Raw genomic sequence first — 57,069 nt, 5'->3', positions numbered from 1 at the left:
AAGTACAAGCACGGCTGGGAGACCGAGATCGAGATGGAGTACGCGCCCAAGGGCGTGAACGAGGACATCGTCCGCCTGATCTCGGAGAAGAACGGCGAGCCGGAGTGGATGACCGACTGGCGGATGCAGGCGTTCAAGCGCTGGAAGCAGATGGAGGAACCGGACTGGTCGATGGTCAGCTACCCGCCGATCGACTACCAGGACCAGTACTACTACGCCAAGCCCAAGAGCATGACGGAGAAGCCGAAGTCCCTCGACGACGTGGATCCCGACATCCTGCGCACCTACGAGAAGCTCGGCATCCCGCTGAAGGAGCAGATGATCCTCGCGGGGGTCGAGGGCGCGGAGGACGCGCCGGCCGAAGGTCGCCGCGTGGCCGTGGACGCGGTCTTCGACAGCGTGTCGGTGGGCACGACCTTCCAGAAGGAGCTGGCCAAGGCCGGCGTCATCTTCTGCTCGATCTCGGAGGCCATCGAGAAGCATCCCGAGCTGGTGAAGAAGTACCTCGGCAGCGTCGTTCCGATCACCGACAACTTCTTCGCGACGTTGAATTCGGCGGTCTTCTCGGACGGCTCGTTCGTCTACGTGCCGCCCGGCGTGCGCTGCCCGATGGAGCTGTCGACCTACTTCCGGATCAACGCCGAGAACACCGGACAGTTCGAGCGGACGCTCATCATCGCCGACAAGGGATCCTACGTGTCCTACCTCGAGGGTTGCACCGCGCCGCAGCGCGACACCCACCAGCTGCACGCCGCCGTGGTCGAGCTGGTCGCGCTGGAGGATGCCGAGATCAAGTATTCGACGGTCCAGAACTGGTATCCGGGCGACGAGAACGGAAAGGGCGGCATCTACAACTTCGTGACCAAGCGCGCCGATTGCCGGGGCGACCGCTCGAAGGTGATGTGGACCCAGGTCGAGACGGGATCGGCGATCACCTGGAAATATCCCTCGTGCATCCTGCGCGGGGACGACAGCCAGGGCGAGTTCTACTCGATCGCCATCGCCAACAACGCCCAGCAGGCCGATACCGGCACGAAGATGGTCCACCTCGGCAAGCGCACGAAGTCGCGAATCGTGTCCAAGGGGATCAGCGCGGGCCGCGCTCAGAACACCTATCGCGGTCTCGTCTCGATGCACCCCAAAGCCAAGGACAGCCGCAACTACACCCAGTGCGACAGCCTCCTGATCGGGGACAAGTGCGGCGCGCACACGGTTCCCTACATCGAGGTGAAGAACAACTCCTCGCGCGTGGAGCACGAGGCGACGACCTCGAAGGTGGACGACGACCAGCTGTTCTACTGCCGCTCGCGGGGCATGGACGAGGAGGAGGCGGTGGCGCTTGTCGTCAACGGCTTCTGCCGCGAGGTTCTGCAGGCCCTGCCGATGGAATTCGCCATGGAAGCGCAGCAGCTCGTCGCCATCAGCCTCGAGGGGTCGGTGGGCTGAGGCCCGCCCGGCCCCCATTGCGGAGAGCGACATGATCGTGACCACCACTCCGTCCGTCGAGGGACGCAGCATCGCCGAATACCACGGCATCGTCGTCGGCGAGGCGATCCTCGGCGCCAATGTCTTCCGCGATCTCTTCGCGGGGATCACGGACATCATCGGCGGCCGCTCGGGCGCCTACGAGGAAGAGCTTGGCCGCGCGCGCACCGTCGCGCTTTCGGAGATGGAGGAGCGCGCGACAGCCCTTGGCGCCAACGCGGTCGTGGGCGTCGATCTGGATTACGAGGTCATCAACAACATGCTGATGGTCTCGGCGAGCGGAACTGCCGTCCGGCTTGCCTGAGCCGCGCGACGGACATGACACGAGGAAGAGAAATGCTTGAAATCAAGAACCTGCACGTCAAACTTGAAGAAGAGGACAAGCAGATCCTCAAGGGCGTGAACCTGACCGTCGACACCGGCAAGGTGCATGCGATCATGGGCCCCAACGGCTCGGGCAAGTCGACGCTGAGCTACGTCCTGTCGGGCCGCGACGGCTACGACGTGACGGCGGGCTCGGCCACGCTGGACGGCGCCGACCTTCTGGAGATGGAGGCCGAGGAGCGCGCGGCGGCCGGGCTTTTCCTCGCGTTCCAGTATCCCGTCGAGATCCCCGGCGTGGGCAACATGACGTTCCTGCGCACCGCGCTTAACGCGCAGCGCAAGGCGCGCGGCGAGGACGAGATCAGCGCCGGTGACTTCCTCAAGCTCGTGCGCGCCAAGGCCAAGGAGCTCGACATCGACGCCGACATGCTGAAGCGGCCGGTGAACGTGGGCTTCTCGGGCGGCGAGAAGAAGCGCAACGAAATCCTGCAGATGGCGCTTCTGGAGCCGAGGATGTGCATCCTCGACGAAACGGACTCGGGCCTTGACGTTGATGCGATGAAGCTCGTGGCCGACGGCGTCAACGCGCTGCGGTCCGAGGGGCGCGGGTTCCTGGTGATCACCCATTACCAGCGGCTTCTGGACCACATCGTGCCGGACGTGGTGCACATCATGTCCGACGGCCGCATCGTGAAGACGGGCGGGCCCGAGCTTGCCCTCGAGGTCGAGAAGAACGGCTATGCCGACATTCTCGCGGAGGTGGCCTGATGGCCCAGTCGGCGGCACAGAAACAGGCGCGGGCCGACCAGACGGAGACGCGGATCGCGGGGCTTTCGGCGCCGCAGGGGCAGTCGGGCTGGGCCGCCGAGGCGCGCGCCTCGGCGCTGGGGCGGCTGCGCGAGGCCGGGCTTCCGAACCGGCGTGACGAATACTGGAAGTTCACCGACCCCGCGACCCTGACGCAGGAGGCGACGCCGCGCGCCGCGCTGTTCGAGGGCGCGGAAGAGGTACCGATCTTCTCGGGGATCGACCGGCTGCGGATCGTCTTCGTGGACGGCGTTTTCGACCCCGCGCAGTCGGACGACCTGTCGCTGGACGGCGTGGAGATCGAGCGGCTGTCCGACGTCATGACCAAGGACATCCACTGGGCGCGCGATCTCTACGGCGCGCTCGAGACGCGGGGCCAGTCGCCCGTCGCGCGCCCGCTTGCGGCCCTGAACTCGGCCTTCGCGGCGGACGGGATCGTGATCCGGGCGACGGGCAAGGCGTCGAGGCCGATCAGCCTCGTCTACCTGCATGGCGACGAGGCGTCGGACGCCATCCTGCACCACGTCGTCCGGGTGGAGCCCGGGGCCGACGTGACCGTGCTCGAGAGCGGACCCGCCGCCGCGCGCTTCAACAAGTGCATGGAGGTGGACGTGGCCGATGGTGGGGCGTTCCACCATGTGCGCGCGCAGGGCCGCGACCACGAGCGTCGCGCGGTCACGCACATCTTCGCGCGCCTCGGCGAGGGGTCGACCTACAAGTCGTTCACCCTGACCGCGAACGGCGTGCTGACGCGCAACGAACATGTCGTGGAATTCACCGGCGATGATGCAATCGCGCATGTCGCGGGCGCCGCAATGGGCGACGCGGCGAGCGCGCCGTTCCATCACGACGACACCGTGTTCATCACCCATGACGCACAGCGCTGCGAAAGCCGGCAGGTCTTCAAGAAGGTGCTCCGCAACGGGGCCGAGGGGGTGTTCCAGGGCAAGATCCTGGTGAAGCCCGACGCGCAGAAGACCGACGGCTACCAGATCAGCCAGGCGCTTCTCCTTGACGAGGATTCCTCGTTCCAGGCCAAGCCCGAACTCGAGATCTACGCCGACGACGTGCAGTGCTCACACGGCTCGACCACCGGCGCAATTGACGAGACGGCGCTTTACTACCTGCGTTCGCGCGGCGTGCCCGTGGCCGAGGCGACCGACCTCCTGATCCTCGCGTTCCTCGCCGAGACCATCGAGGAGATCGACGACGAGCGCCTGCGCGAGGACATCCGCGAGCGCCTCGAGCAATGGCTGATGCGGCGCCGTCAGGCGTGACCGGATGAGCGTGTCGCGTGATATCGTGGCGACGTGGCGCCGGCCACGACAGGTCATGCGCAGGCTCCTGTCGCAAGGCAAGCGCGAGGATCGCGCGCTCGCCATCCTGATCGGGGCGTGCCTCGTGATCTTCGTGGCGCAATGGCCGCGCATCAGCCGCGAAGCCTACCTCGCCGGCGAGGGCGCAGCACCCCTCGACGCGCGCCTTGCCATCACCTTCTTCGCCATGCTGATGATATGGCCGCTGATGGCCTACATCCTCGCAGGGATCAGCCACGTCGTGGCCATGATCTTCCGCGGTCGCGGCAGCTGGTATTCGGCCCGGCTGGCGCTGTTCTGGGCGATGCTGGCTTCGTCGCCGGCGTGGATGCTGCACGGCCTCGTGTCAGGCTTCATCGGGCCGGGACCCGCGCAAAGCGGGGTCGGCGCGCTGCTGCTCTTGGCCTTTCTGTCGATCTGGGCCATCTGTCTGCGGGAGGCCGAACGCGGCCCCGAGGCGGAGGCAGCGGCATGACGGACATCGGCACATTGCGGCACCTTCTGCGGCTGGCCCGCGACACTGTCGCGAACCCGCGGGAGGGGGCGACGACGGTGCTGAGCTTCGCGCCCCAGCGGCAGGCCCTGTGGCTCATGTTCGCGCTCGTCGTCGTCACGTCGATGATGATGGGCGAGATCGTGGCGCTTCTCACGACCATGCCCGCGGATGGCCCGATGACCGGCCCCTTCGTGCAGTCCCCCCTGGCGCTGGGGCTGGTGCAGGCGGGGTTCCTGTTCCTGATGATCCACGCGATCCACCATATCGGGCGCTTCTTCGGCGGGACCGGCAGCCTCGAGGAGGCGGCGCTACTGGTAATCTGGCTGCAGTTCATCTTCATCTGTGTGCAGGTGGTGCAGATCGTGGCCATCGTGATCGTGCCGCCCGTCGCGGGCCTCGTGACGATCCTGGCGATCGGGCTGTTCTTCTGGCTGCTGGTGAACTTCATCGCCGTGCTGCACGGCTTCACGTCGCTCGGCCTCGTCTTCGTGGTCACGCTGCTTGCGGGCTTCGGCCTTCTCGTCTTCCTCAGCATGGTGCTGGCGTCGCTCGGCGTCGCGGTGCCCACGGCGTGACCGGCGCCGCAACCAAGTTTCATCCGACCCCGCGAGCGGGCGAAGGAGTTCTCATGTACGACATCGACGCGATCCGCGCGGACTTTCCGATCCTCTCGCGGGAGGTGAACGGCAAGCCGCTGGTCTATCTCGACAACGGCGCCTCGGCGCAGAAGCCCAAGGTCGTCATCGACGCGATCACGCAGGCCTATTCGATGGAATACGCCAACGTTCATCGCGGCCTGCATTACCTGTCGAACCTCGCGACCGAGAATTACGAGGCCGTACGCGGCAAGATCGCGCGCTTTCTCGGCGTGGCCGACGAGCGCGAGATCGTGTTCACCAGCGGAACCACAGAAGCCATCAACCTCGTCGCCTACGGCTGGGCCATGCCCCAGATGGAGGCGGGCGACGAGATCGTGCTGACCATCGCCGAGCATCACGCCAACATCGTGCCCTGGCACTTCCTGCGCGAACGGCAGGGCGTCGTCCTGAAGTGGGTGGACGTCGACGCGAACGGCGATCTCGATCCGCAGGCCGTGATCGACGCGATCGGCCCGCGCACGAAATTGGTCGCGATGGCGCACATGTCGAACGTTCTGGGCACGGTCTTCGACGTGAAGGCCGTGGTCGACGGGGCGCATGCGCGCGGCGTGCCGGTGCTGGTCGACGGCAGCCAGGCGGCGGTGCACATGCCGCTCGATCTCGAGGCGCTCGGCGCCGATTTCTACGCGATCACGGGCCACAAGCTTTACGGGCCCTCGGGGTCCGGCGCGATCCATATCCGGCACGACCGCATGGCCGAGATGCGTCCCTTCATGGGTGGCGGCGACATGATCCGCGACGTCCACCGCGACGTGATCACGTGGAACGACCCGCCGATGAAGTTCGAGGCGGGCACGCCCGGCATCGTCCAGCAGATCGGCCTCGGCGTCGCGCTCGACTACATGACCGGCGTGGGCATGGAGAACATCGCCGCCCATGAGCGGCGGCTGACGGACTACGCCCGCACGCGGCTTTCGGGGCTCAACTGGCTGTCGGTGCAGGGCAATTCGGCGAAGAAGGGCGCGATCTTCTCGTTCACGATGGAAGGGGCCGCCCATGCGCACGACATCTCGACCGTGCTCGACAAGAAGGGCGTGGCGGTGCGCGCGGGGCATCATTGCGCCCAGCCGCTGATGGAGCACATGGGCGTGAACGCGACCTGCCGCGCGAGTTTCGGGATGTACAACACCGAGGCCGAGGTGGACGCGCTGATCGACGCGCTCGAGCTGTGCCACGAGCTGTTCGTCTGACCGGACGCTGAACGCGCGGTCCTGCCTCCGGATTCGGCAGGGCCGCGCCGGGGCGCCGCATTTCCGGTCAGCCGCCTGTCGCGTTTTCGACATTCCCATGTCGCATCTGGAACATTTCCTCCCATCTTGCTATCCGCCGTTGCGACAGCCGCGACACCTGCGGCGAGCGGGAGGAACGAATGGGCGCACTTACCACGGCGGATCAGATCTCGGATATCGCGTTCGGCTTCATGGGCTCGAAGGCACTTTTCGCGGCGCTGGAGCAGGGTGTGTTCAGCCACCTCTCGAAGGGACCGATGAGCGCGGATGACCTCGCCGCGCGCACCGATCTCGACACGCCGCGCGCCGAGACGCTTCTGACGGCGCTTGCGGGGCTCGGCCTCGTCAGCGTCGCGGATGGCCGCTACGCCAATTCGCCGGCCGCCGACGCCTTCCTCGTGACGGGCGCGAAATACGACTTCGGCGACTACCTGAGGCTTCAGGTCGGGCGGCAGATGTATGGCCTTCTCGACCAGATCGAGCCCGCCCTGACGGGGCGGCTTCCCGAGGACGCGACCGGCTCCTATGCCGAGTGGTTCTCCGATCCCGAGCAGGCGCGGATCTATTCCGAAAGCCAGCATGCGGGATCTCTGGGGCCCGCGCGGCAGCTTGCCAAGTCGATCGACCTGTCGGGCGTGCGGACGATGCTCGACGTCGGCGGCGGCACGGGCGCCTTCGCCATCACGCTGTGCGGCGCCGCTCCGGGTCTGCGCGCCACGATCGTGGATTTCCCCAACGTGGCCGCGCTGGGGCGCAGCCATGTCGAGGCGGCGGGCCTGTCTGACCGCATTTCCTATGTCGAGGGCAACGCGCTGGAGGCCGAGTGGCCCGAGGCTCAGGACCTGATCCTGATGTCCTACCTGTTCTCGGGCGTGCCGGGCGAGGCGCATCCGGGCCTGATGCGGCGCGCGTGGGACCACCTCGCGCCCGGAGGGCGGCTTCTGGTGCACGATTTCGTCGTCGATCCCGACCGCACCGGGCCGCGCCTTGCGGCACTCTGGCAGTTGCAGCACACGGCCTTCACGCCCGAGGCGCGCTCGCTCGATGCCGCGACGCTGGTGGACGAGCTGCGCGGCGCGGGCTTCGACGAGGTCGGGATCGACGAGATGATTCCCCGCATGACCAAGCTCGCCGTGGCCAGGAAACCGGCCTGAAACCGATTGCAGGACCCTGGCCTTTCACATATATCCCGGCTCCGAAGCACCTGTAGCTCAGCTGGATAGAGCGCTGCCCTCCGAAGGCAGAGGCCAGAGGTTCGAATCCTCTCAGGTGCGCCAAATCCCTGTTCTTGCCGAGATTTGGCCGTAGTGCGGTGTGAAAAGGCACATTGGAAGCATCAAACGGGCATCCGCCCATTCCGCAAGCACGAGCGTTGCGCATCTGACGAACTGAGGAACGGAAACCTCCAGCCCGCTTGAAACGCGGCAAGCTGTGACCCAGAACGTTCGCGGACGCATACGACCACCATTCCGAGGCAGCGTAAAATGCACGACAGTATCCACAACGGCGTTCAGGACATGCAGTCGGCGATCCTGCATCACCTGAACTACACGGTCGGCAAGGATGCCGACCACGCCACGCGGTTCGACTGGCGCATGGCGCTGTCCCATGCGCTGCGTGACCGGATCGTGGACGTCTGGTTCAATTCCACCCGCCGCTCCAAGGCCGCCGGGGCCAAGCGGGTCTACTATCTCTCGATGGAATTCCTGATCGGCCGTCTGCTTGAGGACGGGCTCGTGAACCTGCGGATGTTCGACGCGGCCTGCGAGGCGCTTTCGAGCTTCGGCTGCGACCCCATGAAGGTCATCGCGGACGAACCCGACGCCGCGCTCGGCAATGGCGGGCTCGGCCGTCTGGCGGCCTGCTTCCTGGAGTCGATGTCGAGCCTTGGCGTTCCGGCCCATGGCTACGGCATCCGCTACGAGCACGGCCTGTTCCAGCAGCGCATCATCGGAGGCCGGCAGGTGGAACTGCCGGAGACATGGCTGAACGACCCCCACGCCTGGGAATTCGAGCGCCCCGAGACGAGCTACCGGATCGGGTTCGGCGGGTCTGTCAGCAACGGCGCTTGGGAACCGGCCGAGGCCGTGATCGCAGCGGGCTACGATACGCCGGTCGTGGGCTGGAACGGCGTCTGGGCGAACACGCTGCGCCTGTGGTCGGCGCGCTCGGTTGCGGGCTTCGACCTCGACAGGTTCAACCGTGGCGAGTTCGTCGCCGCCGCCGCCCCCGAGGAGACGGCGCGCACGATCAGCCGGGTGCTCTATCCCAACGACGATACCGAAATCGGCAAGGAGCTGCGGCTGAAGCAGGAGTTCTTCTTCACCGCGGCCTCGCTGCAGGACATCCTGCGCCGGTTCGACCAGGAGCATGGCGACCTGCGCCGGCTGCCCTCGAAGGTCGCGATCCAGCTCAACGACACCCATCCCGCCATCGCGGGACCCGAACTGGTGCGGCTTTTGCACGACGCGCGCGGCGTCCCCTTCGAGGAGGCGGTGGAGCTTGCGCGCAACACGCTCGCCTACACCAACCACACGCTTCTGCCCGAGGCCCTCGAGAAGTGGTCGGAGGGGCTGTTCGGCCGCCTCCTGCCGCGGCACCTCGAGATCATCGACCGGATCGACCAGGGCCACCGCGACGCGCATCCCGGCAGCTCGGTGCGGCTCCATGCCGAGGGCACCGTCAACATGGGCGAGCTCAGCTTCGTGATGGCCCACAAGGTCAACGGCGTCTCCGCGCTGCACACCGAGCTGATGAAGACGACCGTGTTCGACGAACTGAACCGCCTGCACCCCGACCGCATCGTCAGCGAGACCAACGGCGTGACGCCGCGCCGCTGGCTCTTGTCATCGAACCCGCGGCTTGCGGGCCTTATCACCGAGCGCATCGGCGAGGACTGGGTGGGCGATCTCGAGAAGCTGTCCGAACTCGAAAGCCACATCGACGATCCGACCTTCCTCGACGCCTATGCCGGGGCCAAGACCGCCAACAAGGCCGGGCTGGCCGCCTGGATCAAGGCCGAGCACGGCATCGCCCTCGATCCCAAGATGATGTTCGACGTCCAGATCAAGCGCCTGCACGAATACAAGCGCCAGCACCTCAACATCCTCGAGGCCATCGCGCTGTGGCAGGCGATCCGCGCCAATCCCGACGGCGACTGGACCCCGCGCGTCAAGATCTTCGCGGGCAAGGCCGCGCCGGGCTACTTCTTCGCCAAGGACATCATCCGGCTGATCAACGACGTGGCCGCGGTCGTGAACGCCGATCCGCTGACCAGCGACAAGCTGAAGGTGGTGTTCCTGCCCAACTACAACGTCACGCTGGCCGAGCGGCTGATCCCGGCCTCCGACCTCTCGGAACAGATCTCGACGGCCGGCAAGGAGGCTTCGGGCACCGGGAACATGAAGTTCGCCCTCAACGGCGCGCCGACGATCGGCACGCTCGACGGCGCCAACGTCGAAATCCGCGATCATGTCGGGGCCGAGAACTTCTTTCTGTTCGGCATGACGGCGGCCGAGGTGGTGGAGCGGCGCATGATCGAGGGTCACGCGCGCAAGGCGATCGAGGCCGACCCGCGCCTCGCCGCAGCGATCGGGGCCGTGCGCGAGGGCGTCTTCTCGCCGGACGAGCCTGACCGCTACGCCCATGTCGTCGAGAACATCTCGGGGCACGACTACTTCCTCGTCGCCTCGGATTTCACCGACTACTGGCGCGCGCAGCGCGAGGTTGACGCGGCCTACCGCGACACCGAGGGCTGGACGCGGATGGCTGCGCTCAACACGGTGCGGTCGGGCTGGTTCTCGTCGGATCGCACGATCCGCGGCTATCTTGCCGACATCTGGGGCGCGTCGCCCCTCGTCTGAGGCAATCGACGCCTCCGGGCCCCGCGGCTGTTGCACTCGGGGCCGGATCGCCTAGGCTTCTCCCATGCCGCCGGGGATCGCGCCGCAGAGCGCGACCCCGGCACCGAAAGGGAACAGGGGGGGAGAGAGCCCATGGTCGACAGTTCATCGAAGCTCACGCGCAATTCGATGGCCTTCGTGCTCGCCGGCGGGCGGGGCAGCAGGCTGAAGGAACTCACGGACCGGCGCGCGAAACCCGCGGTCTATTTCGGCGGCAAGACGCGGATCATCGACTTCGCGTTGTCCAACGCGCTGAACTCGGGCATCCGAAAGATGGCGGTCGCAACGCAATACAAGGCGCATTCGCTGATCCGCCATTGCCAGCGCGGCTGGAACTTCTTTCGCGCCGAGCGCAACGAATATCTCGACATCCTGCCCGCGAGCCAGCGCGTCGACGAGCACCAGTGGTATCTCGGCACCGCCGACGCGGTGACCCAGAACATCGACATCGTGGACAGCTACCAGGTCGATTACGTCCTGATCCTTGCGGGCGACCACGTCTACAAGATGGATTACGAACACATGATCCGCCAGCACGCCGAAAGCGGCGCGGACGTCACCGTGGGCTGCCTGACGGTCCCGCGCGAGGAAGCGTCGGCCTTCGGGGTCATGGCGGTCGATGGCAGGGACCGGATCACCAGTTTCCTCGAAAAGCCGGACGATCCGCCGGGAACGCCCGACGACCCCACCGTGGCGCTCGCCTCGATGGGCATCTACGTCTTTTCGTGGCCCTTCCTGCGCGACCTGCTGATCCGCGATGCCGGCGATCCGAACTCCAGCCACGATTTCGGCAAGGACATCATCCCCGACATCGTGAAGAACGGGAAGGCGATGGCGCACCGCTTCACCGACAGCTGCGTGCGCAACGGGCCGGAGGCCACGGCCTACTGGCGCGACGTCGGCACGGTCGACGCCTTCTGGAAGGCCAATATCGACCTGACGAACTTCGCGCCAGAGCTGGACCTTTGGGACAAGGACTGGCCGATCTGGACCTATTCCGAATCCGTGCCGCCAGCGAAGTTCATCCACGACGAGAAGAACCGGCGCGGCTCGGCGGTCAGTTCGCTGGTGTCGGGCGGCTGCATCGTCTCGGGCACCGAGATCCGCCAGTCGCTCCTGTTCACGATGGTTCACACCAACAGTTTCGCCACGCTCGATCAGGCGGTCGTGCTGCCTTACGCCAACATCGCGCGCCATGCGCGGCTGACGAAGGTGGTGATCGACCGCGGCGTGCACATCCCCGAGGGCCTCGTCGTGGGCGAAGACCCCGTCGAGGACGCGCGGTGGTTCCGCGTGACCGAGGGCGGCGTCACGCTGATCACGCAGGACATGCTCGACCGGCGGGCGGCGTCCACAGGATGAAGGTTCTTTCGGTCGCCTCGGAATGCGTGCCCTTCGTCAAGACGGGCGGGCTTGCCGACGTCGTGGGCGCCCTGCCGCGCGTCATGGGCGGGCAGGGGGTGGACATGCGCGTCCTTCTGCCCGGCTATCCGCGCGTCATGGAGGCCATCGGCGCGGATGGCGGCCGCACCGTGATGGAGGACGAGACGCTGTTCGGCGGACAGGGCCGCGTGATCCGCGCGCGCGCCCGGCAGGTGGAGCTTCTGGTGCTGGACGCGCCGCATCTCTACGACCGCGAGGGCTCGCCCTATCTCGGTCCCGACGGGCGCGACTGGCCCGACAACCCCGAGCGTTTCGCGGCCCTGAGCTGGATGGCGGCGCGCATCGCCAAGGAGGGCGTGGAGGGCTGGCGCCCGGACGTCGTGCACGGCCACGACTGGCAGGCGGGGCTCGCGCCCTACTACCTCGCCAAGCACGGCTGCGACGTGCCGACCGTTCTCACCGTGCACAACATCGCCTTCCACGGCGCGGCGCCCGCGGGACGGCTGACCGCGCTGAGGCTCGATCCGGTGGACTTCGTGCAGGAGGGCGGCTTCGAGTTCTATGGCGGGATCAACGCGCTGAAGGCGGGGCTGATCTGGTCGGACCGGATCACGACCGTCTCCCCGACCTACGCGCGCGAACTGACCCGTCCCGAGTTCGGCGCCGGCCTCGACGGGGTCATAAGGACGCGGGCCGGGCGGCTATCGGGCATCCTGAACGGCATCGATACCGACGCGTGGAACCCCGCCACCGATCCCGCGCTGTCGTCGCGCTACCGCACCCCGCGCGGCAAGGCCAAGAACCGCGCCGCCCTGCGCGAGGAGTTCGGCCTGCCGAGGGCGAAGGGGCCGCTGGCCTGCGTGGTCTCGCGGCTGACCGAGCAGAAGGGTCTCGACCTCCTTCTCCAAAGCCTTCCCGCGCTCTTGGAACGCGGCGGCCAACTGGTGCTTCTTGGCGCCGGCGATGTCGCGCTGGAACGCGCGTGGCGCACGGCCGCCGAAGCTCATGCCGGCGTCGCGGTCCATATCGGCTATGACGAAGCCATGGCGCACCGGCTCATCGCGGGCGCCGATGCGATCCTCGTGCCCTCGCGCTTCGAACCCTGCGGCCTGACCCAGCTTTACGCGCTGCGCTACGGGACGATCCCGCTGGTGGCGCTGACGGGGGGGCTCGCCGACACCGTCATCCCCGCCAGCCCCGCCGCGCTTGCCGCGGGCGCGAGCACGGGCGTGCAGGTGCACCCGCTGACCGCCGATACGCTGGCGCTGGGGCTGATGGACCTCTGCGCGCTGTTCGAAGATCGCGCGACCTGGGCGCGGATGCAGGACAACGCCATGGCGCAGCCCGTCGGCTGGGACACGTCGGCCGCCGCCTATGCGCGGCTCTATCGCGAGGTTGTCGAGGCGCAATGAACCCGTCCCTGATCATGCAGGAGGGCCGCGCCGCGCCGCTCGGCGCGACCTTCAACGGCGAGGGCGTGAACTTCGCCGTCTTCTCCGAACACGCGACGCGGATGACCGTGTGCCTGTTCTCGGAGGATGGGCGGAAGGAGACCCACAGGCTGGACCTTCCCGAATGCGATGGCCATGTCTGGCACGGCTACGTCTCGGGGCTGCGGCCGGGCCAGCGCTACGGGCTGCGCGCCGACGGGCCCTATGCGCCCCATCACGGCCACCGCTTCAACGCCAACAAGCTGCTTCTCGACCCCTACGCCAAGCGCATCACCGGCCATCCGCGCTGGCACGACGCGTTGATGGGCTACACCGTGGGCGACGCGCGCGCCGACCTCAGCTTCGACCGCCGCGACAGCGCGCCCTTCATGCCCCGTTGCGTGGTCGAGGACCCGAGCTTTTCGTGGGGCCGCCGCCGGCCGCGCACCCGCGCGGCCGAGACGATCATCTACGAGGCGCACGTCAAGGGCTTTACCCAGACCTTCGCGGGCGCGGAGCATCCCGGCACCTTCCTCGCACTCGGCTCGGACGCGGTGCTGGACTACCTCGTGGACCTCGGCATCACGGCGGTCGAGCTTCTGCCGGTGCAGTCGTTCCTGAACGACCGGTTCCTCGTGGAGAAGGGGCTGACGAACTTCTGGGGCTACCAGACGCTCGGCTTCTTCGCGCCGGACCCGCGCTACCTTCACGCGGGCCGGATCGCCGAGTTCCAGTACATGGTCGCGCGCCTGCACGCGGCGGGGATCGAGGTGATCCTCGACGTGGTCTACAACCACACCTGCGAGGGAAGCGAGATCGGCCCGACGCTGAGTTTCCGGGGCCTCGACAACCTGTCCTATTACCGCCTGACGCCCGACCGGCGCGGCTACGTCAACGACACCGGCACCGGCAACACGATCAACATGGACCACCCGATGGTCCTGCGCATGATCCTCGATTCCCTGCGCTACTGGGTGGAGGTGATGCACGTGGACGGCTTCCGCTTCGATCTTTGCGCCACGCTGGGGCGCACGGCGCGCGGCTTCGACCGGGGCGCGTCCTTCTTCGACGCGATCCGCGCCGACCCGGTCCTGAGCGACGTCAAGCTGATCGCCGAGCCTTGGGACATCGGGCCGGGCGGCTACCAGCTTGGCGCGTTCCCGCTTCCGTTCCAGGAATGGAACGACAAGTTCCGCGACGGCGTGCGCAGCTATTGGCGCGGCGACGAGGGGCATGTGCCGGTTCTGGCCGACCGGTTGAGCGGCTCGGCGACCCAGTTCGACCATTCGGGTCGGGCTGCGACCACGTCGGTAAACCTGCTGACCGCCCATGACGGTTTCACGCTCGTTGACGTCGTCTCCTACAACGAGCGCCACAACGAGGCCAACGGCGAGGGCAACCGCGACGGCCATGGCGAAAACTGCTCGGACAATTTCGGCGTGGAAGGTCCAAGCGACGACCCCGAGATCGCCGCCGCGCGCGCGCTGCGCCGCAGGAACATGATGGCCACGCTACTGTTGAGCCAGGGCACGCCGATGATCCTTGCGGGCGACGAGGTCGGCAACACGCAAGGCGGCAACAACAATGCCTACTGCCAGGACAACGAGACGGGCTGGATCGACTGGACAGATGCCGACGAGGATTTCCGCGCCTTCACCGCAGCGCTCATCGCCTTCCGCAAGAAACACCCGTCGCTCCGGCAGAAGCGCTTCCTGCACTCGCGCGAGCGTGCCCTCGACGGGATGGAAGACCTTTTCTGGTGGCACATGGAAGGCCGCCCGATGAGCCAGGAGGACTGGGACGACCCTGAGACGCGCGTCCTGTGCGCCGAGTTGCGCATGGCCTCGGGGACGCCGCCCTACGCCGAGCGCGAGGACGCGCTTTTCCTGGTGTTCAACGCGGGCGAGCAGGACGTGGCGGTGCAGCTTCCCGATCCGCCCGAGGGGATGGGCTGGAGCCTGTGCATCACGACCTCGGACGGCTGGTTCGGCGACGAGCCCGTAGGCCCGGCCATCGAGGTGGCGGGGCCGTCCGTCGCGGTCTGCGTGCTGGGGGGGCGGCATGTCTGATCCGCTCGAGGCGCTTGCGGCGCGGGCGGGCATCGTCGCGTCCTACACCGACCAGACCCGGAGGCGCCGGCGCACGGGGCGCGGCACGATGCGCGCGCTTCTTGCCGCCATGCGCCTTCCCGCGCGCACCGATGCCGAGGCGGCCGAGTGCCTCGCAGCGCTGGAGGCCGAGGCGGATGCGCGCGCGCTTCCCGAATGGACGGTACAGGAGCCCGGAATGCCCCCGCGCGGCCTTGTGCCCGAGGGCGCTTCGTGGCGGCTGGTGCGCGAGGACGGCACCACGGAAGAGGGGCGGGGCGACAGCCTTCCCGCACTTCCCCTGGGGCTGCACACGCTTGGCCTCGACGGGTCGGACTGCACCCTGATCGTCGCGCCGCGCCGCCTGCCGCTGCCGCGGTCTGTCTGGGGCATGATGCTGCCGCTCCACGCGCTGCGCCCCGCCCAGACCGGCGGCCTCGCCGATTACGACGACCTCGCGGCGGCGGCCGAGGGGCTGGCGGGGCAGGGCGCGGACTTCATCGGGCTGAACCCGATCCACGCGGGCTTCTTCGCCGATCCCGGCGCCTTCAGTCCCTACACGCCCTCCCACCGCCGCCGCCTCAGTGCGTTTCATGTGGCTGACGGCGCGCCGTCGGATCCGTCCGGGCCGCTCGTGGACTATGCCGTGGAAATTCCGCGCCGGCGCGCCGCGCTCGACGCGACCTTCGCAAGGTTCCGGGCCTCGGGCGGCGATCCCGCCTTCGACGCGTTCCGCGCCGGCGAGGGCGCCGCGCTGGAGCGGTTCGCGCTTCACCAGGCGTTGTCGGACCGACACGGACCCTACTGGCGCGACTGGCCGGCGGACCTGCACGATCCCGCGGGAGAGGCCGCTTCGCGCGCGGCGATCGAGCTTTCTGACGCCGTGTCGTTCCATGCCTGGGCGCAGTGGCGCGCGCATGACGGTCTTGCGCAGGCGAACGCGCAGGCGCGCGGCGCGGGCATGTCCATGGGGCTCTACCTCGACCTCGCCGTGGGCACGCATCCCTCCGGCGCCGAGACATGGGAGGATCGCGACAGCTTCGCCTTCGGCGCCTCGCTCGGCGCGCCGCCCGACGCGTTTTCTGCGGACGGGCAGTCCTGGGGTCTCGCGCCCTTCAACCCCCGCGCGCTGGTCGCGTCGGGCTTCCGCCCGCTGGCCGAGACCCTGCGCTGCCAGATGTCGCTGTCGGGCGCGGTGCGGATCGACCACATCCTCGGCTTCGACCGCGCCTTCTGGGCGCCCGAGCGCGGCGGACCCGGCGCCTACGTCCGGATGCCGCGCGAGGCGATGCTGGCCGTCGTGCGCCTGGAGGCGGCGCGCGCGGGCGCGGTCGTGGTGGGCGAGGATCTCGGCAACGTGCCGCGGGGCCTGCGCGGCGCGCTCGACGCGTCGGGCATCCTGGGCTGCAGGCTCCAGCTGTTCGAGCGGATGCCGACCAGAAAGCCCGCATTCCGTCCGCCGGGCCAATACGAGGCGAGGTCCATCGCCAGCTTCTCGACCCACGACCTGCCGACATGGCTGGGATGGCGGCGGGGCCACGACATCGAGGCGCGCGCCGCGCTGGGGCATATCGACCAGGACTTCGCCGCCGCCGAGATGGGCCGGCGCAAGGCCGAAGTCGCGGCATTCGACACCATGACGGCAAGGCTCGCGCCGGACGGAACGGACCCCGCCTCGGCCGACGCGATGCACCACGCGCTCGCGGCGGCGGGCTCGGCGCTGGCGATGGTGCAGGTGGAATGCGCCCTCGACATCGTTCCGCAGCCCAACCTGCCCGGCACGATCGACGAATACCCCAATTGGCGTCAGCGCCTGCCGGTCGCGCCCGACGCGCTGGCCGGGCACCCCGGCGTGAGGCGCGCCGCGCGCATCATGAAGGCGCGCGGCTGAGGGTCAGGCCGCGCGCGTGTAGACCAGCGCCATCGAATCCGTCAGAACGATCGGCCCTCCGACGTAGTCCGCCCCGATCGAGGGCGTCTGCAGCGCAAGCTTCCAACCCGTACCCTCGATGCCCTCCACCGGCAGCGACAGCGGCTCGATCTCGTGGGTTGGCTTGCCCTCCATGTGCGTGACCGAGAAGACCTGTTCGCCGTCGGGGCCATGGCGCAGCGAGGTGAAGATCGTGCGCCCCTCGATCGGTTCGACGTAGCCGAAGCGGTCCTTCGCCCCGTACCGGTCGCGCAGCCAGGGGCGCGCGCGGCGGAAGTTGCGTGTGGCGAGGCAGAAAGCCAGCTGCTCGTCGTCGAGCGAGGGGAAGGAGTTCGACACGTTGCAGTAGTCGTGCATGTCGTCCATCCACGCGCGCGAGATGTCCTTGAGGCTGCGCACGGTGAAATCGGGGCCGGCAAGCGGCGGCTCGGCCTTGTCGAGAAGGCGCGCGATCTCCTCGAGGTCGTATTCCGTGACCTCGACCAGCGCGGGCAGGAATTCGAGGAACCGCGCCAGCTCCGCCCGCGTCTCGAAGCCCATCTCTTTCAGCCGCCGGAAATTGCCGGGCACCGAGTAGGAATACTCGTCCACCTGCCACTTCAGGCTGATGGCCTCCTCGGACACGACCTTGACGCCGTACTTGTCGTCCTGGTTGCGGATGAACCCCCACGAGGCGCGGGCCATCGCGTTCAGGAAGTCCATCGGCACGCCGGGAAGGGCCACGTAGGTCAGCACGTGGACGGCGGGGTTGTCGTAGGCCTTGTCGAGGATTTCCATCTTGGTGCGCCCGAGCCGCGTGTTCACGTTGAGCTTGGGGTTGACCTGCGTGCCGCGCCTGAGCGTGTCGTGGTTCGAGGTGCCGGAGATCCAGTTCGCACCGACCTCCAGCGCCTCGCGGATGCGCCAGTATTTCGACAGCCAGAAGGTGTAGAGGAAAGGAGTGTTGTGCGCGAAGGTCAGCGGTCCCCACTGGAACACGTCGTCGTCGCGCTGCGCGTCGATCACCGCGCGGTAGGTCGAGGACAGTTCCCAGTCCTCCTCGGGCCAGGGGCGTCCGTCCTCGAAGATGAACCATGGCCGGTACTGCGTGCCCGCAACCTCCTGCACGATGTCGGACATGCTTTGCAGGTAGTCGTCGTCGTGACGCATGCATTGCGCGCCGGGGTCCCACCACTTGAAGTCCTGCGCGCCGTCCACGCGCACGGCGTCCGCGCCGAAGTTCACCTTGCGGCGCTGCATCTCCAGAAGGATCGCGCGCACCGCGGCGTTCTGGTAGTCGAGGTTCTGGCCGTACATGTTCGGCCCGGCGAAGAAGTGCTTGTTGAGCGCGCGAAGCCCCTGGTTGTCGGAATGGCCGAAGACCACGTCGAGGATCAGGCTCTTGGGCCTCGAGGGGAAGTTGTGCAGGACCGAGGCGAGGTCGACCAATTCGTCCGGGCGCCCGCTTTCTAGGAGCACGGGGTTCACCGTGGCCATGCCCGAGATCACGATGTCATAGCCCCAGTTGGTGGTGTCCGGCCTCAGGAGCGACACGCTCACGCTGTCGCTGTCGCCGGCCTCTTCCTGCCAGAAATCGGGGCCGGTCTCGTAGACGGTCGTGGGCTCGACGGGCAGAAGCTGGACGGCGTCGTAGCCGAGGAAAAGCTGGTCGGCGGGTTCCAGCGGCAGCTCGCGCGCCACCCTGTCGGCGAGGCGCTGGTAATGGCGCGTCAGGCTTGCCAGCGTGCCGCCCGCGGTCGCGGTGGGGACGTGGATCTGCAAGATGTTGACCGGCGGCCCGAACTTGTGCGGCGCGGGGCCCTTGAGCGCCTCGAAATAGGCGGCGTCGGCGCGGCCCGCCTGCATCGCGTCCACGTCGTAAAGCTCGGCCGGGGCCATGACGCCGAAGGGCAGGGACATCGCCAGCGGGTCGAGGATGCGGTGCCAGTTGTCCTCGGCGTCGCGCCATGCCAGCGCGTAGAACTCGCCCACGGTCTCGCGCGTGCCCGCGCGCATCCCCGTGACGGCGGTGAAGCAATGCGCCTCCTCCCGGATCACGGGGACCCAGGTGCGGTCGAAGGCCACCGTCTGGTGCGCCCGTGTCAGGTCGAGCGGCTCGCGCGGCGAGAGCACCTCGAGGAAGATGTCGCCCGAGGGCACGCGCGCGTCCAGAAGCTCGGGGGTCCAGAAGCCGAATATGGCGCAGTCCCCCTCGATCCGGGCGCCGAGGCGGCGCGCGATCAGGCGCTCGGCCTCGAAGCTCGTTTTGGCGTTGGTCAGCGCTGCGCGCGCGGCCTCGGCCTCGGCGCGGGCTTTTGGCTCGTTGAACTGGATACGGTCGGCCAGGGCCATGATGTCCCTCCTGGTTGGTCTTGTTTTCGTTTTGCCGCGTTGCGGGTCAGTCCTCGTGGACGAGGATCAGCGTCGAAAAGGGCGGCAGCGTCAGTTCGGCGCTCGATGCCTGCCCGTGGTGGGCCGGGCCGGCCGCATCGACCGCCCCCATGTTGCCACGTCCGCCGCCGCCATAGATGCCGGCGTCGGTGTTCAGTGCCTCGCGCCAGCGTCCCGCCGCCGGAAGCCCGACACGGTATCCGCGCCGCTCGACGGGCGTGAAGTTGCAGATGACGACGGCGTTCGGATCGTCCGGGCCACCGCGCCGGAGCCACGCATAGACCGAGCGCTCCGCGTCGTCGGCCTCGATCCACTGGAACCCGCCCGGATCGGCGTCCCCGACATGCAGCGCGGGCTCGGCGCGGTAGAGCGTGTTGAGGTCCCGCACGAGGCGACGGAGCCCTTCGTGACGCGGATCGTCGAGCGCGCCCCAGTCGATCTCGGCGTCATGGTTCCACTCGGCCTGCTGGCCGAATTCCTGACCCATGAAGAGAAGCTTCTTGCCGGGATGGCCCCACATGAAGCCGTAATAGGCGCGCAGGTTGGCGAATTTCTCGTCCGTGCCGCCCGGCATCCGCCCCAGCATCGAGCCCTTGCCATGCACCACCTCGTCATGGCTGACGGGCAGGATGAAGGTCTCGGAGAAGGCGTAGGTCAGCCCGAAGGTCATCTTGTGGTGATGGTGGCGCCGGTGCATCGGATCGTTCGCCATGTAGGCGAGCGTGTCGTTCATCCAGCCCATGTTCCACTTGTAGCCGAAGCCGAGGCCGCCCTCGTGCACCGGCGCCGAGACCTTGGGATAGGCGGTGCTTTCCTCGGCCACCGTCATGATGCCCGGCGCGGCGCCGTAGGTGGCGGCGTTCATCTCGCGCAGCATCGCGATGGCCTCGTAATTTTCGCGCCCGCCATCCTTGTTCGGCACCCATTCGCCGTCCGCTCGCGAATAGTCGCGGTAGAGCATCGAGGCCACGGCATCCACGCGCAGCCCATCGGCGTGGTATTCCTCCAGCCAGTAGAGCGCGTTGGAGACGAGGAAGTTCTTAACCTCGGTGCGCCCGTAATTGTAGATCAGCGTGTTCCAGTCCTGGTGGAAGCCCTCGCGCGGGTCGGCGTGTTCGTAAAGCGGGGTGCCGTCGAACCTCCCGAGGCCATGGGGGTCGGTGGGGAAATGCCCCGGCACCCAATCGAGGATGACGCCGAGGCCCCTGTCGTGCGCCGCCGCCACGAGGTCGCGGAATTCGTGCGGGGGCCCATGCCTCACGGTGGGCGCGAACAGACCCACCGGCTGGTAGCCCCACGATCCGTCGAAGGGATGCTCGCTGATCGGCAGAAGCTCGATATGCGTGAAGCCCATGTCCGCGGCATAGTCCACCAGTTCGCGTGCCGCCTCGACATAGGAGATGGGCCGCCCGTCTTGCTTCCGCCGCCACGACGCGAGGTGCACCTCGTAGATCGAGATCGGCGCGGTGCGCGCGTTTCGGCCCGCGCGCGTCTCCATCCATGCGTCGTCCGACCAGCCGTAGCCCGAGATGTCCCGCACCACCGAGGCGTTCTTCGGCGGATGCTGAGAGCCGTAGCCGGCCGGGTCCGCCTTGAGCGGCTGAAGCTCTCCGTCGGCTCCTAGGATCTCGTACTTGTAGGCGATCCCCTCGCCGAGGCCGGGCAGGAACAGCTCCCACAATCCGGTCGCGCCGCGCTTGCGCATGACGTGCCGTCGCCCGTCCCAGAGGTTGAACTCGCCCACCACCGACACGCGCGCCGCGTTGGGGGCCCAGACCGCGAAATGGATACCGGCGACGCCCTGATGCTCCATGACGTGCGCGCCGAGCGCGTGCCACAGCCGGTGGTGCGTCCCTTCCGCGAACAGATGCTCGTCCAGCTCGCCGAGGACAGGGCCGAAGCGGTAGGGGTCGTCGAAATCCCATTCGCTTCCGTCGGCGGCGCGCGCATGAAGGCGGTAGGGGCCCTCGCCCGGCACGGGGCCGCGGAACAGGCCTGCGCGCCCGGCCACCGGCGCCAGCGTGTGGTCGGCCTCGCCCACGCGGGCGGCCAGCATGTCGGCGCCGGGCTGGAACGCGGTCACATGGCGGATCCCGTCCACCTCGTGCGGGCCGAGGATCGCGAAGGGATCGCCGTTCTTGCCGGAGACAAGGCGCGCGGTCGCGTCGGACGGGGCAGGGGCGTCGGCCTGCGCGTTGGGGAAATGCTGCATGTCCCGAACCCTAGCGGTTCTCGCCCGGAGTTCAACGCCCCCGCCCAAGCCGCGCTTCGGGCGGCAGGCGGATCGCCGCCGCGCGCGTCTTTCGCCGGGTCCTTGTGAATGACCGGTTTCCTGCCGGGCCGCCTCGCCCTATCAAGTCGTCATGGCAATCCTGACCGTGACCCTGAACCCCGCCCTCGACCTCGAGACCCGCACGCCCGAGCTTGCCCCCGGCCGCAAGCTGCGCTGCAGCCCGCCGCGCCGCGATCCCGGCGGCGGCGGGATCAACGTCGCCCGCGCCGTCGCGATCCTCGGCGGCGAGGCGACGGCGGCGGTGGCCGCAGGCGGACCGATCGGCGAGGACCTGCTGGCGCGCCTCGTGCGGCCCGGAATTTCCGTGGCCAAGCTTCGCGCCCCCGGCGACACGCGCGAGAACCTGTCCGTGATCGAGGAGCGGACGGGCGCTCAATACCGCTTCATCTTTCCCGGCCCGACCTGGAGCGGCGCGGACCTGGAGGAGGCGGAGGCGATGCTGCGCCCGCTGGTCGGAGCGGGCGATCTGGTCGTGCTGTCGGGCTCGCTGCCGCCAGGGCTTCCGCCCGCCTCGCTGGTCGAACTTGCGCGTGTCATCATGAGCGCCGGCGGCTCGGTCGTCTGCGACACCTCGGGCCCGGCCCTCGCCGCGATCGCGGCCGCGGGTCTTGGGCTGAAGATGCTGCGCATGGACAGCGACGAGGCCGAGGAACTGACGGGCCGCGACCACCCGAAGATCGCCGACAGCGTGGAGGCGGCGGCGGATCTCGTGGCGTCGGGCGCCGCCGAGATCGCGATCCTCGCGCGCGGGGCAGAGGGATCCGTCCTCGTGACAGCAACCGAACGCTGGTTCGCGCCCGCGGCCGTTGTGCCGGTGGTCTCCGTCACCGGCGCGGGCGACAGCTTCGTCGCCGGATCGACGCTTGCGCTGTCGCGCGGCATGGCGCTCGACGATGTGCTGCGCTGGGGCGTGACGGCCGCCAGCGCCGCCGTCACCACCGAGGCGACGGAGCTATGCGACCGGTCGGTGTTCCACAGGCTCCTGCCGGATTGCGTGGCCACGCGGACCTGACGGCGCGGGCCCGTGGCCGCGTTTGCCGCCAAGGGATCCCGCCGAAAGGAAACGGGGCGCGGCCCGCTCGCGCATGGCCGCGCCCCGCTTCGGTTGTCGCGCGATTGGTCACTCGGCGGCGGCGCGCCTTGGCAGGACCCAGCCGGGGCGCGGATAGTGGCAGGTGTACCCGTGCGGCAGGCGCTGCAGGTAATCCTGGTGCTCGGGCTCGGCCTCCCAGAAATCGCCGACCGGCTCGACCTCGGTGACGACACGGCCAGGCCAGATGCCCGACGCCTCCACATCAGCGATCGTCTCGAGGGCGCAGGCCTTCTGCGCCTCGTCCACGTAGTAGATCGCCGAGCGATAGCTCATGCCGATGTCGTTGCCCTGCCGGTTTCTCGTGGTCGGATCGTGGATCTGGAAGAAGAACTCCAGCAGGTCGCGGTAGCTGATCACCTCGGGGTCGAACACGATCTCGATCCCCTCGGCGTGGGTGCCGTGGTTGCGGTAGGTCGCGTTCGGCACGTCGCCGCCGGTATAGCCCACGCGGGTCGAGATCACGCCGGGCTTGTGGCGGATCAACTCCTGCATTCCCCAGAAACAGCCACCCGCAAGGACAGCGCGTTCGGTTCGGTCGCTCATGCCAGATCCTCCACCTGATCGAGATAATCCGCGTAGCCCTCTGCCTCCATGTCGTCGCGATGCACGAAGCGGAGCGAGGCGGAATTGATGCAGTATCGCAGCCCGCCGCGGTCGCGCGGCCCATCGGGAAAGACATGGCCGAGGTGGCTGTCGCCATGGGCCGAGCGCACTTCGGTGCGGATCATGCCGAGGCTGAGGTCTCGCTTTTCGGCCACGTTGGCGGGCTCGAGCGGCTTGACGAAGCTGGGCCAGCCGCAGCCGGACTCGTACTTGTCAGACGAGGCGAAAAGCGGCTCGCCCGAGACCACGTCGACGTAGATGCCCGGCTCCTTGTTGTGCAGGTATTCACCCGTTCCCGGCCGCTCGGTCGCGTCCTGCTGGGTGACGCGGAACTGCTCGGGCGTCAGCCTGGCGATCGCCTCGGGGTCCTTGGTGTAGTTGCGCATGTGCGTCGGCTCCTTCGTCGTTGATCTGAATATGGAGACGACAGGCGCGAAGTCCAATCACGTCCGGTCGATCCGCCGCTCGATCCGGGCGCCGGTCCGGCCGGGGTCGGTGAAATGCGAAAGGCCCCGCGTCACGGGGCCCTTGTGTCTCGATGCGATGGAACCGGGCGGCGGCGGCGTGGTTGTCCGCTCAGCCACCCCAGGTGCGGACCGGACCGCAGTCCATGTGGACGAAGTTCGACCGCGAGTAGCGGCCGACACCGCCGGCGTTGCAGGCGCGCGCCGCGCTGTACATCTGGCCGACGCTCCGCGACTGCATCTGCACGTCCGCGGCCTGCCCCTGGAGGTGAAGCGAATTGCGCGCGACGCCCGACGAGCGGCGGCGCAGAAGCGCGTTGGTCGAAGGGCTCCGGTAGCCCGAAAGGAGGGTGTAGGGTTCGTCCGTCTCCATGAGGCGGTGCGCCGCGGTCAGGATGTCGACGGTCCGCGCGTCGATGCTGTGCACGGTGTTGTCGCGCCAGTCGCGGAAGAAATAGTTGATCTCCTCGAGGGCGGGGGCGATGTAGTCGCCCTCGATCCAGTAGATCATGTCGAGGCTTTCGCCCGCCCGTCCGTTGTACATCTGGATGCGCCTGATGTCGCCGGCGCCCCTGAGAAATCCCGTCGCATTCGCCATGACGGGGGCCGCAGCCACTGTTGTCGCGGCGAACGCGCGCAGGAGCGCCCGCCGTGAAATGGTCCTGTCCGACATGTATCGATCGCCTCTGTTCCGCCAGTTCGTTATCGGCGCACACCGCTTTTCCGCGGCTCTTTTCGTGCACCCCATCCCCGCAGGCACGATGCAGGCATGCCACATGTGAAAACCTTCCGGTAGTGTCGACACGACGCATCCGCGGTAAACGGGAAAAATCGGCGGGATTTCGCCCATATAATGCCCTTGAGCAGGCCAGATCCTGCGTTACTTCTCGGCACCGCCGCCGCGATTTCCGGGCCACCGGGGGTGCGGTGGGGATTTCGATGACGTATCGGATACCGCAACAAGGCTGCAAAAACGTGAATGGACAGGACGGCCCTTTTGCATTGAAATTGTTCAAGGGATCCAATCGGCGGCGGCAACGTTGATGACCGGGAAAAAAGGAAGAGGGATCATGAGTTCCAGTTTCGTGCGCGCTTCGTTCGCGGCCTTCGCGCTTGCCGTGGCGCCGATCACCGTATCGGGACTGCTGCCCGCGCCGGTCGAGGCGCAGACCTTCTCGGCGCTGCGGCAGGCCATCGCCGAGGCGTCAGCCGGAGACGAGCGCCTGGCGGCCTTCTACCGCGCGCAGGACTTCCACCCGATCTGGACCTCGTCCGAAGCGGTCGAAAGGCGCTCGGCGCTGATCGCGGCGCTCGAGGGGGCGGACGTGCACGGCCTTCCGGCAGACGCCTACGACATCGGCGCGCTGCGCGCGGCCTTCGCGCAGGCCACGAACCCCTGGGCGCGCGGGCAGGCCGACGTGATGGCGACGCGCATGTTCCTTCGCTACGCACAGGACGTGCACGGGGGCTTCCTCGATCCCGGCGACATCATCCCCGACATCTTCCAGGATCGCCCCCGGCAGGACCCGCTCGAGCTTCTGACCGGGTTCATGGAGGCCAATCCCCATGCCTTCATGGCGACGCTTCCGCCGCAGGATCCGGCCTATGCGCGCCTGATGCGCATGAAGCTGCACCTCGAGGACCTTGCGCGCGCGGGCGGCTACGGCCCCACGATCGAGGCCGGAAGCCTGCGTCCGGGCGACGCCGGTCCCGCGGTCGTGGCGTTGCGCAACCGGCTGATTGCGATGGGCTACCTCGACCGCTCGGTCACCGCCGAATACGACGCGCGCCTGCAGGCGGCCGTCGTGGAATTCCAGATCGACAACGGCATCGCGCCGGACGGCATCGCCGGCGCCGACACGATCCGGGCGGCCAACCGCTCGGTCGAGGATCACTGGAACGACGTCGTGCTCCACATGGAGCGGCAGCGCTGGCTGAACGACGGCGAGGTGCATGACCGCCTGATCTTCGTCAACCTGGCCGATTTCCACGTCCGCGTGATCGACGAGGGCGAGACCACCTTCGTGACGCGCTCGGTCGTGGGCGCGCGGGACCGGCAGACGCCCGAGTTCTCCGACGAGATGGAACACATGGTCATCAACCCCAGCTGGTATGTCCCGCGCTCGATCGCGCAGCGGTCCTACATCGGCAACATCCTCGCGGGCGGCAGCACCTACATGCAGCTTCTGGCGAACGGCAGGCCGGTCAGCCGGGCCTCCGTGGACATGAGCCAGTATACCGTCACCAACTTCCCCTTCGACCTGCGCCAGCCGCCGGGACCCAGCAACGCGCTCGGCTCGGTCAAGTTCATGTTCCCCAACCGGCACGCGATCTACCTGCACGACACGCCCGAGCAATACCTGATGGACCGCGAGGTCCGCGCGTTCTCGTCGGGATGCATCCGCCTCGATGATCCGCACGAATTCGCCTATCACCTGCTCGAGCGCCAGACGGACGACCCGGTCGGCCTGTTCCAGCGCATTCTCGGCACCGGCCAGGAAACGCAGCTGAACCTCGAGGAACACATCCCTGTCCACCTGACCTACTGGACGGCGTGGGTGGACGACGAGGGCGGGCTGAACTTCCGCGACGACATCTATGGACGGAACGCGCGCCTCGGGCAGGCGATCCGCGCCATGGGGGTGGTCATGCCGGACGCGTCGAGCTAATCGGGTCCCCGCTGGCACAGGCGGGGGCGGCATGACGGGTCATTCGATCAGCGACATCGCGGCGGCGCTCGGGGCAGAGGCCCTTGGGGCTGCCGACCTCGTGATATCGGGCGTGTCCGAGCCCGCGACGGCCGGGCCCGACGACCTCGCGCTTGCCATGACGCCGCGCTACGCCGACGACCTGCCAAAGGGCCGGGCGCGCGCGGCGCTGATCGGCGGGGCCATGGACTGGCGGGCCCTGGGCCTGGAGGCGGCCATCGTGGCGCCGCGGCCGCGCTACGCGCTCGCCGGGATCACGGCAGCGATGGACACAGGCCCCGCGATCGCGCAGGGCGCCCACGCCACGGCAGTGATCGACCCGTCCGCGCAGATCGGGCCGGGCGCGCATGTCGGCCCGTTCACCGTCATCGGCGCGGACGTGGTGATCGGGCAGGGCGCGCGCATCGCGGCGCATGTCACCATCGGCGAGGGTGCGCGGATCGGAGACGATGCGCTCATCCATCCCGGCGCGCGGATCGGGGCGCGGGTGCGTATCGGCCACCGCGTCATCGTGCAGCCGGGCGCGGTTCTGGGCGGAGACGGCTTTTCCTTCGTCACGCCCGAGAAATCCCGCGTCGAGGCGGCGCGCGAAAGCCTCGGCCGGGACGACGCGGGCGCTGGCGGCCAAAGCTGGACGCGGATCCATTCGCTCGGCTCGGTCGTGATCGGCGACGACGTCGAGATCGGCGCCAACGCCGCCATCGACCGGGGCACCATCGCCGACACGGTGATCGGCGACGGCACCAAGATCGACAACCTCGTCCACATCGGCCACAACTGCCGCATCGGGCGCGACTGCCTGCTGTGCGGGCAGGTGGGGTTCGCGGGATCGGCGGTCGTGGGCGACCGGGTGGTGCTCGGCGGGCAATGCGGCGTCTCCGACAACATCGAGATCGGCTCGGACGTGGTCGCCGCGGGCGCCACCAAGATATACTCCAACGTGCCGGCGGGACGGATGCTCATGGGAAGCCCCGCCGTCCGGATGGACACGCATGTGGAGATGTACAAGGCCTTGCGCCGGCTGCCGCGCCTGGCTCGCACCGTCGCGGAGTTGCAGAAAGCCGTTTTCAAGCCGGACCGGACACCTTAAGTGACGCGCCAGAAGCGTCGGGAGGTGTGACGATGGGCGAAAGCGTCAGGGACAGGGTGATCGCCATCATCGCCGAGCAGGCGGTGCTGGAGCCGGGCGACGTGTCCATGGACGCGACGCTGGAAGACCTCGGCATCGACAGCCTCGGCCTCGTGGAATCGATTTTCGCGATCGAGGAAGCCTTCGACATCCAGGTGCCGTTCAACGCCAACGAACCCGAGGCGAGCGACTTCGACATTTCCTCGGTCGCGGCCATCGTGCGCGCGGTGGAGGCGCTGGTCGCCGGGCAGAAATCCTCATGACCGGCCGCCGATGAAACGTGTCGTCATCACCGGACAGGGCACGATCAACGCGCTCGGCCACGACGTGCCGCAGACCCTCGAGGCGATGCGGGAGGGGCGTTGCGGGATCGGGCCGCTGGAGCTGCGCGACGTGGAGCGGCTGTCGGTGCGGATTGGCGGGCAGGTCACGGGCTACGATCCCGAGGCGCTTTTCAACCGCCAGCAGATCGCGCTTTACGACCGGTTCACCCAGTTCACGCTGATCGCGGCGCGACAGGCGCTCGGCGGGTCGGGCCTGAGCTTCGCGGGCGATCTCGCCGCGCGCTCGGGGGTCGTCCTCGGCACGGCGGGCGGCGGCGTGAACACCTGGGACGAAAACTACCGCTCCGTCTACGAGGAGGGGAAGAACCGCGTCCATCCCTTCGTCGTGCCCAAGCTGATGAACAACGCCGCCGCGAGCCACGTCTCGATGGAGTGGAACCTCAAGGGGCCGTCCTTCTCGGTCGCGACGGCCTGCGCCTCGTCGAACCACGCGATGGGCCTCGCCTTCCAGCTGATCCGGGGCGGCGGCGCGGACGTCATGGTGACGGGCGGCTCGGAGGCGATGCTGTCCTTCGGCGGCATCAAGGCCTGGGAGGGCCTGCGCGTCATGTCCAAGGACGCATGCCGCCCGTTCAGCGCGAACCGCAACGGGATGGTGCAGGGCGAGGGCGCGGCGGTCTTCGTCTTCGAGGAATACGAGCACGCGAAGGCGCGCGGCGCCGAGATCCTCGCCGAGGTCGTGGGCTTCGCGATGACGTCCGACGCTGCCGACATCGTCATGCCCTCGCAGCAGGGCGCGGCGCGCGCGATCACCGGCGCGCTGAAGGATGCGCGGCTCGACCCCTCGGCCATCGGCTACATCAACGCCCACGGCACCGGCACCGCGGCGAACGACAAGGTCGAATGCGCCGCCGTCGCGAACGCCTTCGGCCATCATGCGGACGAGCTGATGATCTCGTCCACGAAGTCGATGCACGGCCACCTGATCGGTGGCACCGGCGCGGTCGAGTTGCTGGCCTGCATCATGGCGCTGCGCGACGGGATCATCGCGCCCACCATCGGCTACGAGGAGCCCGATCCCGAATGCGCGCTCGACGTGGTGCCGAACGAGGCGCGCGAGGCGAAGGTCGAGGCGGTGCTGTCGAACGCCTTCGCCTTCGGCGGCCTCAACGCGGTGCTCGCCCTGCGCGCGGCGCCCTGAGGCGCCCGGAACGCGAACGGCCCGCCTTGAGGGGCGGGCCGTCCTGATGTCACGCCAATGTCGGCTTCACTCGGTCTGGGCGTCCTCGGTGGAGGCGGCGCCTTCGGCCCGCGCCGCCGCGATCGCCTCGGCGAAGGGTGCGTGACGCTCCTGCAGGGCCTCGTAGGCGGCCGTGAAGCCGCGCAGCGATGCGGTCAGCGGAACCGGAACGCCCCCGATCTCGCCCACGTCGCCGCGAACCAGCGCGAAGATCTCGAGGAAGACGTCTCCGCCGGCCCGGAAGGCCGCGACGTTGTTCTCGTTGAGCGGGATCCGCGCGAGGCAGCCCGAGGGCTCGCACAGCGTGAACGGAATGCCCGCAACCTCGCCCTCGTCGATACGGAGCCGCACGCCCGGCGCGAGCAGCGTCTCGATCGGCGTCACGATGACGGCGGCCGCGACCTGCTCCTCGGCGAGGGCAAGCGGCACGTTCACGCGGAACACCGCCACGGGGTTGTCCTCGTCGTCGAGCAGAAGCTGGAACATCTCGCAGCGCTCAGGCGCGCCCGGCTCGGCGGCGGCGATGCAGCGAAGTTCCCAGTCGGTGAAGCTCCCGGCCACATAGGCTTCGCCCGGCTGCGGCTCGGTGGCCGCCTCCTGCGCGGCGGCGGCGAGCGGCAGGCCCAGCAGCGCGGCCACGGCGGCGGCGGGGCGGATGAGGTGCAAGATCTGGCGCATGTGTTCGTCTCTTCCTGATGGTCTTGCCTGTAAACGACGCCTGTCGCTACCACGAAGATCGCCGCCTGTCAGGGGCGAATTCCCCGCCTCCGCCGCGCTTGCGTGCGGATCTCCGCCGGGGCTGCGCGCGCCGCTCGGGGTTGGAAAAGCGGTGGCGCGCGGGAGGTATCGGGGAGCCAAAAAGCGAAAGGGTCCGACAAGCGGACCCTTTGCATTTTTTCTCTCCCTGTCGGACTGGCCGACTTTCTGGAGGGGACGCTACGGCAGCTTTCATCATGCGTCAACGACCAATTTCGGGCCGTCCGCGACGTCCGTTCGAGGGCGCCGCAAGCGGTGGACGCGCCATGAAAAAGGCCGCGTCCGGGGGGGGGCGGACGCGGCCAGTCGACAGGGAGGAAGTCGGCCCCGAAGACCAGCGTGGCCAGGACCGAAACCCACACTGGCGCAAACAGGTTAAGATTGTATTTTCGTTCCGGGATGCCGGCAGCGGGTCGGCGCGGAAGGACCGGGTGACGATCATGGACGAGGGCAGGGACGCGGGCATCTTCATCGGCGGGGGCGGCCCGGACTACGCCACGCCACAGCATCTTTTGCCGGCCTACGCGAACCGGCACGGCCTGATCGCGGGCGCCACGGGAACCGGCAAGACCGTCACGCTTCAGATCCTCGCCGAAAGCTTCTCGGCGCGGGGCGTGCCGGTCTTCCTGTCCGACGTGAAGGGCGATCTGTCGGGGCTCGGCGCATCGGGCAGCGCCGAGGCGAAGCTGCACGGCGCCTTCACGGAGCGCGCGGGCCGCATCGGGTTCGCCGACTACGCCTATCGCGCCTTCCCGGTGACGTTCTGGGACCTCTTCGGCGCCAAGGGCCATCCGGTGCGCACGACCGTCAGCGAGATGGGGCCGCTTCTGCTTGCGCGCCTCCTGGAGCTGTCCGAGGCGCAGGAGGGGGTTCTGAACATCGCCTTCCGCGTCGCCGACGAACAGGGGCTCGCGCTTCTGGACCTGAAGGACCTGCAGGCCCTTCTGGTGTGGGTCGGGCAGAACAGGCAGGACCTGTCGCTGCGCTACGGCAACGTGGCGACGGCCTCGATCGGAGCGATCCAGCGGCGGCTCATGGTGCTGGAGGGGCAGGGGGGCGACCGCCTTTTCGGCGAGCCTGCGCTGGAGCTTGGCGATCTTTTCCTTGCCGACGATGCGGGGCTTGGGCGGATCAACATCCTCGCGGCCGACACGCTGATGCAGAGCCCGCGCCTTTATGCGACGTTCCTTCTGTGGCTCCTGTCCGAGCTGTTCGAGACGCTGCCCGAGGTCGGCAACCCCGACAAGCCCAAGCTCGTCTTCTTCTTCGACGAGGCGCACCTTCTGTTCGACGACGCGCCCAAGGCGCTGGTGGACAAGGTCGAACAGGTGGCCCGTCTGATCCGCTCCAAGGGGGTGGGCGTCTACTTCGTCACGCAGAACCCCGCGGACGTGCCCGAGGACATCCTCGGGCAGCTCGGAAACCGGGTCCAGCACGCGCTGCGGGCGTTCACGGCCAAGGACCAGCGCGAGCTGCGTCAGGCGGCGCAGAACTACCGCGCCAACCCCGCCTTCGACATCGAGGATGCGATCCGCGAGGTGGGCACCGGCGAGGCCGTCACCTCGATGCTCGAGCGCAAGGGCGTTCCGGGCGTGGCCGAGCGCACGCTGATCCGCCCGCCCTCGTCGCAGCTCGGGCCGATCGCCGATGCGACGCGCGCCGAGCTGATGGGCCTGTCGCCCGTGGCGGGCAAGTACGACGCGCCCGTGGACCGTGAAAGCGCCTTCGAGATCCTCCGCGCGCGCGCCGAGCAGGCTGCGCGCGAGGCCGAGGCGGCAGCGGTCGCGGCTGGTCCCGAGGCCGAGGCGCCCGCAGCGCGCGAGTTCAACGCCGCGCGCCGCTACTCGGGCACGCGCGCTGGCGGCTCGACCGCGCGCAGCGGGGTGTCGCGCGGCGGGTCGTCGCGATCCGACAGCGTGGCGCAGACCTTCGCCAAGAGCTTCGCGCGCCAGCTCGGCACGAAATCTGGACAGGCCCTCGTGCGCGGCGTCCTCGGCGGGATCTTCCGCGGGCGGTGAGGCCCGCAAGCGCGGAACCCAGGCGACGCCCTGCGCGTTGGCCGTAGGCCCGACCGCACCCCCGACCGTATCCGATGCGCCCCACTGACGCATCCACTTGGCCCGGCATCGCAACAGGCATATCATCGCCGTCATGATCGTAGAACTCGGACACTTCGCGCTGATCCTCGCCTTCATGGTGGCGATCTTCCAGATGATCGTGCCCCTGGTGGGCGCGGCCCAGAACCGGCCCTCATGGATGGCTGTCGCGGAGCCCGCGGCGACCACGCAGTTCCTTCTGACCGCCTTCAGTTTCGCGGCGCTGACCTACGCGTTCGTGACCTCGGACTTCTCGCTCAGCCTCGTCATCGCGAACTCGCACACCGCCAAGCCGCTTCTCTACAAGATCACCGGCGTCTGGGGGAACCACGAGGGCTCGCTGCTTCTGTGGGTCCTGATCCTGACGCTCTTCGGGGCCTGCGCCGCGTGGTTCGGGCAGAACCTGCCGCCGACGCTCAAGGCGCGCGTGCTCGCCGTGCAGTCTTCGGTCGCAGCGGCGTTCTTCGCCTTCATCCTGTTCACCTCGAACCCGTTCCTGCGCGTCGCGCAGCCGCCCTTCGACGGGCAGGACCTGAACCCGCTTTTGCAGGACCCTGGCCTCGCGTTCCACCCGCCGTTCCTCTACCTCGGCTATGTCGGCCTTTCGATGGCCTTCTCCTTCGCCGTCGCCGCCCTGATCGAGGGGCGCGTCGACGCCGCGTGGGGCCGCTGGGTGCGGCCATGGACGCTTGCGGCATGGGTGTTCCTGACCATCGGCATCGGCCTCGGGTCGTGGTGGGCCTATTACGAGCTTGGCTGGGGCGGGTTCTGGTTCTGGGATCCGGTCGAGAACGCCTCGTTCATGCCGTGGCTCATAGCGGCCGCGCTCCTCCATTCGGCCATCGTGGTGGAAAAGCGCGAGGCCCTGAAGTCTTGGACCATCCTCCTTGCGATCCTCGCCTTCGGCTTCTCCCTCATCGGGACGTTCATTGTCCGATCGGGCGTCCTGACCTCGGTTCACGCCTTCGCCAACGACCCCGAGCGCGGCGTCTTCATCCTGATGATCCTCGGCGTCTTCATGGGCGGCGCACTGCTTCTTTTCGCGCTGCGCGCAGGCGCGATGGAGGCCAAGGGCGTCTTTTCGACCGTCAGCCGCGAGTCCGGCCTCGTGGTGAACAACCTGCTTCTCGCGGTCTCCACCTTCGTGGTTTTCATCGGCACGATCTGGCCGCTGATCGCCGAGATGTTCTTCGACCGGACGCTGTCGGTGGGGCCGCCCTTCTTCAACGCGGCCTTCACGCCCTTCGTCTTCGCGCTTGCCGTGGCGCTGCCCATCGGGGCGATGCTGCCGTGGAAGCGCGCGGGCCTCGACCGGCCGTTGCGCGCGCTGGTGCCCGCGCTCGTCCTCGCGCTGGCCTGCGGCCTCCTGGCCTGGGCCATGTTCACCGGCCACTCGGCGCTTGCGCCCATCGGCGTCAGCCTGTCGGTCTGGCTGGTGGCGGGCGCGATGGTCGATCTGTGGTCCCGCACCGGCCGCGGAGGCGTCGCGGGCCGCCTGTCTCGCATGACCCGCCTGCCTCGCGCCGACTGGGGCAAGACGGTCGCCCATGCCGGGCTCGGCGTCACGATGTTCGGTGTCGTGGCCCTGACCGGCTACCAGGTCGAGGACATCCGCGTCGCACAGGAGGGGCAGGCCTACCGCGTCGGAGCCTACGAGGTCGAACTTGTCCGCGTGGACGAGAACGTGCGCGGCCCGAACTTCATATCGACGATCGCCACGATCGACGTGCGCGAGGCTGATGGCGGGCGCCTCGTCGCGAGCCTGACGCCCGAGCGGCGCATCTACCCTGTCGCCGGAATGCCCACGACCGAAGCCGGGATCGACAACGGCTTCACGCGCGATGTCTACGTCACGCTGGGCGATCCGCAGGACAATGGCGGCTGGGCCGTCAGGACGTGGATCAAGCCCTTCGCCAACTGGATCTGGGGCGGCACGATCATCATGGCGCTTGGCGGGACGCTCAGCCTGTCGGACCGTCGCTACCGGGTCGCCGCGGGCGCGGGCAAGGCCGCCCCGCCCCAAGGGGTGCCCGCGGAATGAGGTGGCTCGCCGCAGCCCTTCTGGCGCTGTCGCTGGCGACGCCGTCCTTCGCCGTTCAGCCCGACGAGGTGCTCGGCGATCCCGTCCTCGAGGAGCGTGCCCGCGATATCTCGGGCGGGCTTCGCTGCCTCGTGTGCCGAAACGAGTCCATCGACGAATCGAACGCGGAGCTCGCCCGTGACCTCCGGATACTGGTGCGCGAGCGCCTCATGGAGGGCGACACGAACGACGAGGTGGTCTCCTACATCGTCGACCGCTACGGCGAATACGTCCTTCTGCGTCCGCCGATGCAGGGCTCCACAATCGCGCTCTGGCTGGCGGCGCCGGTTCTTCTGCTGCTCGGCCTTGGCCTGTCGGCCGTCTACATCCGTCGCCGGGGCCGCGCCGAAGCGCCGACGGAAACCGCGCTGACCGAGGACGAGACCGCGCGGCTTCGCGAAATCCTGCGCGAGTGACGCAGCGTCGGGAGCTTCCCCTTCCGCGCCGCTCTGCTAGTGTCCGACCCGCAACGGCAACGGCGGGGATGTCCCATGGAATACGAAACCATCACGCGCGAGGATGACGGCGGCGTCGCGGTCGTCACCCTGCGCAGGCCCGACGTGATGAACGCCCTCAACACGCAGATGCGGGCCGAGATCACCCACGCCATCGGCACGGCCGGCAACGAGGCGCGCGTGGTCGTCCTGACGGGCGAGGGGCGCGCCTTCTGTTCGGGGCAGGACCTCGGCGACCGGGCGAACGTGGGCAGCATCAACCTCGAGCGGACGCTGCGCGACGAATACATTCCCATGCTGCGCGCCGTGGTCGATTGCCCGGCGCCGGTGATCGCCGCCGTGAACGGCACAGCCGCCGGCGCGGGCGCGAACCTCGCGCTCGTGGCGGACGTGGTGATCGCGGCGCAATCGGCAAGCTTCATCCAGGCCTTCAGTCGCATCGGCCTGATCCCCGACGCGGGCGGCACCTGGGTGCTGCCGCGCCAGATCGGCCTCGCACGGGCCATGGGCGCGGCGCTGTTCGCCGACAAGATCAGTGCCGAACAGGCCGCGTCCTGGGGCATGATCTGGGAGGCCGTCGAGGACGCGCGCTTCGAGGAAGTCTGGCGCGGCCGGGCCGCACACCTCGCCGAGGGTCCGACCGAGGCCTACAAGCGCGTGAAGCAGGCGATGCAGGCGAGCTTCGGCAACGACCTGCAGGAGCAGCTTCTGCTGGAAGGGAAGCTTCAGGGCGAATGCGGCCGCACGCGCGACTTCAAGGAAGGCGTGATGGCCTTCATCGAGAAACGCCCCGCGCGGTTCGAGGGGCGCTGAGCGCGCGAGCGCGCAGGCCCGCGATCGCGCGCGGGCCGCGCAGCGCCCGCTTCCTCAGCGTTCGGGGATCAGGCCGCGCGGGCTGAAGCGCAGGACCAGAAGCAGCACGAGACCCATCGTGAAGAGCCGCATGTAGGCGGCCGAGTCGATCAGGTGGCCGCGCAGCCACGAACCCTCGTCCAGCCCCGCCGTGACGATCTGCATCAGCCCCATGCCCAGCGGCTCGACCATGATCCAGAGCCACCAGATCAGGAAGCCGCCCAGCACCGCGCCCCAGTTGTTTCCCGAGCCGCCGACGATCACCATGACCCAGACGAGGAAGGTGAAGCGGAGCGGCTGGTAGGTGCCGGGCACGAGCTGGCTGTCGAGCGTCGTCATCATCGCCCCCGCGAGGCCGCAGACGGCCGAGCCCAGCACGAAGACCTGAAGGTGCCGCGCCTTGACGTCCTTGCCCATCGCCTCGGCCGCCGTCTCGTTGTCGCGGATCGCGCGCATCATGCGGCCCCAGGGCGAGTTCAGCGCCTTCTCGGTGAACCAGATCAGCGCCAGCAGCACCACGAGGAACAGAGCGGCGTAGCTGAGCTTGACCGTGATCGACGAGAAGGTGACCGGATCCGCGCCGATGCGTCCGGCGAAGGCGAGGAAGCTTTCGGATTGCTGGAGGTCGACCTCGTAGGGCACGGGACGCGGAATGCCGGTGACGTTCTTGACGCCCCGCGCCAGCCAGTCCTCGTTCTTGAGGACCGCGATGATGATCTCGGCGATGCCGAGCGTTGCGATGGCGAGGTAGTCGGACCGTAGCCCCAGCGCCGTCTTGCCGATGATCCAAGCCGCGCCCGCCGCCAGAAGCCCGCCCACCGGCCACGCAAGCAGGACGGGCAGGCCGAGGCCGCCGAGATAGCCGGTCGCGGCCGGGTTCACGCTCTCCACCGCGTCCACGCCGCCGTCGAAGACCGCGCGATAGAGGAAGAAACCGCCGACGAGGATCACGAGCATCGCGAGGACGCGCAGCCGCCCCGCGGGCAGGCGCGTATATGCAAGGATCGCCGCGACGATCGTGGCGGCCCCCAGGACGAGGCCCAGAAGCACCTGCACCCCGCCCGCGGCCCATGCGTCCTCGACGGGCGGCATCGCGACCAGGACGGCCGCAAGCCCGCCGAGCGCGACGAAGCCCATCACGCCCACGTTGAAGAGGCCAGCATAGCCCCACTGCATGTTCACGCCGAGCGCCATGATCGCGCTGACGAGGCCCATGTTGAAGATCGTGAGCGAGGTGTTCCAGGACTGGACGAAGCCGGTCCCGACGAACAGGAGTCCCACCAGCGCGAAAAGGGCCACGGCCCGCATGTCGAGGCTGCGCGTCATACCGATTTCCCCTTCATGATGCCGGTGGGCCGGAACAGCAGCACGATCAGCAGGATCCCGAAGCTGACCGCGAACTTGTAGTCGGTGGACAGAAGCTGCAGGAGGCCCGACGGCTCCCAGTCGCCGGGGGCGAGATAGGTCACGACCTTGCGGAAGGCGTAGGTCACGCCGACCTCGGAGAAGGCGATGAGGAACCCGCCCAGGATCGCGCCCACCGGGTTGCCGAGGCCGCCGACGATCGCGGAGGCGAAGATCGGCAGCAGGAGCTGGAAGTAGGTGAAGGGCTTGAAGCTCTTGTCGAGGCCGTAGAGCACGCCCGCCGTGCAGGCCAGCGCGGCCACGATCAGCCATGTGATCATCACGACCCGCTCGGGGTTGATCCCCGACAGAAGCGCGAGGTCCTCGTTGTCGGAAAAGGCGCGCATCGCCTTGCCTGTGCGGGTCCGGTTGAGGAACCAGAACAGCAGCGCCACCGCGATCAGCGCCACCACGATGGTCAGCCCCTGCGTGGTGCGGAAGGCGAGACCCTCGTCGAGGCCGGTCATGTCGCGGAAGGTGCGCGCCGAGATGATGAACCGCTCGCCGTCGGTGAAGCGCTGGTCGTCCACCCCGATGATGAAGCGCACGATGCCGTTCAGCAGGAACATCACCCCGATCGAGGCGATCACGAAGATGATCGGCTTGGCCTTCTGTTCGCGGTAGAAACGGTAGATCACCCGGTCCGTGGCCAGGACCAGAAGCCCGGTCGCTGCGATGCCGACGGGCAGCGCCAGCAGCGCGGTGGGCAAGGGCCCGAGGTTCACGCCCATGCCCTGCAGCGCCCATGTCACGAGGATCGTCACCATCGCGCCGAAGGCCATCGTGTCGCCATGTGCGAAGTTCGAGAAGCGCAGGATCCCGTAGATCAGCGTCACGCCCAGAGCGCCGAGCGCAAGCTGGGCGCCGTATGCCGTGGCGGGAATGATGACGAAATTCATGAGCGCCACGAAGGCGTTGAGAACGTCCATGCTCAGCGCAGCTCCTCGCAGATTCCGAAATAGGTGACGGCGGCGGCCGCGCCGTCGAAGATGTGCACGCTCATCAGGGCGGTGAGGTCTGCCTCGACGGTCAGAAGCTCGGCCAGACCGTCCGCGCCCGCGCTCGCGTAGGTCGCAGGCAGGGCGTCCGCCTCGGTCAGGCGCGTCAGCCTGCTGTCGCCGCTGGCGGCCGACAGGAACAGCTCGCCCGCATGGTCGGCGGCGATGACGCGCGCCTCGAAGCCGCTTTCGCCGCAGCTTTCGGAGGCGACGCATTCGACCGTGAACACGCAGTGCCACGGCTCGGCGGCGGCCGGGGCCGCGACCGCAAGGAGGGCCAAGGCGAGTTGTGCGCGCATCGTCCTCATGCCCTCACGCAGGGGCCGAGGAACGTCGCAACCCTCGGCCGCTCGCCCGGGCCCGTCCCGTGGCGCGTCAGGGCGCCCTCGCCATTCGGCGCGAGCGAGAACAGGAGCATTTCGTCCCCCGGCGCGAAGACCAGCGTCAGCGCCGGCGCCTCGGCCACGACCGTCGCCTCGACGCGGCGGCCCTCGAGCTCGATGGCGTAGCCGCCGTCATGGGCGATCTCGAAGGGGATGCCCTCGTGCCGCTCGCACTCGATCTCGGGGGCGCAGACCAGCGTGAAGGCGCAGGCGATGGCCTGTGCCGAGGCAGGTGCGGGCAGCGCCGCGAGAGCTATGAGGCCCGCGCGCATCATCCGCCGAGGAAGCTCCGCCGCACCTCGGGGTCGGCCAGAAGCTCCTTTCCCGTGCCGGTATGCGCGTTGCGCCCCTGCACGAGAACATAGGCCCGGTCCGCGATCTCCAGCGCCTGGCGCGCGTTCTGCTCGACCATGAGGATGGGGATTCCGGTGCGGCTGACTTCGATGATCCGGTCGAACAGTTCGTCCATGACGATGGGGCTGACGCCCGCGGTCGGCTCGTCCAGCATCAGGACCTTGGGGCGCGTCATCAGCGCGCGGCCCACGGCCACCTGCTGCCGCTGCCCGCCCGAAAGCTCGCCCGCGGCCTGCCGTCGCTTGTCCCTGAGGATCGGGAACAGCGTGTAGACCTGCTCCATCGTGTCGCGGAAATCGTCCGCGCGGGTGTAGGCGCCCATCTCGAGGTTCTCCTCGACGCTGAGCGAGGGAAAGATGTTGGACGTCTGCGGCACGAAGCCCATGCCCTTGAGGACGCGCGCCTGCGGGGTGAGGCCGGTGATGTCCTCGCCATCGAGCCTGACCGAGCCGCGGCGGACGTTCAGCATACCGAAGACGGCCTTCATCGCGGTCGATTTGCCCGCTCCGTTCGGACCCACGATCACCGCGATCTCGCCGGGGTTCACGGCGATGGTACAGTCGTGGAGGATGTCGGGCCCGGCGCCGTAGCCGCCCGACATCGTGTCGCCGATCAGGAAGGCGTCCGAGGAATGGACGGTCTCGCCGGTGCCCGGATGGGGCGAAAGCGTCGCGCCGCCTGCCTTGGTGATCGAGCGGTCCTTGTTGCCGCGGTCGTTCTGATAGGGATCGCCGTTCGTCACGCGCCCGTCTCCGCCAGCTTGTCCTTGTTCTTCAGCCCGGTGCCCAGATACGCCTCGATGACCTGCTCGTTGGCCTTGATCTCGTCGATGCCGCCCTCGGCCAGCACGCGGCCCTCGGCCATGACGATGACCGGGTCGCAAAGCCGCCCTATGAAGTCCATGTCATGCTCGATCATGCAGAAGGTGTAGCCGCGCTCGCGGTTAAGCCGCTGGATCGCGTCGCCGACCGTGTTCAGAAGCGTGCGGTTCACGCCCGCGCCGACCTCGTCGAGGAACACGATCTTGGCGTCCACCATCATCGTGCGCCCAAGCTCCAGAAGCTTCTTCTGCCCGCCCGAGACCATGCCCGCGGGGTGGTCCGCCAGATGCTCGATCGTCAGGAACTCCAGCACCTCGTCGGCGCGCGCGCGCAGGGCGCGTTCCTCGTCGGCGATGCGCTTGCGGCCGAACCATGTGTTCCAGAGGCTTTCGCCCGATTGTCCTGGCGGCACCATCATGAGGTTCTCGCGGCACGACATCGACGAGAACTCGTGCGCGATCTGGAATGTGCGAAGCAGGCCCTTGGCGAACAGCTCGTGCGGGCTGAGGCCGGTAATGTCCTCGCCGTCCATCACGACACGGCCGCTCGTGGGCGGAAGCACGCCCGCGATCACATTGAAAAGCGTCGTCTTTCCGGCGCCGTTCGGCCCGATCAGCCCGGTGATCGAGCCGGTCTCGATCCTCAGGCTCGCGCCGTCAACGGCATGGAAGCCGCCGAAATGCTTGTGGATGTCCAGGACCTCGATCATCTCGGCCAGCGTCCCCCCGTAAACGAAGCAGCCCGGGCATGATGCCGGGCTGCCCCTGTGGCTCGATAAGTGCTGCCGATCAGCGGAAGTTGACCGTTTCGATCGCGCCGTCGATCACTTCGATCTCGCGGTAGGCGCCCGCGGATTCGCCGCCACCGATCAGTTCCACGGCCGTGGCGCCGATATAGTCGACATCCTCGCCCGCGGCGATCAGTTCCAGCGCGCGGCCCAGCTCGCCCGGGAGGATCGGCTCGCCCGGCGCGTTCGCCACGTCCATGACATGCGCGGCATAGTCGCCCGGCGCGGTCGAACCCGCGGCCTGCATCGCCATCAGGATCAGCGCGGCGGCGTCGTAGGCTTCGGCCGAGAATGCCGCGGTGCCGTCGAAGCCCGCCTGCTCGGCGAGGCCGAAATAAATCTCGGCGCCTTCGCTGTCGGTGCCGGGATACTGGCCGAAGGAGCCTTCGATCTCGGTGCCGAACGCGTCGGTGATCGAGGTGCCGACCATGCCGTCGGGCAGCACGAAGGTGTCGAAGGCGCCGGTGTCGAGCGCGGCGCGGATGATGCCGGGCCCGCCCTGGTCGATGTAGCCCGCCACCACGAGGGCGTCGCCGCCTGCCGACGACAGCGCGCCGACCTCGGCCGAGTAGTCGGCACGGCCGTCTTCATGCGCCGCCACGAGCGTCACGGTGCCGCCCATCTCCTCGAAGGCCGCCGCGAAGCTGTCGGCAAGGCCCAGGCCGTAGTCGTTGTTGGTGTAGGTCACGGCCACCGTGTCGAAGCCGCGGTCCATCAGGATCTCGGACATCACGACGCCCTGGCGCGCGTCGGAGGGGGCGGTCCGGAAGAACAGGCCGTTATCCTCGAGGGTGGAAAGCGCGGGACTCGTCGCGGAGGGCGAGATCATGACCATGCCGTTCGGAACGGCGACGTTCGTGAGGGCGGCGATGGTCGCGCCCGAGCACAATGCGCCGACGATGCCGTTCACGCCCTCGGCCGTGATCAGGCGCTCGGCCGATGCCGTGGCCGAGGCCGCGTCGATGCAGGTCGAATCCGCGCGGACCGAATTCACGGTCATGCCACCGAGCAGGTTGCCCGACGCGCTCACTTCCGACATCGCCAGCTCGGCGCCGTCGGCCATGCCGGGCGCAAGCGATTCCGCGGGGCCGGTGAAGCCCAGAAGGACGCCCAGCGTCACTTCCTGCGCCGTGGCCGCGCCGGTGAGCGCGATGCCGGCCGCCGATGCCATGAGGATCTTCTTCATGTTTTCACTCCCTGTTTGGGCCTTGCAGCCCGTTCGTATCGCCGGAGACTATCTGCGCCGTCACGCGCTGAAAAGAGGCTCCGTCATCGTGACCGGCAGAGCCCCCGCGCGCCCCGATGCGCCCCTCCGTCACGGCGCCGTGGTGCCGAACAGGCGCAGGCGTGAGACGCCGCCGTCGGGGAAGATGTTGAAGCGCACATGCGTGACCGGCCCCATCTTCGCCAGTTCGTCGCGGAAGGCGTGCTCGGCGTCGGGGCCAAGCTTCCGTTCGGGCAGAAGCTCCTTCCAGAACATCGAGTCGGTGATCAGCGCGTCCGTCAGCCCGTCGCCGAAGCTGCGCATGTCGGCGGCCTGGATCGAGGCGCGGTCGGGATAATTGCCCTTGAAATGCGCGGTGTCGATCACGGCCTTCTCGATCTCGCCGCGCGCGCCGAGCGCGATGATCATCCAGTCGTAGCCGGGCTCGCGCCTGCGCCGCGTCTCCCAGCCGTCGCCCATGTTGATGCCGCGACCCGGCGCGAGCAGCCTGTTGTAGTCGCCGTAATGCGCATCCGAGAACGCGAGGATCCGGCCGCCGTTGAGCGCGGCGGCGAGGTCGATCTCGCCCTTGGAATTCGCCTCGTCCAGTTCCGGCACGCCGAAGACCCGCAGCCGCGCGATACCGCCGTCCGGGTAGATGTGCACCCGCAGGTGCGTCCAGCTTTCGAAGTTGTCGCAGGCGAAGTAGTGGTGCGCCGAGGGCCCGAGGGGCTTGTGCGGCAGGATCTGGACCCAACGTTGGTCCTCGGGCGGCGCCTCGCCCCGGAACGAGCACGCCTCGATCCGCACGGCGGGGGCGTAGTTTCCCGTGAAATGCGAGGTGTCGACGTCGAAGCCGATGATGCGGCCCGCACCAGCAAGCCGGAAGATCGCGCTGTCGTGCCCTCCGTCGCGGCGGCGCTGCGTCTCCCAGCCGTCCATCCACTTGCCGTGATCGTCGAACTTTCCCTCGATGAAGACGGCCGGCTGGTCCTGCAGCATCCGCTCGAGCGGCGCGAAGAACTCGTTCGTGGCGCTGATCGCGCGCGCGCCCAGGCCCGCGGACGCAAGGTTGATGCCCGTGCGGGCGAACAGCGGAATGTCGGGATTAAGGCTCTCGATGCTCGTCATCTGCGTATCCGGGTGAGGGGCGCCGCAGGACGCGCCGGCCCGGCCTGTGCCGGGGACGTCGCGCGCGATGCCCTGAAATGAAGCAATGGCAAGCGGAATACGCGGCTTTGTGTCCCGAGGGCAAGGGCGGGGGCGCTCGCGCCTTGCGCATGGCGCCGGATTTGTCGGAAATGGCGCCAGACGACCGGAAAACGGGCGGGCCGCGTCCCGCCGGGGAGCTTTCATGGACACGACCATTCTTCTGCACTGGGCCGAGTTCGGCGTGCGCTGGCTGCATGTGGTCACCGCCATCGCCTGGATCGGATCGAGCTTTTATTTCATCGCGCTCGACCTCGGGCTGAACCGCAACATCCCCGGACCCGCCGACGGCGAGGAATGGCAGGTCCACGGCGGCGGCTTTTACCATATCCAGAAATACATGGTCGCCCCCTCGCAGATGCCCGAGCACCTGACCTGGTTCAAATGGGAGAGCTACTGGACGTGGCTCTCGGGCGCCGCGCTCCTGATCGTGCTCTACTGGGTGGGGGCCGAGCTCTACCTCGTGGACTGGACCGTGATGGAGCTGGCCCCGTGGCAGGCGATCGTGATCTCGGGGGCGTCCCTGACGCTGGGATGGATCGCCTACGACCTCCTCTGCAAGTCGAGGCTGGGCGAGAACCCGACGCTTCTGATGCTGATCCTGTTCGCGATCATCGTCCTGATTTCGTGGGGTTACAGCCAGGTCTTCTCGGGGCGCGCGGCGCTTTTGCACGTCGGCGCGCTGACCGCCACGATCATGACGGCGAACGTCGCGATGATCATCATCCCCAACCAGAAGGTGGTCGTCGCCGACCTCAAGGCCGGGCGGACGCCGGACCCGAAATACGGAAAGATCGCAAAACTGAGGTCGACGCATAACAATTACCTGACGCTGCCGGTGATTTTCCTCATGCTGTCGAACCACTACCCGCTGGCCTTCGCTTCGGACCGGAACTGGCTGATCGCTTCGCTCGTGTTCCTGATGGGGGTCACGATCCGGCACTTCTTCAACACGATGCACGCACGCGGCGGGTACCGCTGGTGGACCTGGGGGGCGACGGCGGCGATCTTCGCGGCGATCGTCGGGCTGTCCGTCCTTCCGCTGATGCGCGACGCACCCGTCGAGGAGGCCGCGCTTTCGCCGCGGCAGGCCGCCTTCGCCGCGCATTCCGGCTTCACCGAGGTCGCCGACATCGTGACGGCACGCTGCTCCATGTGCCACGCCGACGAGGTCTACTGGCCGGGCCTCGCCGTCGCGCCCGGCGGCGTGAAGCTCGACACCGACTCCCGCATTGCGATCCACGCCCGGGAGATCTACCTTCAGGCGGGCGTCAGCCACGCCATGCCGCCGAACAACCTGTCCTACATCGACGATGCAGAGCGCGCGGCGATCCGCGACTGGTATCGCGCGGTGACGGGCGGCGCGCTCTGACACGTCTGGGAGGACACATGCCTGCACCCGCGAACGCTCTGAAAGCCGCGCTTGCCGCCGGCCGCCTCACGCGCGGGACATGGCTCAACCTCGGCTCCGAGATCACCGCCGAGATCGCCGGGCGCGCGGGGTTCGACTGGTGCGTCGTCGACGGCGAGCACGGGCCATGGGACCCGACCGCGCTTCGCCGCCAGCTCATCGCGCTCGAGGGCACGGGCGCGGCCGGCGTCCTGCGGGTGCCTGTGGCCGAAGACTGGATCATCAAGCAGGCGCTCGATCTGGGGGCGCAGACGCTCCTTGTGCCGATGATCGACAGCGCCGAGGAGGCCGCGGCGGTCGTGCGCGCCTGCCGCTATCCGCCCCACGGCCTGCGCGGCATGGGACCCGCCGTGGCGCGCTCGGGCGGCTATGGCGCCTTCGCGGACTACGCGGCCACCGCCTCGGACGAGCTCTGCATCATCGTGCAGGCGGAAAGCCGCGCCGCGATGGCCGACCTCGAGGCGATCTGCGCCGTCGACGGCGTCGATGGCGTCTTCATCGGTCCGGCCGATCTCGGTGCGGACATGGGCCTCGGAACCGAAGCGGATGCCGACGCGCTCTGGGCCGAGGTCGCCTCGGGCCTCGCGCGGATCCGGGCCGCGGGCAGGGCGGCCGGCGTCCTCGCGTTGTCCCCCGACCGGCAGGCGCAGTCGGTCGAGGCCGGCGCGACCTTCCTCGGCGTGGCCTCCGACGCGGTCCTTCTCCAGGGCGCACTTGCGCGGGCGGCGCAGCCATGATCCGGCTGATGCACGGTGACGCGGTTGCCGAGATCGATCCCGAGGTCGGCAACATTCCCTCGTGGCGCGTCGGCGGGCGCGTGCCCCTCCATGCCGCGCCCTGGCGTGACGAGCCCGAGGTGCAGCAGGACGAGGACCTTCCCCTCGTCAACAGGCGGCTCGCAGGCGACTTCTTCTGCATGCCCTTCGGCCGCGACGATGTGGAGGGCGGTCCGATCCACGGACTTCCCGCCAACTCGCGCTGGGAGGTGGTCGAGGAAGACGTGTCCCATGCCGGCTTCCGCCTTCTTGCGCATCCGCGTGGCGCGACCGTGACGAAGCGCGTGCAGCTCGTCGGGCCGGTTCTGCTGCAATCCCACGTGATCGAGGGCGGCGCAGGCGAGGTGACCTTCGCCCATCATCCTATGGCCCGGATGACCGAGGGCGGGCGTCTGTCCTTCTCGCCAAAGCGCGCGGTCCTCACCGATCCCGAACCGCAATACGCGGGCCATAACCTTTGGTCTGTCAATCAGTTGCGCGGCGATCTTCATCTCGACCGCGAGGATGGCGGCCAGTGGGACCTTCATGATTATCCCGCCGGACATGCCGTCGAGGATTTCGCGATCCTCGCCGAGGCCCGCGGCGCGCGCCTTGGCTGGACGGTCCTGATGCGCAATGCCGAGGACGACATGCTGGTCGTCCTGAAGGATGCGCGCGTGATGCCGGTGACGATGCTGTGGATCTCGAACGGCGGCCGCGACTTCAGCCCGTGGAACGCCCGCCACACGGGTGTGCTCGGCATCGAGGACGGCTGCGCGGCGGGCGGGATCGGCCTGCGCGGCGCGATCGGGGACAACCGGATCAAGGCGCTGGGGCTGCCCACGACGCTCGGTCTCGGGCGGCGCCACGTCATCGCCCATGCGCTGGTCAGCCTGCCGCGCCCCCCCGGATGGTCCGAGGTGTCCGCGATCACGCTCGCCGATGGCGTCCTGACGCTGACCGAACGCGGCGGCGCGCAGGTCTCGGTGCCCTTTCCCGAGGGCCATTTCCAGTGATCCTCGTCGATGCCGACGCCTGCCCGGTCAAGGACCAGGTCTACGCCGCCGCCTATCGCCACAAGATGCCGGTCAGGCTGTTCGCCGGAAGCTACCTGCGCCATCCCGACCACCCCCTGATCTCGATGACCGTCGCGGGCGACGCCTTCGACGCCGCCGACGACCTCATCGCCGAGGCCGCGGCCCCCGGCACACTCGTGATCACGGCCGACATCCCGCTGGCCGCCCGCGCCGTGGAGGCGGGCGCCGCCGTCCTGACGCCGCGCGGCGAGACCCTCGACGCCACGAACATCGGCGCCAAGCTCGCGACGCGCGACCTGATGGCGGACCTGCGCGGCGGGTTGGACGGCCAGGCCCTCGGCGGGCCGCGCGCCTTCTCGAAGGCCGACCGAAGCGCCTTCGCCGGCGCGATCGAGACCGCACTCCGGCGCCTCTAGGGTATTTCCAACGCCGCGCGCGTGCGATATGGGCTGCAGCCTGCCGGATCGGACCAAAGCCCCATGAGCTTCACGCTAGCCATCGTCGGACGCCCAAACGTGGGCAAGTCCACGCTCTTCAACCGCCTCGTCGGCCGAAAGCTCGCGCTCGTCGACGATCAACCCGGCGTCACGCGCGACCTGCGCGAGGGCGACGCGCGTCTCGGCGACCTGCGCTTCACCGTGGTCGATACCGCGGGCCTGGAGGATGCGACCGACGACAGCCTGCAGGGCCGGATGCGCCGACTGACCGAACGCGCCGTCGGCATGGCTGACGCAAGCCTGTTCCTGATCGACGCGCGCGCCGGCGTGACCGCCAACGACCGCGTCTTCGCCGAGATCCTGCGCCGGTCCGGCCGCCCCGTCATTCTCGCCGCCAACAAGGTCGAGGGGCGCGCGGCGGATGCCGGCCTGATCGAGGCATGGGAGCTCGGCCTTGGCGAGCCGCTCGCGCTGTCGGCCGAACATGGCGAGGGAATGTCGGATCTCGCCGCCATGCTCGCCCCCCTCATCGACGCCGCCGAAGAGACGGCGGACGTGCCCGAGACCGATGTGGACGTCAGCGACGAGGCGGGCGACGACGGCGTCAGGCCGATCACGCCCGAGCGTCCGCTGCGCATCGCCGTCATCGGCCGCCCGAACGCGGGCAAGTCCACGCTGATCAACCGCATCCTGGGCGAGGAACGGCTTCTGACGGGCCCCGAGGCGGGCATCACCCGTGACGCCATCGCCGTGCCCGTCACATGGGACGGCACGCCCATGCGCATCTTCGACACGGCCGGAATGCGGCGCAAGTCGCGCATCGACGACAAGCTCGAGAAGATGTCCGTCACCGACGGCCTGCGCGCCGTGCGCTTCGCCGAGGTGATCGTGGTCCTTCTCGATGCGGCGATCCCCTTCGAGACCCAGGACCTGCGCATCGCCGACCTTGCCGAGCGCGAGGGCAGGGCGGTCGTGGTCGCGGTCAACAAGTGGGACCTCGAGGACGAAAAGCAGGACAAGCTGCGCGCCCTGCGCACCGACTTCGAAACGCTCCTGCCGCAGCTCAAGGGTGCGCCGCTCGTCACCGTGTCCGCCCGGACGGGCCGCGGCCTCGACCGGCTCCACGCCGCGATCCTGAAGGCCCACGACACCTGGAACCGCCGCGTGACCACCGCCCAGCTCAACCGCTGGCTTGCCGCCATGACCGAGGCGCATCCGCCCCCGGCGCCCGGCGGCCGCCGGATCAAGCTGCGCTATGCCACGCAGGCCAAGACGCGCCCGCCGGGCTTCGTCGTGATGTGCTCGCACCCCGACAAGGTGCCGGCAAGCTACACCCGCTACCTCGTCAACGGCCTGCGCGAGGATTTCGACATGCCGGGCACGCCGATCCGCCTCTGGCTGCGCTCGCAGTCCGATCAGAACCCCTACAAGAACCGCAAGAAGTCGACGCCGTCGCGCCTGTCCAAGCACGTGCGCAAGGGCGCCACGAAGAAGGGCTGAGCATGGCCCGCACGACGCGCCGCGACCTCCTGCGCATCGGCGTCGTCCTGGGCGCGGCCGCGCTGGTGATGGCGCGGCCCTGGCAGCGGCTGGCGGACCCCGGCCTCGCCTTCGAGGAGATGCCGCGCCTCGCGCCGCTGCGCCGCCTCGTCGCGGACGGCGCGCCTGGTGGCGGCAGCGCGACGCAGGCCGTCTTCGCGGGCCTCGACGGCGGCGGGGAGGTCTCCGCGGCCGAGCGCTCGGCGCGGCGCCGGATCGAGGAGGATCTCTGCGCCGAACTGCGCCTTCCCTGGCGTTCGGAGGGCGCGCTTCCGGTCACCTATTTCACCGACATCCGCTGCCCGAGCTGCCGCGTGCTCGAAGGCACGCTCGCCTCGCTTCGCCGCGACGAGAGCATTTCGATCGACATCGCCACGCGGGAATTCCCCGTCTTCGGCCCCCGGTCCGAGGCCGCGGCCCGCGCCGTCGTCGCCGCCGATGCCCAAGGCGCGGCCGATGCGGCGCGCGCGCACCTGCGCACGCGTCCCGCGCCCATGGACATCGAGGGCGCCGCCGCTCTCGCCCGGGCGCTCGAGCTCGATCCCGCGCGCTACGCCGCCGACTGGGCAGGGTCCGGCGTTGCAACCCGCCTCGCCGGGGATCGCGCGCTCGCGCGGCTGCTGGGGCTTCCGGGGACGCCCGGCCTCGTGGTGGGGCGCACCGTCGTCGTCGGCACCCGGTCGCGCGACACCCTGCACCGCCTCATCGAGGCCGAACGCAAAGAGGGCCCGCCCGCGTCCTGCGGCTGAGCCCTCGACCCTTCATCTTTCCCCAAATACGCCCTTGCCCGCGAAAGGCCCTTGGCCCACCGCAGAAAAGCGTCCCTCAGGCGTTGGCTTCGCGGATCTTCTCGGCGGCTTCCTTGGAATAGGATACGCCCTTGTCCTCGAATAGCTGGTCCAGCTCGCCCGACAGCGTCATCTCGGTGATGATGTCGCAACCGCCCACGAACTCGCCCTTCACGTAAAGCTGGGGGATCGTCGGCCAGTCGGAATAGTCCTTGATGCCCTGCCGGATACCCTCGTCCTCCAGGACGTTCACGTCCCGGAAATCGACGCCCATGTAGTTCAGGACGCCCGCGACGCGGCTCGAGAAGCCGCATTGCGGCATCGTCTTGTTGCCCTTCATGAAAAGCACCACGTCGTTCGACGTGACCGTCGCTTCGATACGTGTCCTTGCGTCATCCATCTCTTCTGACCCTTCCGTTTCGGTGTCTGTGTCTTCGGGTGGCGGCTCGTAGCCGGGGGCGTCCTCGTCGATGTCGAACTTCTCGCGCCAGTCCTCGACCGGACCTTCCCTTCGGAACCTCCGGTACTCGTGCCATGCCGCGTAGAGGAAGGCCGCGACGAAGGGTGTGATCAGCAGGAGTGCGACGAGTTTCGTTGGCAAGGGATCTCCACTCTGCAGGCCCCGGGTCTGGCCGGGGCTCCGACGGCTTCCGCCAGGATCCGCCCCGTCACCGCAATCTTCCGCATCGCGCGCCGCGCGGTGCGGGCCGCGCTTCAGTCAGGGGCGCGCGTGGTCAGCGCGAGCGCGTGCAATTCGCCGTTCGATCCGTCCATCTTGCCCTTCAGCGCGGCATAGACCGCGCGCTGCTGCTGGACACGGTTCAGCCCGCGAAAGCTCTCGTCGACGACCTGCGCCGCGAAATGCGCGCCGTCGTCTCCCTCGACGGAGACCTTGGCGTCGGGGAAGCTCTCGCGGATCAACCGCTCGATTTCGGTCGCTGTGATGGGCATGGGCGCTTTCCTGACGTATTCGCTCGGACAAGATGTAGAACCGGGTCCTGCCCGGTGCAAGCGCGGCTCAGCCGAAATGCGCCGCGAAGGCCTCCGTCCAGACCGTCCTCAACTCTTCCAGGGGCGCCGACTGTGACCCGAAGCGCACGGCGTCACCGCCCACGCGGCCCACCGTCGAAAGCGGCACGCCGGCGCGTCCGGCCTCGATCATCAGCGCCTCGGCCTTGTCGAAGCTCGTGGCGATCAGGTAGCGTCCCTGGTCCTCGCCGAACAGCGTCGCGGTGTCCGTTGCGTCCAGCGCGATGCCGACATCGCCCGCGACGGCCATCTCGAACGCCGCGAGCGCGAGCCCCCCGTCCGACAGGTCCGTGCATGCGTTGATCCACTGGCGGTTGTCGCGGATGAACTCGCCGTTGCGCCGCTCGGCGGCAAGGTCCACGGGCGGCGCGTCGCCGTCCTCGCGGTTGAACACCTCCCACAGAAGCGCCGACTGCCCCAGATGGCCCTTCGTCTCGCCCACGAGCAGCAGGAGGTGGCCGTCGCGGATCGTGTCGGTGATCATCTCGTCCATCGACGAGAGCAGTCCCACGGCGCCGATCGTGGGCGTCGGCAGGATCGCCTGGCCGTCGGTTTCGTTGTAGAGGCTGACGTTGCCCGACACGATCGGCATGTCGAGCGCACGGCAGGCTTCGCCTATGCCGCGGATGGCGCCCACGAACTGGCCCATGATCTCGGGCTTCTCGGGGTTGCCGAAGTTGAGGTTGTCGGTAGTCGCAAGCGGCCGCGCGCCGACCGCGCAGAGGTTGCGGAAGGCTTCGGCCACCGCCTGCCTTCCGCCTTCGACCGGGTTGGCGCGGACGTAGCGCGGCGTCACGTCCGAGGTGAAGGCCAGCGCCTTCGCCGTGCCGTGGACCCGCACGATGCCCGCGCCCACGCCCGGCGCGCGCACCGTGTCGGCCATGACCATGTGGTCATACTGTTCGTAGATCCAGGCGCGCGAGCAATAGTTGGGCGAGGCGATCAGCATCCTCAGCGCGTCCACGGGGTCGAGTTCCGGCACGGGGTCGAGAGCTGGCGCGGGCGGGGTCTCGACCCAGGGACGGTCGTATTCCGGCGCTTCCGACGACAGCTTGGACAGCGGCAGGTCCGCCACGGTTTCGTTACCGTGCACAATGACGAAACGGTCGTCTGGGATGGTCTCGCCCACGATCGCGAAGTCGAGGTCCCATTTCTCGAACACCGCGCGCGCCTCGGCCTCCTTGTCGGGGCGCAGCACCATCAGCATCCGCTCCTGGCTTTCGGACAGCATCATCTCGTAGGCCGTCATCGCGCGCTCGCGCTGCGGCACGTGGTCGAGGTTCAGCTGGACGCCGAGGCCGCCCTTGTCGCCCATCTCGACGGCCGAGCATGTCAGGCCCGCCGCTCCCATGTCCTGGATCGAAATGACGGCGCCCGTGGCCATCAGCTCGAGGCAGGCCTCCAGCAGGCGCTTCTCGGTGAAGGGGTCGCCGACCTGCACGGTGGGCCGCTTCTCCTCGATCGTGTCGTCGAACTCGGCCGAGGCCATGGTCGCGCCGCCGACACCGTCGCGCCCGGTCTTGGCCCCGAGATAGACCACCGGCATCCCCACGCCGGAGGCGGCGGAGTAGAAGATGGAGTCCGTCTGCACGAGGCCTGCGGCGAACGCGTTCACAAGGCAGTTGCCGTTGTAGGCGGGGTGGAACCGCGTCTCGCCGCCGATCGTGGGCACGCCGAAGCAGTTGCCGTAGCTGCCGACGCCTTCCACCACGCCATGCACGAGGCTGCGGGTCTTTGGGTGGTCCTTCTCGCCGAAGGACAGCGCGTTCATTGCCGCGATCGGCCGCGCGCCCATCGTGAAGACGTCGCGCAGGATGCCGCCGACGCCCGTGGCCGCGCCCTGCTTGGGTTCGATGTAGGAGGGGTGGTTGTGGCTCTCCATCTTGAAGACGACGGCCAGCCCGTCGCCGATATCCACGATGCCCGCGTTCTCGCCCGGCCCGCAGATCACCTGCGGTCCCTCGGTGGGAAGGGTCTTCAGCCACTTCTTCGACGACTTGTAGGAGCAGTGCTCGTTCCACATCGCAGAGAAGATGCCGAGTTCGGTGAACGTCGGCTCGCGGCCGATGATCTCGAGGATGCGCGCATATTCGTCTGGCTTGAGGCCGTGCGCCTCGATCAGTTCGGGCGTGAGTGCTGGCTCGGTCATGATGTCCCCTGCATGTCCGTGCCTGTCATATGGCATGGGCCCGCAGGGGGGAAGGGGCGGATCGGGTCGCTACCCGCGAGCGCCGCCGCTATTCCGGCCCGGACGGCGGAAAGTGATGCTGGTCGGGCGGGAATGGCCGGGATGCGCGGTGCGGGCGACCTCCTCGAAGCCGAGGGCGCGGAAGACGGCATGGTTCGACGTCAACTCCACCCGCGTCTGCAGCTCCAGCGTCGGGTGGCCGAGGCCCGAGGCATGGCGCGCGGCCTCCTCCACGAGGCGCCGGGACAAGCCCCGCCCGCGATGGCCCGCGGCCACGGCGAGCTTGCCGATGTAATAGACCTCGCCCTTCACCGCGCCGAAGAGGCAGGCCACCGGACGCGCGCCGTCGAACATGACGAAAAGATCCTCGTCACGCACCTTCGCCGCGACATCCGCCACAGATAGCCGCGTCATCGACGACGGCGGATCGATCCGGCCCTCCATCGGCGCGAAGGCTGCGGAAAGGAGGGCGTGAAGCGCGCCGAAATCGGTGAAATCAACCGGGTTTGTTTCGACCTTGGAAACCATGTTGTCCCTGTCCAGCCAAAAAAAAGGCCGAGACGAATCTCGGCCTAAGTCCAACAGGGAGGTAATGAAGCAGCGGTTGCCCGCGTCGCTCCATTGATGCTGAAATAATTAGCGCCCGTGAATCGATCAAGGCAAAAGCTGCGGCACCGCGGCATTCCCGATATTCCTGTGGCGCATAGCCCACATTGACGCCACGCCTGTTTGGCCGGGCTCAGGCGTCGGCGAGCGATGCGGCTTCCTTCTGGCGGCGGCGATAGGCGATGACCTCCTCGGTCACGAAATCGCGGAACACCTCGATCCGCTTGGACTGGCGCAGCTCCTCGGGGTAGGCGAGGAACACGGGAACCTCGCTCGACTCCACACTCGGGACGACGCGCACGAGTTCGGGGAAGTCCTGCGTCAGGTAGTCGGGCAGGACGCCGATGCCGAGGTCGTGGATCACGCCCTGCAGAACGCCGAAATAATTGTTCACCGTCAGGTGGCTGCCAATGTCGTAGCTCATCAGCTCGCGCACCAGAAGCGCCCCCGCCGAGACCTGCGCCGAGGTCGCGTTCTGGCTGATCAGGCGGTGTTGCGAGAGGTCGTCGAGACCGGAGGGCACGCCCTTGGCCTCGAGGTAGCGGGGCGAGGCGTAGAGGCGCATGTTGATCGACATGAGGCGGCGGCGGATCAGGTCCGCCTGGCTCGGCTCCTTCATGCGGATCGCGACGTCGGCCTCGCGCATCGGCAGGTCCAGAAGCCGCTCCTCGAGCATCAGGTCGATCTTCAGGTCTGGATACTTCTCGTAGAGCGCGGGCAGGCGCGGCGCGAGCCAGAGCGAGCCGAAGCCGATCGTGGTGGTGACGCGCAACTCGCCGAAGACCTCCTCCTCCGAATCGCGGATACGGGCGGCGGCGGCCTCGAGGCGCTTGGACATGTGACGTGTCGCGTCGAACAGAAGCTCGCCCTGTTCCGTCAGGATCAGGCCGCGCGCATGGCGGTGGAACAGCGTCGTGTTGAGGTTTTCCTCCAGCGCCCTGATCTGCCGGCTGACGGCCGACTGGCTCAGGTGCAGCGTGTCGCCGGCATGGGTCAGGCTGCCCGCATCCGCGACCGCGTGGAAGATCCGCAACTTGTCCCAGTCCACTCGCTCAACTCCCGTAGCCGCCCGGCCGGGGGCCTCAAAGCGCTTGCATTGGCATAACCGGCTCGCCGCGTTTTTCAACTGTCAGGTGAGCGACAGCCGATAAAACCTGTTTTCAGGTCAGCAAATTTGACCTATATTGAGCTTACAGCGCGAACCATTGGCAGGGAGGTGCCTCATGGGTGTGCAGAAAGTCTCGCTCGCGGATCGTTTCGATCTCGAGAAATCCCCGGTGCTCATGAACGGCACGCAGGCGCTGGTGCGCCTGATGCTGATGCAGAGGGCGCGCGACCGCGCGGCCGGGCTGAACACGGCGGGCCTCGTCACCGGCTATCGCGGCTCGCCGCTTGGGGCGGTCGACCTTCAGATGACGCGCGCGAAGGCGCATCTCGACGCCGCCGGCATCGTCTTCCAGCCCGGCCTGAACGAGGACCTCGCGGCGACCGCGCTCTGGGGCAGCCAGCAGGCGGAGCTGCGCGGGGAGGGCAGATACGACGGCGTCTTCGGCCTGTGGTACGGCAAGGGCCCGGGCGTGGACCGCTCGGGCGACGTGCTGCGCCACGTCAACATGGCCGGCACCTCCAGGAACGGTGGCGTGCTGGTGGCGATGGGCGACGATCACACCGGCGAAAGCTCGACCGTCTGCCACCAGTCCGACTGGGCGCTGGTGGACGTGCACATGCCCGTCCTCAGCCCCGCGGGCGTGCAGGAGATCCTCGATTACGGTGTCTACGGCTTCGCGCTCAGCCGCTATGCGGGCGTCTGGGTCGGCCTCAAGACGATGAAGGACACCGTCGAGGCCACCGCAGTGGTGGACGGACGCCCCGACCGCATGTCCTTCGTCACGCCCGACTTCCCGATCCCCGAGGGCGGGCTCAACATCCGGCTGGGCGATCACTGGATCCCGCAGGAGGAACGGCTTCTGGGCCACAAGCGCTTCGCCGCCGAGGCCTTCGCGGGCGCAAACGGCATCGACAGGCGGATGCACGGCAAGGCGGGTGCGAAGATCGGCTTCGTCGCGGCCGGCAAGAACTGGCTCGACCTGGTGTCCGCGCTCGACACGCTGGGCATCGACGCGGCCGAGGCGGAGCGGCTGGGCGTGACCACCTACAAGGTCGGCCAGACCTGGCCGCTCGACATGAAGGGTTTCCACGACTGGGCCGAGGGGCTGGAGCTGATCGTCGTGGTCGAGGAGAAACGCAAGCTGATCGAGGTGCAGGTCAAGGAGGCGATCTTCGACGACCGCCGCGGCCGCCGCGTCTACGGCTACCGGAAGGGCGGGGACGGCGAGATCCTGTTCCCGACCCATTTCGCGCTCGACCCCGCCGACATCGCACTGAAGCTCGGCCATATTCTTGTAGAAGAAGGTCGCGGCACCGACCGCATCCGCGCCGGCATCGCCCGCGTCGAGGAGGCGAGCCGCGCCGACAACGCGCCCGACCTCGCGGCGCGGCTTCCCTGGTTCTGCTCCGGCTGCCCGCACAACACCTCGACGAAGGTGCCGCAGGACGCGCGCGCCGGGGCCGGCATCGGCTGCCATTTCATGGCCAAATGGATGGACCGCAACACCGAGGCCTACACCCACATGGGCGGCGAGGGCGCGAACTGGATCGGCGAGGCGCCCTTCTCGACCCGCGGCCACGTCTTTCAGAACCTCGGCGAGGGCACCTACAACCACTCGGGCATCCTCGCGATCCGCGCGGCCCTCGCAGCGGGCACGAACATCACCTACAAGATCCTTTTCAACGACGCCGTCGCCATGACCGGCGGCCAGCACAACGAGGGCGATCTGGACCCCGCGCGCATCGCGCGCGAGTTGCAGGCGATGGGCGTGGCCAACATCGCGCTGGTCTACGATCCGAAGGAAGACATCGACTGGTCGCGCTATCCCTCCGGCCTCGAGCGGCACGAGCGCGACGCGCTGATGCCGGTGCAGGAGCGGTTCCAGACGCTGCCCGGCGTCTCCGCGATCATCTACGTCCAGACCTGCGCCGCTGAAAAGCGCCGCCGCCGCAAGCGCGGCCGCTTCCCCGATCCCGACCGGCGCGTGTTCATCAACACCGACGTCTGCGAGGGCTGCGGCGATTGCGGCGTGCAATCGAACTGCGTGTCGATCGTGCCGGTCGAGACCGAGCTGGGGCGCAAGCGCGCCATCGACCAGTCGTCGTGCAACAAGGACTTCTCGTGCCTCAAGGGCTTCTGCCCGTCCTTCGTGACGCTGGAGGGCGCCACGATCAGGAAGCAGGCGACGGCCGAGGTCGATCTGTCGGGCCTGCCCGCGCCCAGGTTGCCGCGGATCGACGGCACGCACAACGTGCTGGTGACGGGCGTGGGCGGCACCGGCGTCGTCACGATCGGGGCGGTCATGGCGCAGGCCGCCCAGCTCGACGGGATCGGCGCGGGTATGATCGAGATGGCGGGCCTCGCGCAGAAGGGCGGTGCCGTCTGGATCCACCTGAGACTGGCCGAGCGGCCCGAGGACATCGGCGCGATCCGGGTGGGGCTGGGCGAGGCGCACGCCGTCATCGGCGGCGACCTCGTGGTCACGGGCGGGGCGAAGACGCTGGGGCTGATGCGCACGGGCCAGACCGGGGCGGCCGTGAACAGCCACGAGATCATCACCGGCGATTTCACCCGCGACACCGAATTCCGCATTCCCGGCAAGGACCTGCAGGTCGCGCTGCAGGCCCGGCTGCGCGACAGGCTGGCGCTTTTCGACGCCACGGAGCTCGCGCGCATCCTTCTGGGCGACTCGATCTACTCCAACATGATGGTCTTCGGGGCGGCGTGGCAGATGGGCCTCGTTCCCTTGAGCCACGAGGCGATCATGGGCGCGATCGAGCTGAACGGCGCAGCGGTGGAACGCAACGCGCAGGCCTTCGAGATGGGTCGCTGGGCGGCCGTGAACCCGGACGCGGCGCACAGGCTCACGGTGTCGGAGGTGGTGGAGAAACCGAAGACGCTGGACGAGAAGATCGCGTTCCGCGAGCGCCACCTGACGGAATACCAGGGGCGGCGCCTGGCGAGGCGCTACCGCAGGATGCTCGACGGGATCGCCGATCCGCGCCTGAAGGAGGCGGTGGCGAAGGGCTATCACAAGCTGCTCGCACGCAAGGACGAATACGAGGTCGCGCGCCTGCATCTCGACACGGCGCGCAAGGCGCGCGAGCAGTTCGAGGGCGACTTCCGCATGAAGTTCCACCTTGCGCCGCCGCTCCTGCCGGGCAGGGACGCGGCCGGACGGCCCAGGAAGCGCGAGTTCGGCCCCTGGATCGCGAAGCTCTATCCCGTTCTTGCGCGGATGAAGGTGCTGCGCGGCACGCCGCTCGACCCGTTCGGGCAGAGCTCGGAGCGGCGGATGGAACGCGCGCTGATCCGGCGCTACGAGGCGGACATGGCCGAGTTCCTGCCCAAGGCGGGCCCCGAGACGATGGACGCGCTGGTGGCGCTGGCCGAACTGCCGCTGACGATCCGCGGCTTCGGCCCGGTCAAGGAGGGGAACGCGCAGAAGGCCGCGCGGCAGCGCGAGGACCTGATCGCGCTCCTGCGCTCGGGCGGGGCGCCCATGGCTCAGGCGGCGGAATAGTCCGGACGCGGCGGGGC

Annotated in this window: 48 protein-coding genes and 1 tRNA gene (1 of these 49 only partly in view); 30 read left to right on the top strand and 19 right to left on the bottom strand. The window is 68.5% G+C overall.

The window, feature by feature from the left end:
* From sufB to P6F26_RS10590, 14 genes are all read left to right on the top strand, one after another.
* Positions 1 to 1,446: the 3' portion of a Fe-S cluster assembly protein SufB gene (sufB, locus tag P6F26_RS10655; RefSeq protein ID WP_278028667.1), read on the top strand. 75 nt of this gene lie to the left of the window's left edge; only the last 1,446 of its 1,521 coding nucleotides appear in the window; its start codon lies beyond the left edge, outside the window; the stop codon is at positions 1,444 to 1,446.
* Between the two features lie 31 nt (positions 1,447 to 1,477).
* Positions 1,478 to 1,789, top strand: coding sequence for a heavy metal-binding domain-containing protein (locus P6F26_RS10650; protein WP_278028666.1), 312 nt, complete (start codon positions 1,478 to 1,480; stop codon positions 1,787 to 1,789).
* 32 nt (positions 1,790 to 1,821) lie between these two features.
* Positions 1,822 to 2,577, top strand: a complete 756-nt coding sequence (gene sufC / locus P6F26_RS10645; protein ID WP_278028665.1) for a Fe-S cluster assembly ATPase SufC — start codon at positions 1,822 to 1,824, stop codon at positions 2,575 to 2,577.
* On the top strand, positions 2,577 to 3,893 hold the full coding sequence (gene sufD / locus P6F26_RS10640; protein WP_278028664.1) for a Fe-S cluster assembly protein SufD: 1,317 nt from the start codon (positions 2,577 to 2,579) through the stop codon (positions 3,891 to 3,893). The genes sufC and sufD overlap by 1 nt, the downstream gene beginning before the upstream one ends.
* A 4-nt stretch (positions 3,894 to 3,897) precedes the next feature.
* Positions 3,898 to 4,407 carry a hypothetical protein gene (locus tag P6F26_RS10635; protein WP_278028663.1) on the top strand — a complete coding sequence of 170 codons (510 nt, stop codon included), beginning with the start codon at positions 3,898 to 3,900 and terminating at the stop codon, positions 4,405 to 4,407.
* Positions 4,404 to 5,003 (top strand): Yip1 family protein, encoded by a 600-nt coding sequence (locus tag P6F26_RS10630; protein ID WP_278028662.1) that lies wholly within the window; start codon positions 4,404 to 4,406, stop codon positions 5,001 to 5,003. Before P6F26_RS10635 ends, P6F26_RS10630 begins: the two co-directional genes overlap by 4 nt.
* A 53-nt stretch (positions 5,004 to 5,056) precedes the next feature.
* Positions 5,057 to 6,277: a cysteine desulfurase gene (locus P6F26_RS10625; RefSeq protein WP_278028661.1), complete on the top strand. Its 1,221-nt coding sequence runs from the start codon at positions 5,057 to 5,059 to the stop codon at positions 6,275 to 6,277.
* A gap of 179 nt (positions 6,278 to 6,456) precedes the next feature.
* Positions 6,457 to 7,470 carry a methyltransferase gene (locus P6F26_RS10620; protein ID WP_278028660.1) on the top strand — a complete coding sequence of 338 codons (1,014 nt, stop codon included), beginning with the start codon at positions 6,457 to 6,459 and terminating at the stop codon, positions 7,468 to 7,470.
* A 46-nt stretch (positions 7,471 to 7,516) separates the two neighbouring features.
* Positions 7,517 to 7,593: transfer RNA gene (locus P6F26_RS10615), tRNA-Arg, on the top strand.
* Between the two features lie 207 nt (positions 7,594 to 7,800).
* Positions 7,801 to 10,179 (top strand): glycogen/starch/alpha-glucan phosphorylase, encoded by a 2,379-nt coding sequence (locus P6F26_RS10610; protein ID WP_278028659.1) that lies wholly within the window; start codon positions 7,801 to 7,803, stop codon positions 10,177 to 10,179.
* A 132-nt stretch (positions 10,180 to 10,311) separates the two neighbouring features.
* Positions 10,312 to 11,580: a glucose-1-phosphate adenylyltransferase gene (gene glgC, locus P6F26_RS10605; protein ID WP_278028658.1), complete on the top strand. Its 1,269-nt coding sequence runs from the start codon at positions 10,312 to 10,314 to the stop codon at positions 11,578 to 11,580.
* On the top strand, positions 11,577 to 13,013 hold the full coding sequence (gene glgA, locus P6F26_RS10600; RefSeq protein WP_278028657.1) for a glycogen synthase GlgA: 1,437 nt from the start codon (positions 11,577 to 11,579) through the stop codon (positions 13,011 to 13,013). The genes glgC and glgA overlap by 4 nt, the downstream gene beginning before the upstream one ends.
* Positions 13,010 to 15,100: a glycogen debranching protein GlgX gene (gene glgX, locus P6F26_RS10595; RefSeq protein WP_278028656.1), complete on the top strand. Its 2,091-nt coding sequence runs from the start codon at positions 13,010 to 13,012 to the stop codon at positions 15,098 to 15,100. The genes glgA and glgX overlap by 4 nt, the downstream gene beginning before the upstream one ends.
* Entirely contained in the window at positions 15,093 to 17,009 is a 1,917-nt protein-coding gene (locus P6F26_RS10590; RefSeq protein ID WP_278028655.1) for a 4-alpha-glucanotransferase, read from the top strand. Before glgX ends, P6F26_RS10590 begins: the two co-directional genes overlap by 8 nt.
* Positions 17,010 to 17,012: 3 nt before the next feature.
* Here the strand turns inward: P6F26_RS10590 and gghA are convergent, their stop codons facing one another.
* Positions 17,013 to 19,379: a glucosylglycerol hydrolase gene (gene gghA, locus P6F26_RS10585; protein WP_278028654.1), complete on the bottom strand. Its 2,367-nt coding sequence runs from the start codon at positions 19,377 to 19,379 to the stop codon at positions 17,013 to 17,015.
* Between the two features lie 46 nt (positions 19,380 to 19,425).
* Positions 19,426 to 21,630, bottom strand: a complete 2,205-nt coding sequence (glgB, locus tag P6F26_RS10580; RefSeq protein WP_278028653.1) for a 1,4-alpha-glucan branching protein GlgB — start codon at positions 21,628 to 21,630, stop codon at positions 19,426 to 19,428.
* A 151-nt stretch (positions 21,631 to 21,781) separates the two neighbouring features.
* Here glgB and P6F26_RS10575 point away from each other — a divergent pair, with 151 nt between their 5' ends.
* The gene (locus tag P6F26_RS10575; RefSeq protein ID WP_278028652.1) at positions 21,782 to 22,723 is read left to right on the top strand and encodes a 1-phosphofructokinase family hexose kinase; all 942 of its coding nucleotides are present in this window, start codon (positions 21,782 to 21,784) and stop codon (positions 22,721 to 22,723) included.
* Positions 22,724 to 22,831: 108 nt separating this feature from the next.
* Here P6F26_RS10575 and msrA read toward each other — a convergent pair whose 3' ends face one another.
* From msrA to mepK, 3 genes are all read right to left on the bottom strand, one after another.
* Positions 22,832 to 23,347 carry a peptide-methionine (S)-S-oxide reductase MsrA gene (msrA, locus tag P6F26_RS10570; RefSeq protein WP_278028651.1) on the bottom strand — a complete coding sequence of 172 codons (516 nt, stop codon included), beginning with the start codon at positions 23,345 to 23,347 and terminating at the stop codon, positions 22,832 to 22,834.
* Positions 23,344 to 23,793: a peptide-methionine (R)-S-oxide reductase MsrB gene (gene msrB, locus P6F26_RS10565; protein WP_278028650.1), complete on the bottom strand. Its 450-nt coding sequence runs from the start codon at positions 23,791 to 23,793 to the stop codon at positions 23,344 to 23,346. The genes msrA and msrB overlap by 4 nt, the downstream gene beginning before the upstream one ends.
* Positions 23,794 to 23,983: 190 nt before the next feature.
* Positions 23,984 to 24,544 (bottom strand): peptidoglycan L,D-endopeptidase MepK, encoded by a 561-nt coding sequence (mepK, locus tag P6F26_RS10560; RefSeq protein WP_278028649.1) that lies wholly within the window; start codon positions 24,542 to 24,544, stop codon positions 23,984 to 23,986.
* Between the two features lie 397 nt (positions 24,545 to 24,941).
* On the opposite strand from mepK, the gene P6F26_RS10555 reads away from it, so the two are divergent.
* From P6F26_RS10555 to P6F26_RS10540, 4 genes are read left to right on the top strand one after another with little or no spacing between them, the layout of a single operon-like run.
* The gene (locus P6F26_RS10555) at positions 24,942 to 26,540 is read left to right on the top strand and encodes a L,D-transpeptidase family protein (RefSeq protein WP_278028648.1); all 1,599 of its coding nucleotides are present in this window, start codon (positions 24,942 to 24,944) and stop codon (positions 26,538 to 26,540) included.
* 31 nt (positions 26,541 to 26,571) lie between these two features.
* Positions 26,572 to 27,669: a UDP-3-O-(3-hydroxymyristoyl)glucosamine N-acyltransferase gene (gene lpxD, locus P6F26_RS10550; protein ID WP_278028647.1), complete on the top strand. Its 1,098-nt coding sequence runs from the start codon at positions 26,572 to 26,574 to the stop codon at positions 27,667 to 27,669.
* 32 nt (positions 27,670 to 27,701) lie between these two features.
* Positions 27,702 to 27,971, top strand: a complete 270-nt coding sequence (locus tag P6F26_RS10545; protein WP_278028646.1) for an acyl carrier protein — start codon at positions 27,702 to 27,704, stop codon at positions 27,969 to 27,971.
* A gap of 10 nt (positions 27,972 to 27,981) precedes the next feature.
* Positions 27,982 to 29,193, top strand: coding sequence for a beta-ketoacyl-[acyl-carrier-protein] synthase family protein (locus tag P6F26_RS10540; protein WP_278028645.1), 1,212 nt, complete (start codon positions 27,982 to 27,984; stop codon positions 29,191 to 29,193).
* Positions 29,194 to 29,259: 66 nt separating this feature from the next.
* Here P6F26_RS10540 and P6F26_RS10535 read toward each other — a convergent pair whose 3' ends face one another.
* Positions 29,260 to 29,910, bottom strand: a complete 651-nt coding sequence (locus tag P6F26_RS10535) for an invasion associated locus B family protein (protein ID WP_278028644.1) — start codon at positions 29,908 to 29,910, stop codon at positions 29,260 to 29,262.
* A gap of 518 nt (positions 29,911 to 30,428) precedes the next feature.
* Here P6F26_RS10535 and P6F26_RS10530 point away from each other — a divergent pair.
* The 4 genes from P6F26_RS10530 to P6F26_RS10515 all read left to right on the top strand — a co-directional run bounded on the left by P6F26_RS10530 (position 30,429) and on the right by P6F26_RS10515 (position 35,432).
* Complete coding sequence (locus P6F26_RS10530; protein WP_278028643.1) at positions 30,429 to 32,006, top strand: helicase HerA-like domain-containing protein; 1,578 nt, start codon at positions 30,429 to 30,431, stop codon at positions 32,004 to 32,006.
* 133 nt (positions 32,007 to 32,139) lie between these two features.
* Positions 32,140 to 34,125 carry a heme lyase CcmF/NrfE family subunit gene (locus P6F26_RS10525; RefSeq protein WP_278028642.1) on the top strand — a complete coding sequence of 662 codons (1,986 nt, stop codon included), beginning with the start codon at positions 32,140 to 32,142 and terminating at the stop codon, positions 34,123 to 34,125.
* Positions 34,122 to 34,580 (top strand): cytochrome c-type biogenesis protein, encoded by a 459-nt coding sequence (locus tag P6F26_RS10520; RefSeq protein ID WP_278028641.1) that lies wholly within the window; start codon positions 34,122 to 34,124, stop codon positions 34,578 to 34,580. Before P6F26_RS10525 ends, P6F26_RS10520 begins: the two co-directional genes overlap by 4 nt.
* A 75-nt stretch (positions 34,581 to 34,655) precedes the next feature.
* Entirely contained in the window at positions 34,656 to 35,432 is a 777-nt protein-coding gene (locus P6F26_RS10515; protein WP_278028640.1) for an enoyl-CoA hydratase-related protein, read from the top strand.
* 54 nt (positions 35,433 to 35,486) lie between these two features.
* On the opposite strand, the gene P6F26_RS10510 is transcribed toward P6F26_RS10515, so the two are convergent.
* From P6F26_RS10510 to alc, 8 genes are all read right to left on the bottom strand, one after another.
* A complete protein-coding gene (locus P6F26_RS10510; protein WP_278028639.1) occupies positions 35,487 to 36,797 on the bottom strand; it encodes a branched-chain amino acid ABC transporter permease in 1,311 nt (436 codons plus the stop codon).
* Complete coding sequence (locus P6F26_RS10505) at positions 36,794 to 37,804, bottom strand: branched-chain amino acid ABC transporter permease (RefSeq protein WP_278028638.1); 1,011 nt, start codon at positions 37,802 to 37,804, stop codon at positions 36,794 to 36,796. The genes P6F26_RS10510 and P6F26_RS10505 overlap by 4 nt, the downstream gene beginning before the upstream one ends.
* A gap of 2 nt (positions 37,805 to 37,806) precedes the next feature.
* Entirely contained in the window at positions 37,807 to 38,172 is a 366-nt protein-coding gene (locus P6F26_RS10500; RefSeq protein ID WP_278028637.1) for a hypothetical protein, read from the bottom strand.
* Between the two features lie 5 nt (positions 38,173 to 38,177).
* Positions 38,178 to 38,531 carry a hypothetical protein gene (locus P6F26_RS10495; protein WP_278028636.1) on the bottom strand — a complete coding sequence of 118 codons (354 nt, stop codon included), beginning with the start codon at positions 38,529 to 38,531 and terminating at the stop codon, positions 38,178 to 38,180.
* A complete protein-coding gene (locus P6F26_RS10490; RefSeq protein ID WP_278028723.1) occupies positions 38,528 to 39,211 on the bottom strand; it encodes an ABC transporter ATP-binding protein in 684 nt (227 codons plus the stop codon). Before P6F26_RS10490 ends, P6F26_RS10495 begins: the two co-directional genes overlap by 4 nt.
* A gap of 137 nt (positions 39,212 to 39,348) precedes the next feature.
* A complete protein-coding gene (locus tag P6F26_RS10485; RefSeq protein ID WP_278028635.1) occupies positions 39,349 to 40,140 on the bottom strand; it encodes an ABC transporter ATP-binding protein in 792 nt (263 codons plus the stop codon).
* Positions 40,141 to 40,219: 79 nt separating this feature from the next.
* Entirely contained in the window at positions 40,220 to 41,404 is a 1,185-nt protein-coding gene (locus P6F26_RS10480) for an ABC transporter substrate-binding protein (protein WP_278028634.1), read from the bottom strand.
* Between the two features lie 129 nt (positions 41,405 to 41,533).
* Positions 41,534 to 42,553, bottom strand: a complete 1,020-nt coding sequence (alc, locus tag P6F26_RS10475) for an allantoicase (protein ID WP_278028633.1) — start codon at positions 42,551 to 42,553, stop codon at positions 41,534 to 41,536.
* Between the two features lie 223 nt (positions 42,554 to 42,776).
* Between alc and P6F26_RS10470 the strand changes: the two genes are divergently transcribed.
* The 6 genes from P6F26_RS10470 (at position 42,777) to P6F26_RS10445 (ending at position 48,559) form a co-directional block, all read left to right on the top strand.
* Positions 42,777 to 44,003: a urate hydroxylase PuuD gene (locus P6F26_RS10470; RefSeq protein WP_278028632.1), complete on the top strand. Its 1,227-nt coding sequence runs from the start codon at positions 42,777 to 42,779 to the stop codon at positions 44,001 to 44,003.
* A gap of 17 nt (positions 44,004 to 44,020) precedes the next feature.
* Complete coding sequence (locus P6F26_RS10465; RefSeq protein ID WP_278028631.1) at positions 44,021 to 44,779, top strand: HpcH/HpaI aldolase family protein; 759 nt, start codon at positions 44,021 to 44,023, stop codon at positions 44,777 to 44,779.
* Complete coding sequence (locus tag P6F26_RS10460; RefSeq protein WP_278028630.1) at positions 44,776 to 45,813, top strand: aldose epimerase family protein; 1,038 nt, start codon at positions 44,776 to 44,778, stop codon at positions 45,811 to 45,813. The genes P6F26_RS10465 and P6F26_RS10460 overlap by 4 nt, the downstream gene beginning before the upstream one ends.
* A complete protein-coding gene (locus tag P6F26_RS10455) occupies positions 45,810 to 46,250 on the top strand; it encodes a YaiI/YqxD family protein (protein ID WP_278028629.1) in 441 nt (146 codons plus the stop codon). The genes P6F26_RS10460 and P6F26_RS10455 overlap by 4 nt, the downstream gene beginning before the upstream one ends.
* A gap of 63 nt (positions 46,251 to 46,313) precedes the next feature.
* On the top strand, positions 46,314 to 47,771 hold the full coding sequence (der, locus tag P6F26_RS10450; RefSeq protein WP_278028628.1) for a ribosome biogenesis GTPase Der: 1,458 nt from the start codon (positions 46,314 to 46,316) through the stop codon (positions 47,769 to 47,771).
* Positions 47,772 to 47,773: 2 nt separating this feature from the next.
* The gene (locus P6F26_RS10445; RefSeq protein WP_278028627.1) at positions 47,774 to 48,559 is read left to right on the top strand and encodes a DsbA family protein; all 786 of its coding nucleotides are present in this window, start codon (positions 47,774 to 47,776) and stop codon (positions 48,557 to 48,559) included.
* Positions 48,560 to 48,635: 76 nt separating this feature from the next.
* On the opposite strand, the gene grxD is transcribed toward P6F26_RS10445, so the two are convergent.
* From grxD to P6F26_RS10420, 5 genes are all read right to left on the bottom strand, one after another.
* The gene (gene grxD, locus P6F26_RS10440) at positions 48,636 to 48,998 is read right to left on the bottom strand and encodes a Grx4 family monothiol glutaredoxin (RefSeq protein ID WP_278028722.1); all 363 of its coding nucleotides are present in this window, start codon (positions 48,996 to 48,998) and stop codon (positions 48,636 to 48,638) included.
* 314 nt (positions 48,999 to 49,312) lie between these two features.
* Entirely contained in the window at positions 49,313 to 49,549 is a 237-nt protein-coding gene (locus P6F26_RS10435) for a BolA family protein (protein WP_278028626.1), read from the bottom strand.
* Positions 49,550 to 49,616: 67 nt separating this feature from the next.
* On the bottom strand, positions 49,617 to 51,776 hold the full coding sequence (gene purL, locus P6F26_RS10430) for a phosphoribosylformylglycinamidine synthase subunit PurL (protein WP_278028625.1): 2,160 nt from the start codon (positions 51,774 to 51,776) through the stop codon (positions 49,617 to 49,619).
* A 69-nt stretch (positions 51,777 to 51,845) separates the two neighbouring features.
* Positions 51,846 to 52,343 carry a GNAT family N-acetyltransferase gene (locus P6F26_RS10425; protein WP_278028624.1) on the bottom strand — a complete coding sequence of 166 codons (498 nt, stop codon included), beginning with the start codon at positions 52,341 to 52,343 and terminating at the stop codon, positions 51,846 to 51,848.
* A gap of 211 nt (positions 52,344 to 52,554) precedes the next feature.
* Entirely contained in the window at positions 52,555 to 53,469 is a 915-nt protein-coding gene (locus tag P6F26_RS10420; protein WP_278028623.1) for a LysR family transcriptional regulator, read from the bottom strand.
* Between the two features lie 175 nt (positions 53,470 to 53,644).
* Here P6F26_RS10420 and P6F26_RS10415 point away from each other — a divergent pair, with 175 nt between their 5' ends.
* Positions 53,645 to 57,052, top strand: a complete 3,408-nt coding sequence (locus P6F26_RS10415; protein WP_278028622.1) for an indolepyruvate ferredoxin oxidoreductase family protein — start codon at positions 53,645 to 53,647, stop codon at positions 57,050 to 57,052.
* Positions 57,053 to 57,069: the final 17 nt, after the last annotated feature.

It is taken from the genome of Roseicyclus salinarum, from assembly GCF_029624655.1.
GTDB lineage: Bacteria > Pseudomonadota > Alphaproteobacteria > Rhodobacterales > Rhodobacteraceae > Roseibacterium > Roseibacterium salinarum.
This window is presented reverse-complemented; position numbering and strand designations above follow the sequence as displayed.

Bases quoted from the DNA above. Each gene is read 5' to 3' on its own strand.
- P6F26_RS10435 (WP_278028626.1), bottom strand. From the start codon at position 49,549: ATGCCCATCACAGCGACCGAAATCGAGCGGTTGATCCGCGAGAGCTTC.
- P6F26_RS10415 (WP_278028622.1), top strand. From the start codon at position 53,645: ATGGGTGTGCAGAAAGTCTCGCTCGCGGATCGTTTCGATCTCGAGAAA.
- msrA (WP_278028651.1), bottom strand. From the start codon at position 23,347: ATGAGCGACCGAACCGAACGCGCTGTCCTTGCGGGTGGCTGTTTCTGG.
- P6F26_RS10505 (WP_278028638.1), bottom strand. From the start codon at position 37,804: ATGGACGTTCTCAACGCCTTCGTGGCGCTCATGAATTTCGTCATCATT.
- P6F26_RS10575 (WP_278028652.1), top strand. From the start codon at position 21,782: ATGGCAATCCTGACCGTGACCCTGAACCCCGCCCTCGACCTCGAGACC.
- P6F26_RS10480 (WP_278028634.1), bottom strand. From the start codon at position 41,404: ATGAAGAAGATCCTCATGGCATCGGCGGCCGGCATCGCGCTCACCGGC.
- P6F26_RS10650 (WP_278028666.1), top strand. From the start codon at position 1,478: ATGATCGTGACCACCACTCCGTCCGTCGAGGGACGCAGCATCGCCGAA.
- P6F26_RS10635 (WP_278028663.1), top strand. From the start codon at position 3,898: ATGAGCGTGTCGCGTGATATCGTGGCGACGTGGCGCCGGCCACGACAG.
- P6F26_RS10620 (WP_278028660.1), top strand. From the start codon at position 6,457: ATGGGCGCACTTACCACGGCGGATCAGATCTCGGATATCGCGTTCGGC.
- P6F26_RS10500 (WP_278028637.1), bottom strand. From the start codon at position 38,172: ATGCGCGCACAACTCGCCTTGGCCCTCCTTGCGGTCGCGGCCCCGGCC.
- P6F26_RS10630 (WP_278028662.1), top strand. From the start codon at position 4,404: ATGACGGACATCGGCACATTGCGGCACCTTCTGCGGCTGGCCCGCGAC.
- alc (WP_278028633.1), bottom strand. From the start codon at position 42,553: ATGACGAGCATCGAGAGCCTTAATCCCGACATTCCGCTGTTCGCCCGC.
- P6F26_RS10495 (WP_278028636.1), bottom strand. From the start codon at position 38,531: ATGATGCGCGCGGGCCTCATAGCTCTCGCGGCGCTGCCCGCACCTGCC.
- P6F26_RS10510 (WP_278028639.1), bottom strand. From the start codon at position 36,797: ATGACGCGCAGCCTCGACATGCGGGCCGTGGCCCTTTTCGCGCTGGTG.
- sufC (WP_278028665.1), top strand. From the start codon at position 1,822: ATGCTTGAAATCAAGAACCTGCACGTCAAACTTGAAGAAGAGGACAAG.
- P6F26_RS10545 (WP_278028646.1), top strand. From the start codon at position 27,702: ATGGGCGAAAGCGTCAGGGACAGGGTGATCGCCATCATCGCCGAGCAG.
- P6F26_RS10540 (WP_278028645.1), top strand. From the start codon at position 27,982: ATGAAACGTGTCGTCATCACCGGACAGGGCACGATCAACGCGCTCGGC.
- P6F26_RS10445 (WP_278028627.1), top strand. From the start codon at position 47,774: ATGGCCCGCACGACGCGCCGCGACCTCCTGCGCATCGGCGTCGTCCTG.
- P6F26_RS10625 (WP_278028661.1), top strand. From the start codon at position 5,057: ATGTACGACATCGACGCGATCCGCGCGGACTTTCCGATCCTCTCGCGG.
- purL (WP_278028625.1), bottom strand. From the start codon at position 51,776: ATGACCGAGCCAGCACTCACGCCCGAACTGATCGAGGCGCACGGCCTC.
- P6F26_RS10525 (WP_278028642.1), top strand. From the start codon at position 32,140: ATGATCGTAGAACTCGGACACTTCGCGCTGATCCTCGCCTTCATGGTG.
- P6F26_RS10555 (WP_278028648.1), top strand. From the start codon at position 24,942: ATGAGTTCCAGTTTCGTGCGCGCTTCGTTCGCGGCCTTCGCGCTTGCC.
- glgX (WP_278028656.1), top strand. From the start codon at position 13,010: ATGAACCCGTCCCTGATCATGCAGGAGGGCCGCGCCGCGCCGCTCGGC.
- gghA (WP_278028654.1), bottom strand. From the start codon at position 19,379: ATGGCCCTGGCCGACCGTATCCAGTTCAACGAGCCAAAAGCCCGCGCC.
- P6F26_RS10425 (WP_278028624.1), bottom strand. From the start codon at position 52,343: ATGGTTTCCAAGGTCGAAACAAACCCGGTTGATTTCACCGATTTCGGC.
- P6F26_RS10470 (WP_278028632.1), top strand. From the start codon at position 42,777: ATGGACACGACCATTCTTCTGCACTGGGCCGAGTTCGGCGTGCGCTGG.
- P6F26_RS10530 (WP_278028643.1), top strand. From the start codon at position 30,429: ATGGACGAGGGCAGGGACGCGGGCATCTTCATCGGCGGGGGCGGCCCG.
- glgC (WP_278028658.1), top strand. From the start codon at position 10,312: ATGGTCGACAGTTCATCGAAGCTCACGCGCAATTCGATGGCCTTCGTG.
- P6F26_RS10490 (WP_278028723.1), bottom strand. From the start codon at position 39,211: ATGTCGGGCGGCTACGGCGCCGGGCCCGACATCCTCCACGACTGTACC.
- msrB (WP_278028650.1), bottom strand. From the start codon at position 23,793: ATGCGCAACTACACCAAGGACCCCGAGGCGATCGCCAGGCTGACGCCC.
- glgB (WP_278028653.1), bottom strand. From the start codon at position 21,630: ATGCAGCATTTCCCCAACGCGCAGGCCGACGCCCCTGCCCCGTCCGAC.
- P6F26_RS10610 (WP_278028659.1), top strand. From the start codon at position 7,801: ATGCACGACAGTATCCACAACGGCGTTCAGGACATGCAGTCGGCGATC.
- P6F26_RS10485 (WP_278028635.1), bottom strand. From the start codon at position 40,140: ATGATCGAGGTCCTGGACATCCACAAGCATTTCGGCGGCTTCCATGCC.
- P6F26_RS10460 (WP_278028630.1), top strand. From the start codon at position 44,776: ATGATCCGGCTGATGCACGGTGACGCGGTTGCCGAGATCGATCCCGAG.
- der (WP_278028628.1), top strand. From the start codon at position 46,314: ATGAGCTTCACGCTAGCCATCGTCGGACGCCCAAACGTGGGCAAGTCC.
- P6F26_RS10465 (WP_278028631.1), top strand. From the start codon at position 44,021: ATGCCTGCACCCGCGAACGCTCTGAAAGCCGCGCTTGCCGCCGGCCGC.
- P6F26_RS10590 (WP_278028655.1), top strand. From the start codon at position 15,093: ATGTCTGATCCGCTCGAGGCGCTTGCGGCGCGGGCGGGCATCGTCGCG.
- glgA (WP_278028657.1), top strand. From the start codon at position 11,577: ATGAAGGTTCTTTCGGTCGCCTCGGAATGCGTGCCCTTCGTCAAGACG.
- lpxD (WP_278028647.1), top strand. From the start codon at position 26,572: ATGACGGGTCATTCGATCAGCGACATCGCGGCGGCGCTCGGGGCAGAG.
- mepK (WP_278028649.1), bottom strand. From the start codon at position 24,544: ATGTCGGACAGGACCATTTCACGGCGGGCGCTCCTGCGCGCGTTCGCC.
- P6F26_RS10535 (WP_278028644.1), bottom strand. From the start codon at position 29,910: ATGCGCCAGATCTTGCACCTCATCCGCCCCGCCGCCGCCGTGGCCGCG.
- sufD (WP_278028664.1), top strand. From the start codon at position 2,577: ATGGCCCAGTCGGCGGCACAGAAACAGGCGCGGGCCGACCAGACGGAG.
- P6F26_RS10520 (WP_278028641.1), top strand. From the start codon at position 34,122: ATGAGGTGGCTCGCCGCAGCCCTTCTGGCGCTGTCGCTGGCGACGCCG.
- P6F26_RS10515 (WP_278028640.1), top strand. From the start codon at position 34,656: ATGGAATACGAAACCATCACGCGCGAGGATGACGGCGGCGTCGCGGTC.
- grxD (WP_278028722.1), bottom strand. From the start codon at position 48,998: ATGGATGACGCAAGGACACGTATCGAAGCGACGGTCACGTCGAACGAC.